Below are 57,330 nucleotides of genomic sequence, written 5' to 3'. Positions count from 1 at the left end.
GGCCCGAACCCACCAGGGTTGAAAACCTGGGGGATGAGCTGTGGGTAGGGGTGAAAGGCCAGTCAAACTCCGTGATAGCTGGTTCTCCCCGAAATGCATTTAGGTGCAGCGTCACGTGTTTCTCATTCGAGGTAGAGCACTGGATGGCTAATGGGCCCTACAAGGTTACTGACGTCAGCCAAACTCCGAATGCGGGTGAGTGAGAGCGTGGCAGTGAGACTGCGGGGGATAAGCTTCGTAGTCGAGAGGGAAACAGCCCAGAACACCAGCTAAGGCCCCCAAGTGTGCGCTAAGTGGGAAAGGATGTGGGGTCGCCCAGACAACCAGGAGGTTGGCTTAGAAGCAGCCATCCTTTAAAGAGTGCGTAATAGCTCACTGGTCAAGTGGTCCTGCGCCGATAATGTAGCGGGGCTCAAGCGCACCGCCGAAGCTGTGTCATTCACATGTGTGCCCGGCCTGCCTTTCGGGGTGGGTCTAGGTGTGTGGATGGGTAGGGGAGCGTCGTGCATCGGGTGAAGCGGCCGTGGAAACGAGTCGTGGACGGTGTGCGAGTGAGAATGCAGGCATGAGTAGCGAAAGCAGAGTGAGAAACTCTGCCGCCGTATGACCAAGGGTTCCTGGGCCAGGTTATTCCGCCCAGGGTAAGTCGGGACCTAAGGCGAGGCCGACAGGCGTAGTCGATGGACAACGGGTTGATATTCCCGTACCCGTGTAGATGCGCCCATGGCGAGGCTGGTGATACTAACCGCCCGGATTATTGTTGCCCTTTCGGGGGTGGTGGTGGTCTGCGCGGGATCTGAGCTGGTAGTAGTCAAGTGATGGGGTGACGCAGGAGGGTAGCTCCGCCAGTGAGTGGTAGTACTGGTGTAAGCGTGTAGCCTGCTCTGATAGGTAAATCCGTCGGGGCTTATAGGGTGAGACGTGATGCGTAGCCGAATGAGGCGAAGTAGAGTGATCCCATGCTGCCGAGAAAAGCCTCTAGCGAGTATCTTCGCGGCCCGTACCCCAAACCGACACAGGTGGTCAGGTAGAGTATACCGAGGCGATCGGGTGAACTGTGGTTAAGGAACTCGGCAAAATGCCCCCGTAACTTCGGGAGAAGGGGGGCCGTGTGGCGTGAAGCCCTTCGCGGGCTAGCGTTGTGTGGCCGCAGAGACCAGGGAGAAGCGACTGTTTATTAAAAACACAGGTCCGTGCGAAGTCGTAAGACGATGTATACGGACTGACGCCTGCCCGGTGCTGGAACGTTAAGGGGACCGCTTAGCTCTTCGGGGCGAAGGTGAGAACTTAAGCGCCAGTAAACGGCGGTGGTAACTATAACCATCCTAAGGTAGCGAAATTCCTTGTCGGGTAAGTTCCGACCTGCACGAATGGCGTAACGACTTCTCCGCTGTCTCAACCACAGGCCCGGCGAAATTGCACTACGAGTAAAGATGCTCGTTACGCGCGGCAGGACGGAAAGACCCCGGGACCTTTACTATAGCTTGGTATTGGTGTTCGGTTCGGCTTGTGTAGGATAGGTGGGAGACTGTGATGTGGTCACGCCAGTGGCTGCGGAGTCGTCGTTGAAATACCACTCTGGTCGTACTGGATGTCTAACCTCGGACCCTGATCGGGTTCAGGGACAGTGCCTGGTGGGTAGTTTAACTGGGGCGGTTGCCTCCCAAAGGGTAACGGAGGCGCCCAAAGGTTCCCTCAGCCTGGTTGGCAATCAGGTGTTGAGTGTAAGTGCACAAGGGAGCTTGACTGTGAGACTGACGGGTCGAGCAGGGACGAAAGTCGGGACTAGTGATCCGGCACTGGCTGGTGGAAGCGGTGTCGCTCAACGGATAAAAGGTACCCCGGGGATAACAGGCTGATCTTGCCCAAGAGTCCATATCGACGGCATGGTTTGGCACCTCGATGTCGGCTCGTCGCATCCTGGGGCTGGAGTAGGTCCCAAGGGTTGGGCTGTTCGCCCATTAAAGCGGCACGCGAGCTGGGTTTAGAACGTCGTGAGACAGTTCGGTCCCTATCCGCCGCGCGCGTAGGATACTTGCGGAAGGCTGTCCCTAGTACGAGAGGACCGGGATGGACGAACCTCTGGTGTGCCAGTTGTACCGCCAGGTGCATGGCTGGTTGGCTACGTTCGGGAGGGATAACCGCTGAAAGCATCTAAGCGGGAAGCCTGTTCCTAGATGAGGTGTCCCACCCCTTTGTGGGTTAAGGCCCCCAGCAGACCACTGGGTTGATAGGCCCGAGATGGAAGCCTGGTAACAGGTGGAGTTGACGGGTACTAATAGGCCGAGGACTTGCTCACGAAGATGCTACGCGTCCACTGTGTGGTTCTGAAGGAACAACTGTTCCCCTTCAGACACCGAAACTCTCCAGGTGGGGGGTGTGCCAGTCCCGACTACGGTCAGGGCACGGCACACCGGTCACCGTGGAGGGTGGGGTGTCCGGGGGTGGGGGTTGTTCGTTCGCTGGTGTGTCGGTGGTCATAGCGGTGGGGAAACGCCCGGTCCCATTCCGAACCCGGAAGCTAAGCCCTCCAGCGCCGATGGTACTGCACCCGTGGGGGTGTGGGAGAGTAGGACGCCGCCGACCTTTACCTGATGAGGGACGGTGTGTACACCCTGGTCGAGCAGAGATGCTCCCGGGTGTGCACACCGTCCCTTTTCTCATGCCCGAAACAGGAATACTTCGGCACCCGCGACGCCGGAACACGGTGGACGACGGTGCGTGCCCAGTGCAGGTCTCAGGGTGCACCCGTCCCGCGAGCCAACTCCGTACCGCCGCGACTCGGCGCCCTCCGCTACGAACGGATTCTCCGAGAAACCTGTGCGGTCGTCCCCCCCCGGCCGCTCGCACGGCCGGGTGGTCCGCGCGCGAGCAGAACGGGCTGATCGCCGCCGTCGCTGATCGCCGCCGTCACGGTGGCACACCGGGAGAGAGCGTCCCTGCTGACCGGTCCGCACGGCGAATGGGGCATCCGCCGTCCGAACCAGCGCCGCCGTCCCGCCGGACCGCTCCCGTCGATCGATCTCGGTGACCCGGCTGCGCTTCGAGGCACGGGTGATCTCGGCGAACGTGTGTCGTTGTCGGGACGTGACGGTCGGCGAATGGAGCAGGCTCTAGCATCAAGGGTGTGGCGAAGGCACGAATACTGATCCTCCAACCCGCGGAGAGCGACCCGCCGGGAATCCTGGCCGAGTGGCTGATCGAGGCGGACGCCGATATCGAGGTGGTACGGGCGGATCGCGAGGCGATCCCGACCCTGGACGACTTTCATGCGTTGATCGTGCTGGGCGGCCCGATGAACGCCGAGGACCTCGTGGCGCATCCCTGGCTCGTCGAGGTGCGGGCCAGGCTGACCGACGGCATCCGACGTCGACTTCCGACGCTCGGCATCTGCCTCGGGGCCCAACTGCTCGCGTCCGTCAGCGGCGGGATGGTGGAACCGGGCGAGGACGGGCCCGAGGTCGGCGCCCGGCTGGTGGCCAAGCGCGACGCCGCCGAACAGGACGCGCTACTGGAGGACCTGCCGCTCACCCCGCTGGTCATGCAGGCACATGGGGACGTGATCACCGAGCTTCCCCCCGGCGCACAACGCCTGGCCGCCTCGCCCAAGTACGAGAACCAGGCGTTCCGCGTCGGCGACCTGGCCTACGGCTTCCAGTTCCACATCGAGACGTCGCCGGAGGTGGTTCGGGCCTGGCTCGCCAACTCGGCGGATCTCGCCGCAGCGTTCCCCGCGGTGCAGTGGGAGCCGGGCCGCTTGGAGGAGGCGCATGAGGAGATCGCGGAGACCTGGCAGCCGGTGATGGCGCGATTCGCCACGATGGCGGGCCAGCAGGCAGGTCTGATCCCCGGCACCCCCGGCCGACGCAGGCTGCCCCTGTTGTAGCGCTCCCCCTGGTGCGCCGCCCTCGGCGGCCGGTCGTGCGTCGTGGCGGTCAGGTCGACCCGCTCCGGGTTCGGGGAGGCGATGATGCCTGGCGGCTGCCGGACGCTGAGCCGAAGCAGGCGCCGTTGCACGGAGGCTTCGCGGCCGCAGCGGCTTCACGTCGGGTCGATGCCTCCCTCGCCGTCGTCCCGACCGCGCGGATCGGCCCAGGTCGATCTCGCTGCTCGCGGGTGTTCATTCCGGCCCGGCGGATTCGTCGCACGAGTCCGCCGAAGACGAAGAAAGGGAGTCTCGATGGCCGACGCCGCCCGTACCAGCACCTCACCGGGGAGATTCGGACTCACCGATCCCCGCGCCGTGGAGACCCTGCGCGAGCTCGGCTGGTGGGGGAACTCGGGCATCGGCGAGGGCGTCGCGGTTCCGTTGCAGGCGTTGTCGGCCAGCGCCGATCCGGATCTCGCACTGCGTGGAGTCGAGCGGCTGTGCGAGGCGCTCGACGACGAATGGCCCGAACTGGACGAGGCGCTGCGCTCCGACGCACGCGTCGCCCAGCGGCTCTTCGGCCTGTTGGGCGCCAGCTCGGCGCTGTCCGATCACCTCATTCTGCGGCCGCAGCGATGGCGGCAGCTCGTGGCGGCAGGCGCCGAGCACAAGGATGTCGAGACGATGACCGTCGAGCTGCTGGCCTCGGTGCGGGCGGTTCCCGACGAGGTGCCGGGTGGATTCCGCGCCGAGACACGCGGCCGGGAGGCCGTGGCAGATCTGCGCACCGCGTACCGCGATCTGTTGTCCGACATCGCGGTGATCGATCTGAGCCAGGGCACGCTGCCCGCGCCGGTCGAACGGTATGAGGAGGTGGCTGCGCAGCTCTCCGACCTGGCCGTCGCGGCCCTGCGTGCCGCGTTGGCGGTCGCGGTCGCGGAGGTCATGCCACCGAGTTCGCCAGAGGTGGCCAGGGGGCGGCTCGCCGTGGTGGCGATGGGCAAATGCGGGGCGGGGGAGCTGAACTACGTCAGCGACGTCGACGTGGTGTTCGTGTCCGCGCCGCCGCCCGCACCGGTCCAGGACACCGGGACGGTGGACGTCGAGGCCGCCTCCGATCCGGTGCCCGAGGGCGTGCTGGACGAGGACGGCCATCTCAGACAGGCCACCGCGCTGGCCGCCGCCGTCATGCGGATCGCGGGGGAGGCCTGCTTCCAGGTCGACGCCGCCCTGCGGCCGGAGGGTCGGGCGGGCGCGCTGGTCCGCACCGTGGACGGCTATCTGGCCTACTACCGGCGCTGGGCCAGGACCTGGGAGTTCCAGGCGCTGTTGAAGGCACGCGAGGTGGCGGGCGACCTCGACCTCGGCGCAGAGTACGTGGCCCTGGTCCAGCCGTTCGTCTGGTCCGCCGCCGAGCGGGACGGATTCGTCGTCGACGTGCAGGCCATGCGCCGTCGGGTCGAGGACCACGTGCCCCAGGAACTGGCCGAGCGGGAACTCAAGCTCGGGCGGGGCGGGCTGCGCGACGTCGAGTTCGCCGTGCAGCTTCTTCAGCTCGTGCACGGCCGCTCCGACGAGCTGCTTCGGACCGCCGCGACGATCGAGACGCTGGCGGAACTGGGCAACGGCGGCTACGTCGGCCGGGCGGACGCCGCCGAACTGGGGGAGTCCTACCGATTCCTCCGGGTGCTCGAGCATCGGCTCCAGTTGCAGCGAATGCTGCGCACCCACGTGTTCCCCGCCACCGACGACGTCGCCGGGCTGCGCAGGCTGGCGAGATCCGCCGGGCTGCGGACCGACGGCCGACGGGATGCGGGCCGCATCCTGCTCGACGAGTTCCGCCGACACGGCGGTCGGGTGCGCCGACTGCACGAGAAGCTCTTCTACCGGCCCCTGCTGGAGGCTGTCGCAGGCGTCCCGGCCGACGCGCTGCGGCTGACGGCGAAGTCGGCAACGGACCGGCTCGCCGCCCTGGGCTTCACCTCGCCGGAGGGGGCGCTGCGGCACATTCGCGCGCTGACGTCGGGGGTGTCTCGACGCGCGGCCATCCAGCAGGCGCTGCTGCCGATGCTGCTCGACCTCTTCGCCGACACCCCGGACCCGGATCACGCGCTGCTGGCCTACCGGCAGGTGTCGGAGGCGTTGACCGACACGCCGTGGTACCTGCGAGTGCTACGGGATCAGGCCGCGGTGGCGGAGCGGCTGGCACTGCTGCTGGGCTGCTCGCGGCTGGTTCCTGACCTGTTGGTCCGCGCGCCGGAGGTGCTCCGACTTCTCGGCGACACCTCGGGCCTGGTCGACCGGGACCCGGAACAGGTGGCGGTCTCGCTGGCCAGCGCCGTCGCACGTCATGAGGACCCGACCCAGGCCGTCATCGCCGCGCGCTCACTGCGCAGGCACGAGCTGCTGCGGGTGGCCTGCGCGGATCTGCTCGGGCTGATGGACCTCTCCGAGGTGTGTCGGGCGTTGTCGCGGGTGTGGGCCGCCGTGCTGGACGCCTCGCTCGGCGCGGCGATCCGGTCGGTGCTGCGCCCGGTCGACGGCGAGGAGCCGCGCCGCAGGCCCGCCAGGATCGCGTTGATCGGGATGGGCAGGCTCGGCGGCGACGAGCTGGGCTACGGCTCCGACGCCGACGTCTTGGTGGTCTGCGAACCGCTCCCGGCTGCGGGCGACTCCGCCGTCGCGGACGCCACGGCGGACGCGGCGGCGATCCGCTACGCGACCTCGGTCGCCGAGCTGCTGACCAGACTGCTGAACAAGCCGAGCGTCGATCCGCCGCTCCAGGTCGACACCGAGCTGCGCCCGGAGGGCCGCAGCGGACCGCTGGTGCGGACCCTGGAGTCCTACCGGACCTATTACCGGCAGTGGGCTCAGCCCTGGGAGGCGCAGGCGCTGCTGCGGGCCAGGCCGATCGCGGGCGACGCCGATCTCGGACGCCGGTTCATCGAGATGATCGATCCCCTCCGGTATCCCGACGGCGGGCTCGGCGAGAACGATCAGCGGGAGATCAGACGCATCAAGGCACGGGTCGAGACCGAGCGGCTGCCGCGCGGCGCCGATCCGACGACGAACACGAAGCTGGGCCGGGGCGGACTCTCCGACGTCGAGTGGACGGTGCAGCTGCTCCAACTCGCCCACGCACACCAGGTCCCCGGCCTGCGGACCACCTCGACGCTGGGGGCCTTGGACGCGGCGGCGGCGGCGGGCCTGCTGACCGAGCGGGATGCCGAGCGACTTCGGGCCGGGTGGCGGATGGCGTCGCGGACCCGCAACGCGACCACGCTGGTCCGGGGCAAGCCGTCCGATCAGCTGCCCGGCTCCGGCCACGAGCTGGCCTCGGTGGCGCGGGTGATGGGGCTGGACGCCTCCGGCGAACCAGGTGAGTTCGTCGACGAGTATCGCCGGATCACTCGGCGGGCGCGGGCGATCGTGGATCGGGTCTTCTACGGGGAATGAGTCGGGCGAGTTCGTGCCCGGTTCGGTCAGAGCCTGCGCCGGGGCGACCGGCGCCGCCTGCCCTTCTTCGTCGGTGCCGCCGCCTTCGGTGCCGCCGCCGTCGGTCGGCCGTTGCCGTCGGGCGTCGTGCCCGTCGACTCGACGCCCCCCGATGTCGAGCCGTTGGAGGTGCCGGGCTGCACGCCGCGAAGCTCGGCCAGCTGCGTACGCAGGATTCGAAGTTCGGCCATCACCAGGTTGTGCTGTGCGGCCTCGATGTCCTGGTCTTCCTTCCAGCGCTCTGCGGAGAGCTGGACCTCCATCGTGCTCACCAGCACTGCCAGCAGCAGGTTCAGCACGATGAACGAGGTCACCACGATGTAACCGACGAAGAAGACCCAGGCCGCCGGATGGACCGCCATCACCGGGTCGGCGATGTCCTGCCACCCCTCCAGGGTCATCACCTCGAACAGCGTGAAGAGCGAGCTGCCGAGGTCGCCGAAGTGCTCCGGGGCGGCGTCTCGGAAGAGCTGGACGCCGACGACGGCGCCGGTGTAGAGCACGAGCAGTAACAGCGCGAGGATCGACAGCAGCCCTGGGATCGCGCTCAATAACGCGCCGACGACGCGACGCATGCTGGGGACCTGGGAGATCAGTCGCAACGCCCGCATGATGCGCAGGGCGCGCAGTACGGCGAAACCTTCGGTGGCGGGTACCAGCGCGATACTGACCACCACGATGTCGAACCAGTTCCACGGGTCGCGGAAGAAGTCGAGACGGTAGGCGTAGAGCCGAGCGGTCAGCTCGACGACGAAGATGCCGAGCGCGATCATGTCGATGGTGTGGATCAGCGTCCCGTACCCGGCCATCAGGCTCGGCGAAGTCTCCAGTCCGAGGCCGATCGCGTTGACCACGATGACCCCGACGATGAATCTGGTGAACCACGGGGAGTCGACGACGGCACGGACACGGTCTCGATTGGTCACGAATGCTCCACGGATGGTGACGATCAGATCGTGATCAGACTATCCAGCGTCACCCCCGGGATCGATTGCTTTCACGGGAGGCTGTGGATCGATCCGGAGCGGCCTGCGACGCTGCTCAGCTTCGGGACGACCGGGTGATCGGGCGGAGCAACAGCCGCAGTCGGAGTGGCCGGATCAGGCTGCGGGCTCCGGCAGCCTGTCGGGCTTCTCGTGGGACGGCAGGGCGGCGTCCGCTCGCGCTCCGTGTTGCGCGGCCTCGGCGCGGCCTGCGGTCGGATCGACCTGATCGATGCCGTCGGCCGGGCCGCCGGTCTGCCGGGGGAGGGCGGCCTGCACCTCGGCCAGTTTGTCGTACAGCATCCGCAGCTCGTCCATCACGCGCGCGTGCTGCACGGCCTCGATGCTCTGGTCCTCCTCCCAGCGTTCGGCCGAGAGCTGGTTCTCCATGGTGCTCACCAGGACCGCGATCAACAGGTTCAGCACGATGAACGAGGTCACCACGATGTAGCCGATGAAGAAGATCCAGGCCGCCGGGTAGACGGCCATTACCTCCTCCGCGATCCCCTGCCAGCCTTCCATCGTCATGACCGCGAACAGGGTGAACAGCGAGGTCGTGAGATCGCCGAACAGCTCGGGCGCCGCGCCCCGGAAGAGCTGGACGCCCACGACGGCGCTCGTGTAGAGCACGAGGAGCAGCAGACCAAGGATCGAGAGCAGGCCCGGGATGGCGCTCAGCAGCGCGGTCACGACCCGCCGCATGCTGGGAACCTGCGAGATCAGCCGCAACGCCCGCATGATGCGCAGCGCCCGCAGCACGGCGAAGGTCTCGCCCGCCGGGACCAGTGCGACCCCGACCACCACCATGTCGAACCAGTTCCACGGGTCGCGGAAGAAACGGAGTCGGTAGGCGTAGAACTTGGCGGCCAGCTCGACGACGAAGATGCCGATCGCGGTGAGGTCGACGGTGTGGATCAGAGTGCCGTACTCGGCCATCAGCCCCGGCGAGGTCTCCAGGCCGAGGCCGACCGTGTTGACGACGATGACCCCGATGATGAACCTGTTGAACCACCGCGCGTCGACGACGGCGCGGACCCGCTCTCGGCTGGTCACGAATTCTCCACAAGATGGTGACGATCAGATACCCATCAGCCTATCGAGATCCAGATGAGAACGATCTTTCTCGATCGTGCGAGTCGTGAGATGACTCCGTGTTCAGCTCAGGGCAGAACGCGGGCCCGTGCGGTGCCGAGGATCGCGGCTGACTCCGGGCTGCCGCGTGGCTCCGCCTGCCGGGTGACGAGTCCCCCCGCGCGGCCCGGCTCGAGGCTGGGGCGAAGTGCCCGGCCGTGCCGCCGTGGCGGTCCGAGGTGCGAGGGGCAGGCCGCGGGCGCCTGCCGGCCCGCCGTCGGGGCAGGGCCTGCCGGATCATCCGCCGCTGCGGCCGGGCGGGCCGGGTTCGATGGCGAGCAGCCGCAACGCGTCGAGCCACGCGACCATGCCGGTCGGCACACCGAGCCGCGGCCGCCACAGGCCGTTCCGTGTGCGGACGGCGGCGGGGAGCCGGGGCCTGGAGACACGACGAGAGCGGCGGCTGAGGGGATGCCTCAGCCGCCGCTCTCCTGACGCGCTCGACCGTTGGTCCGGCTCACGACCCGGGTACGGCCGGGAGTCGGTCGCCGGCCACGAGAACCCTGGCCGGGACCGCGCCTCGATCACACGTCGTAGTACAGCGCGAACTCGTGCGGGTGCGGGCGAAGTCTGATCGGGTCGATCTCGTTCTCGCGCTTGAGCTTGATCCAGGTCTCGATCAGGTCGGGGGTGAACACGCCGCCCTCGAGCAGGTAGTCGTGGTCGCTCTCGAGCTTGTCGATGACGGCGGGCAGCGTGCTGGGCACCTGCGGGACGCCCTTGGCCTCCTCCGGCGGAAGCTCGTAGAGGTCCTTGTCCACGGGCGCGACCGGCTCGATCTTGTTCTTGATCCCGTCGAGGCCCGCCATCATCTGCGCGGCGAACGACAGGTACGGGTTGCCCGACGCGTCGGGGCAGCGGAACTCGACGCGCTTGGCCTTCGGGTTGCTGCCGGTGATCGGAATCCTGATGCACGCGGAGCGGTTGCGCTGCGAGTACACGAGGTTGACCGGGGCCTCGTAACCGGGAACGAGCCGGTGGTAGGAGTTCACCGTGGGATTGGTGAACGCCAGCAGGCTCGGCGCGTGGTGCAGCAGACCGCCGATGTAGTAGCGGGCGGTGTCGGACAGGCCGCCGTAGCCGGACTCGTCGTAGAACAGCGGCTTGCCCGCGTTCCACAGCGACTGGTGGGTGTGCATGCCCGAGCCGTTGTCGCCGAACAGCGGCTTGGGCATGAAGGTCGCGGTGCGACCGGCCTGCCATGCCGTGTTCTTGACGATGTACTTGAAGAGCTGGAGGTCGTCCGCGGAGTGCAGCAGCGTGTTGAACTTGTAGTTGATCTCGGACTGCCCGGCGGTGCCGACCTCGTGGTGGGCGCGCTCGACGGTGAAGCCCGACTCGATCAGGTTCAACGTGATCCGGTCGCGCAGGTCACCGAAGTGGTCGGTCGGCGCGACGGGGAAGTAGCCGCCCTTGTAGCGGACCTTGTAGCCCTTGTTGCCGCCCGGCTCGTCCTCGCCGCTGTTCCACCAGCCCGCCTCGGAGTCGATCTCGTAGAACGACGAGTTCGCGGTGGTGTCGAAACGGACCGAGTCGAACAGGTAGAACTCGGCCTCCGCACCGAAGAACGCCTGGTCGGCGACTCCGGAGGATGCCAGGTACTCCTCGGCCTTACGTGCGACGTTGCGCGGGTCGCGGCTGTAGGGCTCGCGGGTCAGCGGGTCGTGCACGAAGAAGTTGATGTTCAGGGTCTTCTCGGCCCGGAACAGATCAAGCCGCGCGGTGTAGGGGTCGGGCAGCAGCAGCATGTCCGACTCGTGAATCGACTGGAAGCCGCGTACCGAGGAACCGTCGAAGGCGAACCCCTCGGTGAACGCGTCGGCGTCGAGGGTCGCGGCCGGGACGGTGAAGTGCTGCATGATTCCCGGCAGATCACAGAACCGGATATCGACGAACTTCACGTCCTCATCGGCGATGAACCGCAGGACCTCATCGGCATTGCTGAACACCCTTAACGGCTCCTTCGTCAGATCGGGACCATGGGGCGGCTACCGGCCACTCGGGCAGCGAAGACCCTGCCCGGTCGGGCAGTGCCGTCCCTCCCACCGGTCTAATGCCACCGGCTCACGGCGAAGCTAGGTGGCCCGTGTTGCCCACTCATCAACCGGATGTTTCGACCACGTTAACTGGCCTGCGGGTTCGCCGAGCGGCACGACCCGCCGTGATCGCCTTCACCAGGCGGTTTACTCTGGACTGGTGAACAGGCTGACCGGATCCTGGCTGACCGGACCATCCTCGGCGCTGCCGCCGGGGGAACGACCGGAGCAGGTCCGGCAGGACTGGCGCGGCCAACGCCTCGGGCTGCCCGAGCACGGACCCGACTCGGTCGCCGGTAAGGGGAGCCGGGCCGTCGCCCTGCTGGTCGACCTGCTGCTGTCCGCGCTGATCGCAGGCCTGTTCACCGCGCCGGAACTGCCGAGGAACTGGAGCCTGCTCGTCTGGGCGCTGCTGACCATCCTGCCGGTGGCCACCGTGGGCTTCACCCCCGGGATGGCCCTGCTGGGCATTCGCGTCGCGAGGGTCGGCGACATTCCCGCCGTCGGTCCGCTGCGCGCCATGGCGCGCACCGCGCTCATCTTCTTCATCGTGCCCGCGCTGATCTGGGACGCCGACTCCCGAGGGCTGCACGACAAGGCCGCCGGGACCGTGGTCGTCCGATCGCGATGAGCGTCGCCGCGCCCATCCGCCGACGGTCGTCGAACTCCACGGCCGAGGAGTGCGGCCGGTCGTCATCGGGACTGAGGCCTGCGCCGCCCGTCGGCCCGCGCCGACGGCCTCGACCGTCTGATCCGGCATGCCTCGGGGCGGCGCCGTGGGCGGGTGGTGAACCGGTGAAACGGGATCGGACGGGCCGCATGCCGTCGTGGGCAGCCACCGCGATCGCACGGCCGGTTCCGGACGACGTCTGACGGGCCCGTCTGATGCGGTACCGCCCCTGACACATCGGGGGGCCAGTCGGCAGGCACGTCAGGCACGAAAGGGCAGTCTGCCGGTTCTCGTGCGCGGCCGCCCCGCGAACCGGCCGCCCCGCGAACGGAAGGCCTGCCGAGCCGATCCGAACCATTGAAGGCGGAATCGGTCGCAGCGCGGCACGCCCTCGATCCGCTGCCGAACTCCCCGAGCGCTCGAGGCCGAGACGACGAACGGGCCGCCGAGAGGCGGCCCGTTCGGTCTGACGTGGTGACGGCCCTGACTGGACACCAGCGTCGGCGGCGGTGCGGATTCGGCGTGGGTCAGCGACGGCGCACGGTGCGCTGCATGCTGCGCATCTTCGAGCCCTGCGGCATCGGGCCCTTGGGCAGCGGCACGCCCTTGCTGGCCAGCGCGGCCAGCCGGGTCTCGATGACGTCCATCTGGGCCACCGTGATGTTGCGGGGCAGTTTCGCCAGGTGAGCCTGGATCTTGGAGAGCGGCACCTGCTTCTCGTCGTTCCCGACGATCACGTCATAGATCGGGGTGTCGCCGACGACGCGGGCGATGCGCTTCTTCTCCTGGCCGAGCAGGTTCTTGACCCGGTGCGGGGCGCCCTCACCGACCAGGATGATGCCCGGCCTCCCGATCACCCGGTGCACGGCGTCGAGATGGGCCGTCCCGGCGACGGCGTTGGTCACTCGCCACCGGCCGCGCAGGTTCTCCAGCGCCCAGCCTGCCGCGCCCGGCTGACCGTCGGCCTTGCGATACACGTTGCGCTGCACGCGGCGACCGAAGATGACCACGGCGGCCAGCAGACCGAAGGCGATGCCGACCGGCAGGAAGACCCACTGGAGTCCCCAGATGAAGCCGAGGCCGAAGATCGCCCCGGCGACCACGAGTAGCGCGCCGACCATCCACGGGATGAGTCCGCGATCCTCGCGGCGCTGCATCTTGAACGCCTCGAAGATCTGCTTGCGACGCTCTCGGGAAGCCTGGCGTCGCTGCTTCGCCGCTTCCTTGGCGGCAGCTTTATCCAGCTTAGGGGCCATGGCCCTAGGATACGGCCGACGTCGTGACCGGTGGGCGGCCGGTCCGCCCACCGCCGTGACCGTCATCGGACGGTCACGAAGGGTGAGCGGATCCGGTCGCCTGAGCGTCTCTTCTGGGCGGCTCCCGCAGGCCGGGACCCGCTCTCGTGCCTGCTCAGCGGGCCAGCAGCGCGGCGGCCTCCTGAGCGGCAGGCTGCTCGTCGGCCAGGTGCAGCAGGTTCTCAGGCAGTGCCTCGCCCCGGTGCGCCTTCGTCCGGGCGAACAGCCTGCCCGCGCGGTACGACGAACGCACCAGCGGGCCCGCCATGACGCCTGCGAAGCCGATCTCCTCGGCCGCCTGCTGGTGGGAGACGAACTCCTCGGGCTTCACCCAGCGGTCCACCGGGTGGTGTCGAGTGCTCGGCCGCAGGTACTGAGTGATGGTCAGGATCTCGCAGCCTGCCTCGTGGAGGTCGCGCATCGTGGCCACCACCTCGGCGGGCTCCTCGCCCATCCCGAGGATCAGGTTCGACTTGGTGACCAGGCCCGCCGCACGGGCGGCCGTGATGACCTCGAGCGAACGGTCGTAGCGGAAGGCGGGGCGCATCCGTCGGAAGACGCTCGGCACGGTCTCCAGATTGTGCGCCAGCACCTCCGGCCTGCTGCTGAAGACCTCGGCGAGCTGGTCGGGATCGGCGTTGAAGTCCGGGATCAGCAGTTCGACGCCGGTTCCGGGGTTGAGCCGGTGGATCTCCCGGACCGTCTCGGCGTAGAGCCAGGCGCCGCCGTCGTCGAGGTCGTCCCGGGCGACGCCGGTGACCGTGGAGTACCGCAGGCCCATGGCCTGGACCGACTCCGCCACCTTGCGCGGCTCGGCACGATCGAGGGCATCCGGCTTGCCGGTGTCGATCTGACAGAAGTCGCATCGACGGGTGCACTGCCCGCCGCCGATGAGGAACGTCGCCTCACGGTCTTCCCAGCACTCGTAGATGTTGGGACAGCCCGCCTCCTCGCAGACCGTGTGCAGTCCCTCGCGGCGCACCAGGCTCTTGAGTTCGCGGAACTCCGGGCCCATGCGCGCGCGGGTCTTGATCCAGGATGGCTTCTTCTCTATGGGCGTCTGGCTGTTGCGAACTTCCAGACGCAGCAGCTTCCGTCCCTCCGGTACGACCGTCACGCGGCCCAGCCTACGCCGCCGTTTCCCGTGGTGGCGGCGGCGTAGGCGCCCGGACTCGTGGTCGCCGAGGCATCGGGAGGCCTGCGGGAAGCGACGGTCATCGTCGTCCCAGCGCACCGGTGTTCTCGCGGCTTGTCTGTGATCCCTGCCGTCGGAGTCGCGCGGGGCAGTCGCGGCGATCTGCGGCTGCGTCGTCGGTCCTCATGACTCCGTCGCGGCTTCCTCCGGTCGCCGTGCGGCTTCGTCCACGCCGATCCCCGTTCCCGACGGAGCGGGACCGAAGGCAGGCCCTCAGACGGGGTCGGGGGTTACCGAGGTCAGTTCGGCGGTGATCTCCCAGAGCCTGCGGGCATCCGAGATGCTCTGCGCCTCGGCGGAGGTCGCCACCCGCTTGGGCCCGCCACGCAGCTCGCCAAGGCCGTCGGGACCGAAGTAGTCCCCGCCACGGACGTCGGCCATGGTGGCCGCGTAGAGCAGCGGGAGGGCGCCCTGCTCCGGCGACTGTCCGGTCGTCTTACTGAAGAGGTTCGCCGCCTTCTCGATGAAGTCCGAGGCACGCATCCTGGCGGAGTTGGCCGCCAGCTCGGTGTCGACGATGCCCGGATGCGCGGCGACGCTGAGCACGTCGGCGCCGTCGGTGCGAAGTCTGCGGTCGAGTTCGAACATGAAGAGCAGGTTCGCGATCTTCGACTGGCTGTAGGCCTGGCCGGAGTTGTATCTGCGCTGATCGAAGTTCGGGTCGTCCAGGTCCAGCCCGCGTCCCTTGTGGGTGAAGCTCGACACGGTGACGACCCGTGCTCCCGGTCGCTGTCGGAGTCGGGGCATCAGCAGCCAGGTGAGGGCGGCGTGTCCGAGATGGTTGGTGGCGAACTGCAGTTCGAAGCCCTCTGCGGTGCGCTTGAGGGGAGTGGCCATCACCCCCGCGTTGTTGATCAGCAGGTCCAGGCCCTCCGGGGCGCGTTCGCCGACCTCGGCGGCCGCCCGACGTACCGAGGCGAGGTCGGCGAGGTCGAGCTCGAGCAGCTCGGCCCGGCCGCCTACCGACGTGATCTTCTCCACGACGGCAGTACCGCGCTCGACCGACCGCGCCGCCACCAGCACCCTGGCGTTGCGCGAGGCCAGCGCCACCGCGCAGGCTCGGCCGATGCCGGAGTTGGCGCCGGTGATCAACGCGACTCGGTCTGACTGATCTGGAATATCCGTGATGGTCCACTTCGCCATGAGGACATCAATACCCGCTTCGGCTCGGCAGAGCGACACCGACCCCGAACGGCCCTGCACGGTGGGACAGGCGGTCGGGCGGTCGGGTCGTAGCCTGGGGAGCGTGACTGACAGCCTCACTCTCCGTATCTTCACCGAGCCCCAGCAGGGTGCCTCCTACGACGACCTGCTCCGGCTCGCTCGGCATGCCGAGGAGACCGGCTACGACGCCTTCTTCCGCTCCGACCACTACCTCTCGATGGGCGACGGCAGCGGCTTGCCGGGCCCCACCGACGCCTGGGTGACCCTGGGGGCTCTGGCACGGGAGACCGCCACGATCCGGCTGGGCACGCTGGTGACCGCCGCGACCTTCCGGTACCCCGGCCCGCTGGCCGTCGCGGTCGCCCAGGTCGACCAGATGTCGGGTGGTCGAGTCGAGTTCGGGCTCGGCACCGGCTGGTTCGCCCGCGAGCACACCGCCTACGGCATCCCGTTCCCGCCGATCGGGGAGCGCTTCGACCTGTTCACCGAGCAGCTGGAGGTCATCACCGGGCTCTGGGCGACCGAGGAGGGCGAGACCTTCTCCTACGACGGAACGCACTACCGGCTCGTCGACTCGCCCGCGCTGCCCAAGCCGGTGCAGCGGCCGGGGCCGCCGGTGGTGATCGGCGGCAGCGGCAAGAAGCGGACTCCGAGGCTGGCCGCGAGGTTCGCCGACGAGTTCAACCTGCCCTTCGTCGACGCCGACACGGCTGCGGCCCAGTTCGACCGGGTCAGGGCCGCCGCCGTCGACGTGGGCCGGGACCCCGGTGAGATCCGGTGGTCTGCCGCCCAGGTGTTGTGCGTCGGGCGGGATGACGCCGAGCTCGTCCGGCGGGCCGAGGCGATCGACCGGAAGCCCGCCGAGCTGCGCGAGAACGGCCTCGCGGGCTCGCCCGCCGAGGTGGTCGACAAGCTCGGCCGCTGGCGGGAGCGCGGCGGCATCGACCGGATGTACCTCCAGGTCCTGGACGTGACCGACCTGGAGCACATCGAGCTGGTCGCCGCCGAGGTCGTCCCGCAGCTCGGCTGACCCGGGCGGGCCGACGTCTGCCCGCCGGCGGGTGGTCGGAGAGCGCGCGCAGGCCGGATGCGCCGTCCACCGCCGGCTGCGGCAGGCTCGCGCCCGGCTGTCTGTCCGGCGGGCCGGCGAGCCGAGGCCTGTGCCGGAGCCGTCCCGCCCGCGGTGACCCCCGGCGAGGCGAACTCCCGGACGGTCTTCAACAGCGCCCGGCCGGGGTCAGCCTCGCGGCACCAGGCTGGGGGCCAGGGCGAAGGTGGCCGGATCGAGCACCGGCTCGGTTCCGCCTGCCCTGGCGTCGCGTTCGCTGATCGGCAGGATGCCCTCGATCGCGTCCAACACCGCCTGCTCGGCCAACGGCAGGACCTCGGCCACGGTCACCGGTCGATCCAGCTCCTGGCTCAACGAGGTCACCCCGGCGTCGCGAATGCCGCAGGGCACGATCCGATCGAAGGCCGCCAAATCGGCGTCGCAGTTGATCTCGAAGCCGTGCATGGTGACGCCGCGCTGCACCCGGATGCCGATGGCCGCGATCTTGCGCTCGATCCCGCGATCGTCGGCGGGCAGCCAGACGCCGCTGCGTCCCTCCACCCGGCCGGTGTGGACGCCGAGCTGGTCGCACACGCTGATCAGCGCCTGTTCCAGCCTGCGCACGTAGTCGACGACGTCGATCGGGTCCCGCAGCGCGATCAGCGGATAACCGACGAGCTGACCCGGCCCGTGCCAGGTGATCTTCCCGCCCCGGTCGACGTCGACCACCGGGGTGCCGTCCGAGGGGCGGTCCTCCTGCTGGGTCCGCTTGCCCGCCGTGTAGACCGAGGGATGTTCCAGGAGCAGCAGCGAGTCCGGACCCTGTCCGTCGGCACGGGCGGCGGCGAGCTCTCGCTGCCGGTCCCAGGCCTGCACATAGTCGATACGGCCGATCCGCTCGACGAGCACGGGTTCCGCGCTCGCCCGGCAGGACGCGCTGCGCGCCGATGCGTTCGTCTGAGGCACGAGCACGACCCTACGCCCGCAGGCGCTGGTCTCATCCGCCGACGGTGGCGGGCAGGCAGGAGTCGACGGTCGGATGCGCGAACTGGAAGCCGTGACGGGCCAGCTCGCGGGGGACCGCTCGCTGTCCGGTGAGGATCATCTCGTCGGCGGCGCCGCCCACCACCGCCCGCAGCGCGAAGCCGGGAACCACCCAGGGTGCGGGCCTGCCCACGGCGGTGGCCAGCGCCCTGGTGAAGTCGTCATTGGTCACCGGAGCGGGTGCGGTGAGGTTGACCGGGCCGGAGATCGACTCGTTCTCGATCAGGAAGCACAGCGCGGCGACGTGGTCTTCCAGGGAGATCCAGGACATGTACTGCCTGCCGCTGCCCAGTCTGCCGCCGAGCATGGCCGAGAAGAGCGGGCGCAGCCTGCCCAGCAGGCCGCCGGAGCGCGCGAGCACGATGCCGCTCCTGGCGATCACGAGCCTGCCGCCCGAGGCGGTGGCCCCGGCGGCGGCGTCCTCCCAGTCCACGCACAGCCCGGCCACGAAGCCTGCGCCTGCCGGGGCGCCCTCGTCGACGGCGCGGTCTCCGGTGTCGCCGTAATAGCCGACGGCCGAGCCGTTGACCAGCACCGGGACTCCCGCGTCCGCGACGGCGCCCGCGAGCACCTCGCTGGGAACGAGCCTGCTGTCGCGGATGATCTGCTGGCGGCCGTCACTCCATCGGCGATCCAGGATGCCCACGCCGCACAGGTTGATCACCGCGTCCGCACCGTCGAGCGCACCCGGCTCGATGACGCCGGACGGCGGGTCCCAGCTCCGCTCGTCCGGTGCGGCGGCGGCCCGGCGGACCAGCCGGACGACCTCGTGGCCGCGCCGCCGAAGCAGTGCGACACAGGCGGTGCCGATCAGTCCCGAGGAGCCCGCGATCACGATGCGCATGGCGTGATCGTCGCCGATCGGCATCCAGAATGCGAGTTCTCTCCCGGTATCGGGCGGGTGCACCACGGGAGTCGGTCTGCCACTGGGCGTGCAGACCGGCTTGCGGCCGGGCCCGCTCGATCGGCGGCTCCTGATCGACCGCAGTGGGGGACTGTCGGGCAGTCGACCTGCGGGTTCGTCGTCCGATGATCGACCTCTTCCGGCGGGCGGGCGGGCGGCCGGACGCCGCCGACCATCGGCCGATTCGGGGGCGAGACGCGATCAGGCCCCCGAACCAGAACGGTTCGGGGGCCTGACGTGATCGGGTGTCACCCGGCAAGCCGGGTCGGCGGATCTAGAGACCCAGATCGGCCTCGAAGGCGCCCTCTTCCAGCCGCTGCTTCATGGTGGAGAGGAACCGGGCCGCGTCCGCGCCGTCGACGAGTCGGTGGTCGTAGGACAGGGCCAGGTAGACCATCGAGCGGATGGCGATGGTGTCGCCGCCCGCCTCGTCGCTGACCACGACCGGGCGCTTCACCACGCTGCCGACGCCGAGGATGCCGACCTGCGGCTGGAACACGATCGGCGTGTCGAACAGGGCGCCCCGGCTGCCGGTGTTGGTCAGGCTGAACGTGCCGCCGCTCAGCTCGTCCGGGGTGATCTTGTTCGCCCTGGTGCGCTCGGCGAGATCGGTGATCTTGCGGGCCAGGCCGCCGAGGTTCAGGTCACCCGCGTTGTGGATGACCGGCACGAGGAGGCCTCGGTCGGTGTCCACCGCGACGACCAGGTGCTCGGCACCGTGGTAGGTGATCTCCTTGGCCTGCTCGTTCACCGAGGCGTTGAGCTTCGGGTGCTGCTTGAGCGCCTCGACGGTGGCCTTGGCGAAGAACGGCAGGAAGGAGAGCTTGACGCCTTCCCGCTCCTGGAACGCCTTCTTGGCCCGGTCGCGCAGGCGGGCGATCTTCGTGACGTCGACCTCGACGACCGTGGTGAGCTGCGCCGAGACCTGGAGCGACTCGACCATCCGCTGGGCGATGACCTGGCGGAGCCTGCTCATCTTCTCGGTCTTGCCGCGCAGTGCGACGGCCTCCGCACTGGGCCCGCCTGCCGGGGCGGCGGCCGGGGCCTGTGTCGGGGCGGCGGGCGCGGGAGCCTTGGCCGCCTCCACTGCGGCGAGGACGTCCTGCTTGCGGATCCGACCGCCGACGCCGGTACCGGTCAGCGTCGCCAGGTCGATGCCGTGCTCGGTGGCGAGCTTGCGCACCAGCGGGGTCACGTACGGCGCGGCGTCGTTCCCGGTCGCCGGGGCCGCTGCCGGGGCGGCAGGGGGCGTGGGCGCCGGGGCAGCGGGTGCCGCCTGCTGGGCCGGGGCCGGGGGAGCTGCCGGGGGCTGCTCGGCGGGCTTCGGCTGCTCGGCCGGGGCAGGCGCCGCAGGCTCGGGCTCGGCGGCCGGGGCGGGTGCTGCGGGTGCAGCCGCGCCTGCCGCGCCGACGACGGCGAGCTGCGCGCCGACCTCGACGGTCTCGTCCTCTTGGACGGAGATCTCCAGCAGCGTGCCTGCCACCGGCGAGGGGATCTCGGTGTCGACCTTGTCGGTGGACACCTCCAGCAGCGGCTCGTCGACGGCGATGGAGTCGCCGACCTGCTTCAGCCAGCGAGTCACGGTGCCCTCGGTGACGCTCTCGCCGAGCGCGGGCATCGGCACGGACGTGCCCTCGCCACCACCCTGCGGCGCGGCGGGCTCGGACTGCTGCGGGGCCGGGGCCTCCTGCTCGGCGGCAGCCGGGGCCTGCGTCTCCTGGGCGGGGGGTTCGGGTGCGGACTCCGCAGGTGCGGACGGAGCGTCCGCGCCGCCGGAGCCGTCGTCGATGACGGCCAGCTCGGCGCCGACGTCGACGGTCTCGTCCTCCGGGGCGACGATGCGCTGCAGGATGCCTGCCGCCGGGGAGGGGATCTCGGTGTCGACCTTGTCGGTGGACACCTCCAGCAACGGCTCGTCGACCTCGACGCGGTCGCCTTCCTGCTTGAGCCACCGGGTGACGGTGCCCTCGGTGACGCTCTCGCCGAGTGCGGGCATCTGGACGGAGAAGGCCATGTTTCGCTGACTCCTCGAACTAGTCGCTCGTTGGGGATGTTCCTCGCGCCGGCATCAGGCGTGGGCGTGCAGGGGTTTGCCGGCCAGGGCGAGGTGCGCCTCGCCGAGGGCTTCGTTCTGGGTGGGGTGTGCGTGGATCAGGGGGGCGACGTCCTCGGCATGGGCCTCCCAGTTGTAGATCAACTGCGCCTCGCCGATCAGCTCGCCGACGCGGGCTCCGACGAGGTGGACGCCGACGACCGGGCCGTCCTCTCCCTTGGCGCCCGCCTTGACCAGCTTCACCGCACCCGAGGTCTTGAGGATCTGGCTCTTGCCGTTGCCGCCGAGGTCGTATACGAGGGTCTGCACCGCGCCGTACTTCTCGGCCGCCGCCGCCTCGGTCAAGCCCACGGAGGCGACCTCCGGCTCGCAGTAGGTGACGCGGGGGATGCCCGTCTCGTCGATCGGCGTCGGGTCCAGCCCGGCGATCTGCTCGGCGACGAAGATGCCCTGCTGGAAGCCTCGATGGGCCAGTTGCAGGCCGGGGACGATGTCGCCCACCGCGTAGACGTTCGGCAGGTTGGTCCGCAGCAGGTCGTCGGTCTGGACGAAGCCCCGATCCATCGCCACGCCCGCCTCCTCGTAGCCGACGCCCGAGGTGCTGGGCCCCCGTCCGACGGCGACGAGCAGCAGGTCGGCGTCGAGCTGCTCGCCCGATTCCAGGCTCACCGACACACCGGCGTCGTTCTGGGTGACGCCGCTGAAGCGGACCCCGGTCTTGTACGCGATGCCCCGCTTGCGGAACGCGCGCTCGAGCTGCTTGGACAGGAACTCGTCCTCGGCGGGGACGAGCCTGGGCAGCGCCTCGACGATCGTGACCTCCGCGCCGAAGGAGCGCCACACGCTGGCGAACTCCACGCCGATGACGCCGCCGCCGAGCACCACGACCCGGTCCGGGACGTAGTCCAGTTCCAGCGCCTGGTCACTGGTGATGACGCGGCCGCCCAGCTCGAGACCGGGCAGGCTCTTGGCGTACGAGCCGGTGGCCAGCACCACGTTCCTGCCGGTGTGGCGGATGCCGTCCACCTCGACGGAGTTCGGACCGACGAAGGTGCCCTCGCCCTCGACCACGGTGATCTTCTTCGACTTGATCATGCCCTGGAGACCCTTGTAGAGCCTGCTCACCACGCCGTCGCGGTAGGCGTTGACGCCGGTCATGTCGATGCCCTCCAGGGAGGTCTTGACGCCGAAGGCGTCTCCTCCCCTGGCAGAGTCGGCGATCTCCGCGGCGTGCAGCAGCGCCTTGGTCGGGATGCAGCCTCGGTGCAGGCAGGTGCCGCCCAGCTTGTCCTTCTCGATCAGAACGACGGACAGGCCCAGCTCAGCCGCGCGCAGCGCGCACGCGTAACCGCCGGAGCCGCCACCGAGGATCACGATGTCGGCGGAGGTGTCAGCCACGGGATCTCCTTGCGAACGCATCGACAGGGTGGTCGCGTATATATCGGATGCAGCGCCGGTCGTCGCTGGTACCCGACGCCATCTTGTCACCACGCCGGGCGTGTCGGCGACGCGGCCTCGACCGGCCCTGTTCGGCCGCCGTGTCGGATGCCCGTGCCGGATGCCGCCGATGCCCTCGGCAGGCGGCGGCATCCCCGTCCTCGCTCGGACCACGCGCGGACCGACGCGCCGTGACCGGTCGCGGCCCGATCTCCACTCGGGCGGCCTGCGGTGATCCGGGGGCGACGGCGCCTTCGCCAGGCCCCTCGCCGCGTCGGCGCCCGACGGCCGATGACGGATCATGAAACGAGCTTGGATTGATCGGCCTGGACGTCACCGCCGTGACACCTCCGGCCGGCAGGATCGAGGCAATAACGAAGGAGGTGTCCGTTGTGGGCCTTTTCGATAGGTTTCGCAGGAGTCAACGTCCTGGAACGACCCGCGTGGCAAGCAAGGACGACACGAGTCATCTGGAACAGTGGGCTGCCGCTCGACGCGGGGTGGAGGCCTTCGTCGAGCCGAAGACCACGGTCACGGAGACGACGATCGTCTTCGTCGCCCACGACGGCGAGTGGACCCGGCGTCGGATCGCCGGACCGGAGGCGGCCAAACAGCTGGCCAAGAAGCTGGCCATGCCCGTGTACGACGTCGGGCTCGTCGGCTATCCGCAGCGGATGCGCGACTTCCAGGCTCGGCAGCGCTCGGCACGGAAACAGGAGCAGCGCCGCCGCATGGAGGACTGAGCCCGAGGGCTGGGGGACCGGTCGACTGAGCCCGGCCGCCTGGCGGGCGAGCCGCGTCGGACGACGGCGCAGCTCAGACGGCCGATGGCTTCGGTGACCGGTGAGCAGGCCGACCGCGCGGACGATCGCCGGACCGGCGGGCGGCGACGAGCCCGGCCCCAGGCCTGCGGCCCGTGGTGCCGGGTCGGTGTCGGATGAGCCGCCCGACCGGCGTGCCGGTGCGCTGTTGGATCGGATGCCTGCGCCAGGCGGCGCACTCGGCGGTGTCGCGGCGGAGGATCACCGCCGATCTCGTGGCCCGTCGGGACGAGCGTCGTAGCCTTCGACGAGTCGGGGTCCGTCTGGACGCAGGCCGGGCCTGCGAGGCCGATGGCTGATCTCGCCGATCTCACCGAGACCGCCCGGCAGTGGCACCGGATGCGTTCGGCCGGAGCAGGTCGGGTTCTGTAGCGGGAGCCGCCCTGGTCGGCGGGGTCTGCTCGGCGTCGAGGCGCCGCAGCCCGACCGACGGTGATCGAGAGGGCTGCGCGTCCGCGGCGATCGCGCGGGGTGTGCCTCGACCACGACACGAGAAGCGCCCCGGTGAGTCTCGACTCACCGGGGCGCTGCTGCCTCCGCCGGACCGTGGCTGCTTTCGCCTCAGTCCTGCTCAGTCCTGCTCGGCTCAGCCCTGCTCGGCTCAGCCCTGCTCGGCGATGTCGGCGAGCACGGCGGCGATGGTGCGCACCGGGACGCCGGTCCCGCCCTTGGGGGTGTAGCCCCACGGGGCCTTGTCGTTGTACGACGGCCCCGCGATGTCGATGTGCGCCCACTCCAGGCCCTCGGCGACGAACTCGCGCAGGAAGATCCCGGCGGCGAGCATCCCGCCCCAGCGGTGACCGGTGATGTTGGCGAGGTCGGCCAGCTTGGAGTCCAGGTCGCCGCGCAGCTCCTCGGGCAGCGGCATCGCCCAGCCGCCCTCGCCGGTGGCGCGGGCCAGACCCGCGACCCGGTCGCGGAAGTCGTCGGAGCCCATGATCCCGGCGGTCCGCTTGCCCAGCGCCACGACCTGCGCCCCGGTGAGGGTGGAGGTCTCGATGAGGTAGTCGGGCTCGTCCTCGGCGGCGCGGGTGATCGCGTCGGCCAGGATCAGCCTGCCCTCGGCGTCGGTGTTGAGGACCTCGACGGTCTTGCCGCCGAACATGGTGAGCACGTCGCCCGGCCGGTAGGCGGTGCCGGACGGCAGGTTCTCGACCAGCGGCACCGTCGCGGTGATCTCCAGCGGATAGCCCAGTTCGGCGGCGAGGACCACGACGGCCACGACGGCGGCGGCGCCCGCCATGTCGCTGGTCATGTGGTGCATGTCGGCTGCGGGCTTGAGCGAGATCCCGCCGCTGTCGAAGGTCACGCCCTTGCCGACCAGTGCGACCTTCTTGCCCGCCTTGGGGCCCTTGTACCGCAGGCGGAGCAGGCGAGGCGGTCGGGAGGAGCCCGCGCCGACGCCGAGGATGCCGCCGTAGCCGTCCCTGGCCAGCGCCTGCTCGTCGAGCACCTCGAAGTCGACGTCGGTGCCGCGGAGCAGGTCGGCGGTGCGCTGCGCGAAGGACTCGGGGAAAAGGTCGTTGGGCGGGGTGTTCACCAGGTCGCGGGCGGAGTTGACCGCCTTCGCGATGGCGGCGGCGGCCGTCAGGGTCGCGGTGGCGTCACCGTCCTGTTCCGGCGTCCTGGCGAACGTGACGGAGTTCAGTGCCCGACCCTCTTCGGTCGACTTGTACTGGTCGAAGCGGTAGGCGCCGAGCGCGGTGCCCTGTGCGGCGGCGGCCAGGTCGATCGTCGACAGGGTGCTCACCACCTGCGCGACGTCGTCGCCCAGCGCCCTGGCTGCCGCACCCGAGGCGCGTCGGACCTGTTCGGCGGTGAGCCCGCCGTCCTGGTCGGCCTTGCCGAGCCCCACCGCGATGAGCAGTGGTGCGGTGACCCGACCCTGCGTCGGGATCTTGACGACCTCGTCGGCGCGGCCGGTCGCACCCACCACCGTCAGCAGCGCGGCGAGACCACCGGGGAACGCCGCGTCGACCGAGTCCGATCCCGGTGCGGGCGTGGCGCCGTCCGTGCCCTGCACGGTGCCGATGATCAGGGCGTCTGCTGTCAGGCCGACAGGATCACTGTCGGTGACGGCAAGCGTGGGGCTGCTCACGTGAGGCTCCTTCGCGACGTGTTCTCGCCCCGGCACGCGATTCGTGGGCGGGGCCGTGCTTCTGCTGCGCATGGTAGAACCACGGTGAGCTGGGTGTTCCAGCTCCCCGAACATCGATTTCCGTCGCCAGTGGCACGCAGGCTGCCGTAGTCGGTGTCCGATGTTCGACGGGCCGATGCGACTGCCAGGAGAAAGGGCCGCCGAAGCACTCGACGTCGACCGGCGGGCGGCGGGGGACCTCGTGGACGGCGGGTCTTCGTCGGCACCCGGCGGGGTGTCGGGCGGCTGCCCCGCCGGGGTGACGACGAGGGACATCGAGCCGGTGTTCGGGCCTGCCCGGCTGGCGTCGACTACGTTCCGTGCTGATTGGTCTCCACGATCGGGCGGCTACCCGCCGAGAGTGATCTCTGGAACGGTGTAGAGGTGACGCAACTGTTGACGTGTGTTCGGCGCACGTTGCCACTGCGACTGCTCAGCTCGGTGACCGTGGCGCTGGGCTGTCTGCTCGGTGTCGGCGTCTTCCTCGTACCTGCGCTGGGCGTCGCGACGGCAGGTCCCTGGCTTCCACTCGCGGTCTTGGCGGCTCTCCTCGCCGCCTGGTGCACCGTGTCGTCGTCTGCGGTGCTGGCCTCGGCTCGCGGTCGGGCCGGGGACTCCGGTTCGCGACAGCACGGCACCCACATCGACCTACGTGATCACCTCGGCGTGTGGCCTGCCCGACTCAGCAGCGTGGCCTTCCTGGCCGGTCAGGTGATCCTGGCCGCCGGGATCGCGGGCGTCCTGACCGATCACCTCTGGCCCGGCGGGCGATCGTGGTCCGGCCCGCTGGTGATCGCGGTGGCGACGACGCTCGTGATCGCGCGGCTGCCCCGCCCACGCGGGCTCGGCCTGCTGCCGGTCCTGGTCGTGGGCGTGCTGGCGATCGTGGTGGCCGCCGCAGTGGCTCTGGAGCCCGCCCCGAGCGGGGCGCCCGTACCGGTCGTCGAGATCAGCGGGGTGGCGGAGGCGGCGGCCATGGCCTTCGTCGCCTTCTGCGGCTTCGAGCGATTCACCACCCGCGGTGCTCGCCCGCGCAGCGGTGTGATCGCGCCGATGACCATCGCCCTGCTCGCCTCGGCCGCCCTGATCCTGATCGTGGCCTTCGCGGGATGGCACCAGCTCGGCCCGCATCGGCTCGGGCTGTCGCCGACGCCGCTGCTCGATCTCGTCGTCGCCGCAGACGCCGCCCCGCTGGCCACGCTCGTCGGCATCGCGGCGCTGGCGGCCATGCTGCCCCCGGTGATCGCCGCGCTCACCTCGGCACGGGACGCGATGCGGGTGTCGATCGTGGAGGGCGACGTGCGCTGGCCCTCGCGTGCCCGCTCCGACGCGTCGGAGCCGAGCTGGTCAGTGGAACTGGTCGTCGGACTCGCCGCCTGTGTCGCGGTCCTCGTGCTCGCCCCGGCCGCCGTACTGGCCATGGGCGTCTGCCTGCTGCTCACGCATTACGCGTTCCTGAACGCCTCGGCACGGCTGATCGCGGGCGAGCAGGACACGGCCTCGGCGCGGCGCGGCTGCACGGGGATGTTCGCCTCGGTGATCCTCGCGATGAGCCTGCCGGTGGCTGCGCTCGCGGGCACCGCGCTCGTCCTCGCCTTCGGCGCCGCCGCGCTCGCGCTCACCGCGAGGCCGTGGCGGTAGCCTCCGCGATCGTGAGCCAGAGCAACGAGTCATCGAAGCCAGAATCGCGTCGTGGTCCGCTGCACCGGGCCCACGAGTCGCTGGGCGCCGTCTTCGCCCCGTTCGGGGGCTGGGAGATGCCGATCCAGTACGACGGCGGCGGGGTCGTCGCGGAGCACGGCGCCGTCCGTGACTCGGTGGGGATCTTCGACGTCTCCCACCTGGGCAAGGCCACCGTCGCCGGGCCGGGAGCCTCGGAGTTCGTCAACGCGTGTCTCAGCAATGACCTGCGTCGGATCTCGGCGGGTCGGGCGCAGTACACCCTGTGCTGCACCGAGGACGGCGGCGTCGTCGACGACCTCATCGCCTACCTCGTCGGCGACGACGAGGTGTTCCTGGTGCCGAACGCGGCCAACACGGCCGAGGTCGTGCGGCGGCTGAGCGCGGCGGCGCCGGACGGCGTGACCGTGACCGGGCAGCATGAGGACTTCGGCGTCCTCGCGGTGCAGGGTCCCCGTTCGGCCGAGGTGCTCGGCGCGCTGGGGCTGCCCGCCGACCTGGACTACATGGCGTTCGCCGACGCCCCGTGGCGCGGCACGACGGTGCGCGTCTGCCGGACCGGCTACACCGGGGAGCACGGTTACGAGCTGGTGCCTGCCTGGGACGACGCGCCCGCGTTGTGGGACGCGTTGTCGGCAGCGGCCGCCGCCGTCGGCGGCCGGGCCTGCGGACTCGGGGCCAGGGACACGCTGCGCACCGAGATGGGCTACGCGCTGCACGGTCACGAGCTCTCGACGGAGATCAGCCCGCTGCAGGCCTCCGCGAGCTGGGCCGTCGGCTGGAAGAAGGACGCGTTCTGGGGTCGAGACGCGCTGCTGGCCGAGAAGAAGGCGGGCCGGGCTCGCAGGCTGCGCGGCCTACGCGCGCTGGGCAGGGGCGTCCCGCGTGCGGACATGACCGTGCGCGACGGCGACGGCGCGGCCGTCGGCCGGACCACCTCCGGCACGTTCTCCCCGACGCTCAAGACCGGCATCGCCCTGGCCCTGCTCGACACCTCGGCCGGGGTGGAACTCGGTTCGGAGGTCGTGGTGGACGTGCGGGGCAGGCCGCTGGCCTGTGCGGTCGTCGCGCCGCCGTTCGTGGAGTCCCACGTCCGCTGACCTCGTCGTCGATCCCGGCGGAGATCAGGCCGGTCGCGGCGGGTCCGGGATCGACGTGGCCGGTCGCGGTCGCCCCGGCGTGCGACGGCGGTGCGTCGACCCGCCGATGCGCCGATCGGAAAGATATCGGATCTCCAACAATAGGGGAGGCGATGCTCGGAGCACGGACCGAGTATTAGGCTGCCGGTATGACCTCGGTGTTGCCATTCTCCCGGACCCTGAATCCGAGCCCCGCCACGCCGGAACGCATCGCCGAGGTACTCGCGAACCCCGGCTTCGGTCGGCACTTCACCGACCACATGGTGCGCATCGACTGGACCGCCGATCGGGGCTGGCACCAGGCCGGTGTGCTGCCGTACGCGCCGTTCGAGATCGACCCGGCGGCGATGGTCCTGCACTACGGCCAGTCCATCTTCGAAGGCCTCAAGGCATACCGGCAGGCGGACGGCACCGTGGCGACCTTCCGCCCGGAGGACAACGCCGCTCGATTCCGATCCTCCGCCCGCAGGCTGGCGATGCCGGAGCTTCCCGACGAGCTGTTCCTCGGCTCGTTGCATGAACTGGTCGAGGTGGATCGACACTGGGTGCCGGAGCACGCCGAGGAGTCGCTGTACCTACGGCCGTTCATGTTCTCCATCGAGATCGGCCTCGGCGTGCGACCTGCGGCCGAGTACGCCTACCTGCTGATCGCCTCGCCCGCAGGCGCCTACTTCGCGGGCGGGCTCAACCCGGTCACCGTCTGGCTGAGCACCGAGTTCGTCCGCGCTTCGCCCGGCGGCACCGGGGCGGCCAAGTTCGCGGGTAACTACGCGGCCTCCCTGCTCGCGCAGGCCCAGGCCGCCGAACAGGGCTGCGATCAGGTGGTCTGGCTCGACGCGGTGGAGCGCCGCTGGGTCGAGGAGATGGGCGGCATGAACCTCTGCTTCGTGTGGGGTTCCGGCGCGGACGCGACCATCGTGACCCCCGAGCTCACCGGCACGCTGCTCGCGGGCGTCACCAGGGACTCCCTGCTCCGGCTGTCTCGCGACCTCGGTTACCGGACCGAGGAGCGTCGGGTGTCGGTCGAGGAGTGGGAGTCCGGCGTGGCCTCCGGCGAGATCACCGAGGTGTTCGCCTGCGGCACGGCGGCGGTGATCACGCCGGTCGGCGGCGCCAGGTACGAGGGCGGCAGCTTCGTCATCGGCGACGGCAAGACCGGCGCGGTGACCCAGCGGCTGCGCGATGCGCTGATCGCCATCCAGCGCGGCACCGCACCCGACGCCCACGGCTGGATGCACAGCTTCGGCTGAGTCTCTCGGCAGACCAGGGCCGCCTCGCGATTCGTCGCGGGCGGCCCTTCGTCGTCGGCGGGTGCCCGGCCGGTGGGCGAGTCGGTGGCAGCGCGGCCGGGCACCGCGGGGTCGACGATCCGGTGTCGACGACTCGTTCTCGCCGAGCGGGGTGCAGCCCGCTCGGTGGAGCAAGCGGAGGCACGGTCGGCACTGCGGCGACGCCACGGCATCGACCAGGACTCGACCGGCCCGGCACTCGTCATCGGGGGATGCGCCGTGCGGCCAGCCTCCCCAGCCGCGCGCAGGCCGGGGCGGACACCTCGATCCGAGACGGCGTCGCCGAACGCCCTCGGCAGCCGTGTGTTCCGCGAGCACGTCAGGGCCGCAGGTCCGGACGACGCGCAGCCGGGGATGCTCATACGTGCTGACGTGCTGACGTGCTGACGTGCTGACGTGCTGACGTGCTGACGTGCTGACGTGCTGACGTGCTGACGTGCTGACGTGCTGACGTGCTGACGTGCTGACGTGCTGACGTGCTGACGTGCTGACGTGCTGACGTGACTGTCGCCGGCCAGCGTTCAGTGCGCGGCGGCTGCGGCGACCAGGACGATGGTCACGGCCGTCTCGCAGGCCGCGCCGAGGACGTCTCCGGTCATGCCGCCGAAGCGTCGAGTGGTGTGTCGAGAGAGGACGGCCACCGCGCCGAAGGCGGCAGGCACGCCGATCCCCAGTACCCACGGGTTCTGCGGTGCCGTCGCGACGGCCGCGATCAGGAGCACTGCCCACCAGCCGAGCCCGACCGACCGGCGTTGGCTGCCCGCCACCAGCGCGCCGAGTCCGTCGGGCCGGGCCGCAGGCACCCCGCGTCGCGCACACCAGACGAAACCCGCTCGCCCGGCCGCGAGCGCCACCGGGAGGACGTACCAGGCGCCCGCCTCGGCCAGCGCCGCGAGAGAGGTCGCCTGCACGCCGAGCAGGATGACGAGGGTGACGACCGCGAACGGGCCTGCGCCGCCGTCCCGCATCACCGCCAGCGCGCGCTCCCGCGAGCCGTAACAGCCGAGTCCGTCGGCGGTGTCGGCGAGACCGTCCAGATGCATCCCCCGCGTGGCCAATGAGAGGAAGCCCACGGTGAGCAGGCCCGTGGCCGCCGAGGGGACCCCGATCACGGTGAGGCCGAGCAGCACACCTGCGCCGAACAGCCCGAGCAGCGCGCCCACCAGCGGCGCCAGCATGATCGCCTGTCGCGCCGCGCGGGCGTCGACGACCCTGGTCGGCACCGGCAGCACGGTGAGCCAGCTCAGTGCCAGTCGAACGCCGTCTCCCATGTCGCCGCCTCCCCGCCCTCGATGTCGTCGTCTCGGATCTCGTCGTCGCGTGGCGAGACGAGTGCACGCGGCCGGGACGGTGTCGACGAGGCGGATCGGCGTCGCGCCTCCCCAACGGACGGCGGCCGTCCGGCGATGCGGTTCATCGGACGAGGCCGCCCACGGAGCACGGAGCACGGAACGTCGACGGCCGTCGGGCCGCCGGGAGCGCCTGCGGTCAGACCGGCTCCGTGCTGGTCACCCCGGCCTCCTCGAAGGTGGCCATCTCGGTGAGGACGCGCGTCGCCAGCGTCAGCAGCGGCAGCGCTGCCAGGGCGCCAGAGCCCTCGCCCAGCCGCATTCCCAGGTCGAGCAGCGGGTTCAGGTCGAGCTGATCCAGGACCAGGGTGTGCGCCGGTTCCGCGGAGCGGTGCGCCGCCACCCACCAGCGGCGGGCGCCCGGCGCCAGCTCCTCGGCGATCAACGCCGCCGCGCCGACGATCAGCCCGTCGAGCAGCACCGGCGTGCGGCGGACGGCCGCCTGGGCGAGGAAGCCGCTGATCGCCGCCAGATCGGCGCCGCCTGCGACCCGCAGCAGCGCAAGCGGGTCGCCCGCGACCGGCCGTGCGCGGCGCAGGGCGTCGCGGATCGCCACGGTCTTGCGCATCCAGCCCGCGTCGTCGATGCCGGTGCCCCGCCCGACGACGGCCACCGGCTCGGTGTCGGTCAGGGCGGCGATCAGCACCGAGGCCGGGGTGGTGTTGCCGATGCCCATGTCTCCGGCGATCAGCAGATCCGCGCCGCCGTCGATCTCCTCGTCCGCGATCGCCCGGCCCGCCGCCACGGCTGCGGCCGTCTCCGCCTCGGTGAGCGCGTCCTCTCGGTTGACGGCCCCGGAGCCGCGCCGGATCTTGTGCGTCGCGATCAGCTCCGGGGTGTCGCCCGCCACCGCGATGTCGACCACTCGGACGGTGGCGCCCGCGTTGGTCGCCGCCACGTTGACCGCGGCCCCGCCGGTGAGGAAGTTCGCCACCATCTGCCCGGTGACCTCGCTCGGGTAGGCCGAGACGCCCTCGGCGGCCACGCCGTGATCGCCCGCGAACACCACCACCCTGGGCCGGGTGAACGGCCGGGGCGGACAGGCTCCCTGGCAGGACGCGATCCACACGCCGAGTTCCTCCAGCCGCCCCAGCGAACCGGCGGGCTTGGTGAGCTGCGCGTGCCGCGCCACCGCCTGCCTGCGGGCCTGCTCGTCGGGTGGAGTGATCGCGGGGAACGTGGCCTGGGGTCCGTCGGCGTCTACCGTGCTCACGTCGTGGCCTTTCGTCGGGTTCGTCACCGCAGCCGCAGCGGCAGCCCTGCGACGAGTAGACACACCTCGTCGCAGGCCTCGGCCAGCCGTGCGTTGAGCGCGCCGAGTTCGTCTCGGAAGAGCCTGCCAGAACGGGTCGAGGGAACGACACCCAGGCCGACCTCGGCGGAGACGAGGACGAGCCGCCCGTCATGGCGGGCGACCGCCGCCACCAGCGCGTCCTGCTGGGCGCGGGCCGCCGCCGCACCGGTCGTCGAGGAGGTCCAGACGTCGTGGTCGTCGAACAGGCCGGTCAGCCAGGTGGCCAGGTCGTCGACCAGCACCGGGTCCCCGGTGGAGCGCAGCTCGGCGAGCTGCCGGGGCAGATCGGCGCCGATGGTCACCTCCACGGTCCGCCACCGCCCGGGTCGGCGCCGCTCATGGGCGGCGATCCGCGTGGTCCAGTCCTCGTCGGCCGGGTCGCGGCGGCCGGTCGCCAGGTAGACGGCGGGCCCGTCGGCGGGCAGCAGTCCCTCGGCATGCGCCGACTTCCCGGAGCGGGCGCCGCCGAGGACGAGGGTGCGGGGGCCGGTCGTCGGATTCGGCGGAGTGGTCATGGCGTCCCTTGTCACGGCGCGGTATCGGATGTTTCCTGGTCGGCCGGACGGCCGGTCTGTCAGGCTGGTCATGGTGGGGTGGTGGCGAACGCCAGGATCCCCGATGACGACGAGGAGTGCCGATGGCCTATCACTGGCGTTATCAGGACGGGGTCGGTCGCGAGGTGTCCGGACCGGACATCGCCTTCGCCGAGCAGACCGCCGCCGAGCGATGGTTCGAGGACCAGTGGCCGGAACTGGCCGAGGCAGGCGTCGAACAGGTGACCCTGCTGCACAACGGCGCCGAGGTCTACGGCCCGATGAGCCTGCGCCCGGAGGCCTGATCCGCTCCGTCGGGTCCTCCAGCGGCCGGGCGGCGTCGTCTCCCGGTCCGACGGCGGACGCGACCGCGTCAGGGCGGGGCCGGACACTGTGGACGATCCGGGTCGGCGACAGTGTCCGAGACCGGCCGTGCCGTGACGCGTGCCGGTGCGACGCGGTCTCGGAATCGACCGACGGCCGCGGTCGTCTCGTCGACGCACGGCGACATCCGTGCCGGGCACCGTCTCGCACGTGGTCATCGGCGATCGGCTCGTCGGCAGCGACGTCGGCGTGGCCCGCATCGGCCGGCACCCGCCCGGCCGCGCGTGACGCCGATCCCCACCTCCGGACCGGGCGTCCCGCCGAGCGCCCAGGGGGCGGCCTGAGCGGGACGCCCGATCCGACCCGCTCAGGGGGAGACGGTGAGCAGCGGGTCGCTCTCCACGACGTCGCCGAGGATCGAATCGATCTTGTCGAGCACGTCCTGGTCCAGCTTCACGCCCGCGGCCTTGACGTTCTCCGTCACCTGCTCGGGACGCGAGGCGCCGATGATCGCCGAGGCGACGTTCTGGTTCTGCAGCACCCAGGCCACCGCGAGCTGGGCCATGGACAGCCCGAGGTCGGATGCCACCGGCTTGAGCTGCTGCACCCGCTCCAACACGTCGTCCCGCATGAAGCGGGAGATCATCTTGCCGCCCGCCTCGTCGGTGGCCCGCGAGCCTGCAGGCGGCTGCCCGCCCGGCAGGTACTTGCCGGTCAGGACGCCCTGGGCGATCGGAGACCAGACGATCTGGCTGATGCCCTCGCGCTCACAGGTCGGCACCACCTGCGGCTCGATGACCCGCCACAACGCCGAGTACTGCGGCTGGTTGGAGATGAACGGAACCTTCAGCTCCCTGGCGAGTTGTGCGCCCTGAGCGATCTGCTCCGCCGTCCACTCGGACACGCCGACGTAGAGGATCTTGCCTTGGCGGACCAGGTCGGAGAAGGCCAGGAAGGTCTCCTCCAGCGGAACCGTCCGGTCGAACCGGTGTGCCTGGTAGAGGTCGACGTAGTCGGTCTGGAGTCGCTCCAGCGACGCGTTGCAGGACTCGATGATGTGCTTACGGCCGAGGCCCCGGTCGTTCGGGCCCTGACCGGTCGGCCAGTAGACCTTGGTGAAGATCTCCAGGCTCTGCCTGCGCTTACCCGCGAGGGCGCGGCCCAGCACCGACTCGGCCTTGGTGCCCGCGTAGACGTCCGCGGTGTCGAAGGTGGTGATGCCCGCGTCGATGGCGGCCTCCACGCACGCCTTCGCCTGTTCCTCCTCCACCTGCGAGCCGTGGGTGAGCCAGTTGCCGTACGAGATCTCACTGATGGACAGGCCGCTGCGGCCTAGACGACGGAACTCCATGCGAACGATCCTAAGGGTCGTTTGCCGTGGTAACGATCGATGTGACGCGGATCGGTCAGCGCTTGCCGGACCACAGCTTCGGCGCGTCGGTGTAGGTCACCCTGGGCCGAGGCACCCGCAGCTTGCGGATCTGCGTGGCACGGGTGAAGCAGTACCAGCCGATGCCGAAGCCCTTGTCCTTCGCCTCGGGGAACTTCGCCCGGACCCGCTTGGTGACCATCCGACCGAGCATGACGCCCTCGAAGATCATCGTGATCAGCATCAGCGAGGTCGCCAGGCTGGCGTACTGCTGGACGGCCGCCGACGGCAGCAGGATGGCCACGAACACCATGATCGCCAGGGGCATGAACAGGCCCATGATGTTGCGGCGCGAGTCGACCAGATCGCGGATGTAGGCCCGCACCGGTCCCCGGTCGCGCGGCAGCAGATACCGGTCGTCGCCGGACATCATCCGCTCACGTCGTTCGGCGCCCGCCTTACGGCGGTCCTCCTTGGTGCCCCGCATCCGCTGGACGGCCTCGCGCTGATTCTTCGGCGCGGACACCGGCCCTCGGCGCTTGCCCTCGGCCTCGCGGCGAGAGGGCGTCGGGCGGCCCTTGGCGGGGGTGTAGCTCTTGGGTCGTGTCTCCGCCGCCGTGTCCTGCGCGGTCGCCACCGACTCAGTGGCGTCGGTCGACACGGTGTCACTCGTATTGCGGCGAAGGAACCTCACGCCCCCAGAGTAAAGGAGGCCGATCCCGCCTCGTGGGCGCGGCAGGAATGCGACCGGTCGAAGGCTCGTCATGACGCGGGTCCGGCCCGCGCATCACGGGTCTCGTCGACCCGGCCCCGGGCCTGATCGACGGGTCGTCGGCACGCACCGGACGTCGGTCCGCCGAGGGGCAGGCGCGCTCCTGCGACGACGGCAGGCGGGTCCGGGTCCGTTCCCACTCGTTCGGTTCCCGGCTCGCCCGGCCAGGGTGACGCGGCGGGCAGATCGGCCCGAACGGGCCGACCGAGTCTTCTCCGACGCCGCCGGGGAAGCGCCGGATGCTCACTAGGCTCTGTGACCATGCGAATCCTGGTGGCACCTGACTGTTTCGGGGGCACGTTGACGGCACGCGAGGCGGCGGAGGCCATCGCGGCGGGCTGGCGACGCGGCGCACCCGGCGACGACATCGTGATCCGGCCGCTGGCCGACGGCGGACCCGGCTTCGTGGAGGTCCTGGCCGTCGCCCTGGGCGGCACCGTGCACCGGTCCGTCGTGACCGGGCCGCTCGGTGAGCCGGTGACGGCCGAGTGGCTGGAGGTTCCCGACGAGGGCGGCGGGACCGCCTATCTCGAGGCCGCGCAGGCCTGCGGGCTGCATCTGGTCGCCCAGCGCGACCCGGCCTCGGCGCTCCGGGCCACCAGCCGGGGAGTCGGCGAGCTGATCGCGGCGGCGCGGGACGCCGGGGTGCGTCGCGTGGTGATCGGTCTCGGCGGATCGGCGAGCACCGACGGCGGAGCCGGGATGCTCGCCGCCCTCGGCGCGGCTCCCGTCGACGTCGCCGGGCGGTCGCTGACCGACGGCGGTGCCGCGCTGCGGGACTGCGCGGGCCTGAACGGCGAGATCGAGCTGGGCGGTCTCACCCTGGTCGCCGCCTCCGACGTGGAGCACCCGCTGCTCGGGGAGCACGGTGCCGCCCACGTCTTCGGTCCGCAGAAGGGCGCCGACGTGGCGGCCGTCGCCGCGCTGGACGCGGCCCTCACCGTCTGGGCGGACGTCCTGGCCTCGGCGACCGGTCGTGACGTGCGTGACGTGCCCTCGGCGGGTGCGGCGGGCGGACTCGGCGCGGGCCTGCTCGCGGTCGGGGCGGACGTCGAGTCCGGTGCCGAGCTGGTGCGGCGGCTCACTGGCCTCGACGACGCGCTGAACGCCACGGACCTGGCGGTGACCGGGGAGGGCAGTTTCGACTGGCAGTCACTGCGGGGGAAGCTCGTCACGGCCGTGGCCAGGGGCGCGGCCGAGCGCGGCCTGCCGTGTCTGGTGCTCGCGGGCCAGGTGTCCGTCGGGCGTCGCGAGGCCGCCGCCGCCGGGGTGGAGAACTCCTATGCGGTGGCCGAGCACGCGGGTTCGGTGGATTCCGCCTTCGCCGATCCGGCGGGCACGCTCACCGCATTGGCCGCCGACGTCGCCCGTCAGTGGAGCAGCGGCTGACAGGGGCTACCGTCGAGGGTGCGCCGCACGGTGCGGACTCGGCCTACCAGGGCTCGGGGTCGTATCGGACGGGGTAGTCGGGAATATCCCGGTGCCTGCTCGTGTTACTCGAGTCGGTACGGGCAAGTTTGGACCTTGAGGAGAGCCATGACCGCCCAGGACATTGGGATCGACGTGCAGACTGACGCGCCGACGCACGGCGTCAAGCTCAGCGACGCCGCCGCCGCGAAGGCCAAGGCGCTGCTCGACCAGGAGGGCCGCGACGACATGCACCTGCGGATCGCGGTGCAGCCCGGCGGCTGCGCGGGACTCCGCTACCAGCTCTTCTTCGACGAGCGTTCGCTCGACGGCGACGCCCGCGTGGACTTCAACGGCCTCGGTGTCGTCGTCGACCGCATGAGCGCGCCCTACGTCCAGGACGCGGTGATCGACTTCGTGGACACGATCGAGAAGCAGGGATTCACCATCGACAACCCGAACGCGGGCGGCTCCTGCGCCTGCGGCGACTCGTTCCACTGACTCGCTCTCTTCGCCCCGACCGGCGGGCCCCGATTCGGAGCCTTGCCGGTGGGGACGTCCCGGGTCGGGGCACGCCTGACCGGTAAAAACCGGAGGGCGTCCCCCGGCCGGGCGTGTGGGTCGCGGCCACCGCCGAGTCAGGTGGGGCAGCCGGGTCACACGGGGCTGTAGCGCCTCGTCAGGCGGGCGATGCGGACGTGCTTTCCGGGTTCTGCCTGCTGCGGTGGTCTCCTTGGCGGCCTAGGGGCACCCGAGGACGGGCCGTGTCCCGCAGCGACGGTTTCGTGTGGGTGGGACGGGCCGCAGATCGGGCCTGTGCCGGCCTGCGGCTCAGCAGACCCGGCCAGGCGAGACGGGACTCAGGTGCCGTAGTCCTCGAGTCCGCCGAGCTGCTCGCGGCAGGCCCGGTCGATGTGCCAGTCCGGGGATCGCGGGGCGGTCACCGAGGGCCGGGCACGCTCGGCGGTGAACCGGGCGGGCAGCGCCCGGCAGTCGCGAATGAGCTGGGGCAGTGAGTCAGGCTCGGTGGAGTCTGGCCTCGTGGCGTCGAGCTCGATGCGGTGCATGTCTTCGACGGTAGGTCCGTCTGACGCTGCCCGCACCCCTACCAGCCGGTATTCTTCCTCGCTTCGGCTTCGAGACCGATCGGCTCGTCTCATGGCAAGGTTGTCCTTCCTCGACGTGTCTTTCGGGCCCGGTGCGTCGAGGTGACTGGTCGGGGTGGGCTCGAAAGGACGAGCGAGGTGTGCAGGACGTGCCTGTTGCTGTGACGGGAAGCATTGCTACGGACCATCTGATGCACTTTCCCGGGAAGTTCTCCGAGCAGCTCCTCAGCGAGCAGCTCGACCGGGTGTCATTAAGCTTCCTCGTCGACGACCTGGTCATCAGGCGTGGCGGGATCGCCGCCAACATCGCCTTCGGCATGGGCGTCCTGGGAACCCGGCCGCTGCTGGTCGGCGCGGTGGGCGCCGACTTCGCCGACTACCGATCGTGGCTGGAGCGTCACGGCGTGGACTGCACCGGGGTGCACGTCTCGGAGTTGGCGCACACCGCCCGCTTCGTCTGCACCACCGACGAGGACATGTGCCAGATCGCCTCGTTCTACGCAGGCGCGATGTCCGAGGCACGCAACATCGAACTCGCCCCGGTCGCCGAGCGCGCAGGCGGCTTGGAACTGGTGCTGATCAGCCCGAACGACCCCGAGGCCATGGTCAGGCACACGCGGGAATGCCGTCAGCGCGGTCTGCCCTTCGCGGCCGATCCGTCACAGCAGCTCGCCAGGATGGACGGCGAGCAGGTGCGTGACCTGATCGACGACGCCCGCTACCTGTTCTCCAACGACTACGAGTGGGGCCTGCTGCTCCAGAAGTCCGGCTGGACCGAGCAGGAGGTCCTCTCCCGCGTCGAGATGCGGGTCACCACGCTCGGTGAGAAGGGCGTGGAGATCGTCGGTCGGGACATCGAGCCGTTGCAGGTCGCGGCCGTGCCCGAGACGGCGAAGGTCGACCCGACCGGGGTGGGCGACGGATTCCGGGCGGGGTTCCTGGCGGCCCGCTCCGCCGGCCTGGGCCTGGAGCGGTCAGCCCAGCTCGGCTCGCTGATCGCCGTCCACATCCTGGAGACGGTCGGCACACAGGAATGGACGCTGGACCCGGACGCGGCCCTCGCCCGCGCCGACGCCGCCTACGGTCCGGCGGCCGCTGCGGACCTCGCGGCGATCGTGCGGCGCTGAAGTGGTGTCTCGCCGGAGTTCGTCTATCGCTGAAGTCCGTGCGTCGCCGAGGTTCGTGCGGTGCTGAGTTCGTGCAGTGCTGGGCCGGGCGGACGGGACGCGAGGATCACCCTCGTGTCTCGTCGATCAGCTCGTGTAGCGCTCCGATGATCTTGGTGTTGTCGGCCGGGGTGACCGTGATCCAACGGTCCCCCGGCCTGCCCTTGCCGACTTGGAGGTAGCGGCCCTTCGCGGTGTCGTGAAAGGACAGGCTCCTGGACGCGTGCCGGGGCGTCCCGTCGCGGTCGGCGGCCAGTACGGTGAACTGGCCCTGTTGGCGGGGAGTATCCGACATTCCCGCAAGCGCCCTGGCCTCGTCCGCTCGAACCCCAGACTCGATGAGCACTTCGGCCAGGACCTGTGGGTTTCCCTTGGCGGCTCGTCCCGCCGCGAGAAGATCCTCGGCCCGAACGCTGACCGACTCGCCAGTGCCCGCCTGCACTTCGCCGATCGCTCCGACCGTCTCGGGCACCACGCGGTAGTCCGCGAGGCGGCGTAGGGTGATCTGGTCGCCGTCCCTGTCTGCGATCACACCCATTGCACGCCCGACCGCCCCGAGAGTGTGTCGGAGCCTGCCTGTCGCGGTCGCCGTGTGCCCGACGATGGTCCAGTCGTGGCGTCGAAGCAGGATGAGGGCCTCGGTGAGTTCGGTGACCAGGCTGATCGTGTCGGCCAGCTGCCTGCGGATCAGCTCGATGTGCGTCTGATCGATCAGCCGTCGGCGTTCCTCCCACGTCACCCCGGGACTAACACCGAGGTTCAACCCGACCGGTGCCTCACCGAGACCGAGCAGATCCCAGCACACGTCGAACTCGGTCGTCGACAGTGTGATCGTGGTGGGCGGGCAGCTGGTCGTGCTCATCGCGGCGGATCTTCGCCGAAGACGGCCGGGGCGACCTTGGGCAGGTCGTCGAGCCCGAAGATCTCATTGCTGGGTGCCGCGTATCGGTCGGTGTGTTCGACGTCCTCCTCGCCAGAGCCCGCCTGGCCTCCCGGCCCCACACCGCCCGCCAGGCCGGGCTGGCCTGACAGCGGAGCCCGCCCGGCTGTCGCCGCCGTGCCTGCCGAACCGGGAACGCCGCCGATTCCGGTGACTCCGCCGGGAGCACCGGAGGAGCCTGCGAGACCACCGGAGCCGGGCGCGCCACCGAAGGTGCCACCGGGGAGACCGCGAACGCCGGGACCGGCGCCGGACAGCCGGCCGGTGGACCCGCCCTGAGCGCCGCTGGAACCGCCTGAGCCGCTGGAACCGGCCCCGGAGAGGCCGGCGTCGCCGCGACCGCCTGCGCCGCGAGATCCCGGCCCGCCCGTCCTCCCGTCGCCCGGCGGACCGGGCAGTGGTGGGAGCGGGCCGGGGCCGATCGGGCCGGGTGGAGCGGGCTTGAGCGGGCTGCGGGGCTGTTCCGGTGGCCTCGGGTCGCCGCCGCCGTGACCTGCGTCCCTGATCGGTGGTGCTGGCGTAGGCCGGTGCGGGCCGGGCGAGATCGGTTGTCCACCGCCACCGCCACCGGAGCCAGAGCCGCCGCCGATTCCTGACGGTGGGGACTGGTAGTCGGGCGGCTGCGGGGAGTAGCTGCTCGGGCCGGTGCCGGGGGGACCAGAGAGGCTGCCGCCACCGGACGGCAGAGACACATCCTGACTCGGGCTGGACAGGATGCTGGCACTCACCTGTTGCGCCGCGATCACGGGCGGCTCACCCAGGACGGCCATTCCACGATGCGCGTCGCGGAACTGGCTTTCGTACTCATAGAGCGCGCGATTCGCCTCGGCATCGCGCGCCCGGTTCTCCGCCAGCGTGCCGGTGAGATCGGACTCGACGCCGAACGGCCCGCCGTAGATGTCCAGGAACGCGTCGCCGATCCCATAGTCGCCGAGTTCCTTGGCGGGCTGGATGCGATGGCGGGTGCTCGCGAAGCCGTCCCCGGTGGCTTCGACCTGCCTGCCGGACAGCTGTTGTTCGACGCCGCTGTCCCCGCTCCATACTGCGGCGGCGGCCCCGGCGGCGGCCAGGTTGTCGGCCGCCGAGCCCTGCCATTCACTGCCCACCGAGCGAAAGGCGGCTCGCAGATTCGCGTCGGAGTCCTGAACTCGTTCCGCCATCCGCCGAAGGGTGGCGTTCACCTCGCCTGCGGCCTGCGGCCCGACGTCCTCCTGCATCCACTGGTACTTCTGTGCCAGTGAGTATCCTTCGTAGCGGTGGTGATTGATGGGCATTCCTTCGGAGAAGGAAACGCGTTCCCCGCTCATGTACGCCCCCCTTGGCGGTGTCAGTTTCCGTGCAGTGCGACGAGTGTCTCGGTGGCCATGGTGGCGGCTGCGGTGGCGCGTTCGCAGTGGTATTCGGGGGGGCCCATCTCCTCGCCCCCGTCGAACTGGATGCTGAGTGTCTGTCCTTCTGCGACGCTGACGTCGACGAAGCAGCCGCGCATGTCGGTGGGTCGTCGGTTCTGTACGGCGGGGAAGCCGGCGATGTCGATGATCTCGGTGTCCAGGTTCAGGTTCGGTGCCAGGAGAACCTCGGCACCCTCGCCCGGCTTCAGTTTCACCTGAATTCCATAGTACGGGGGGCCGGTGCTGTGGTCGAGGCTGCAGGTGGGTTCGTGGGGGTCGGCTGATCGGTTGGGTCGTGGTTCTCGGTCGATGCCTTGTTCGAGGAGGCCGTCTTCGGTGTTGAGGGTGCAGGGGTCGATGCCGGTGAGGTCGATCTCCTGGGGGCGGTCGGCGAGTTCGGCCGCGCCGGGGACCGAGGACTCGCCGCCGCTTCCGGGCAGGCCGGAGGTCGGTTGTTCCTCGGTTGTCGTGGTGGCTTGGCCGGTCGATGTGGTGGTGCAGCCGGTGAGAAGGGCTGCCGCCGTGAGTAGGGCGACGGCTGTGGTGTGGGTGCGGTGGGCCATCAGAGGTCGTCTCCGGTGGGTCGCAGTGCTGCGGTGATCTCGTCCTCGGTGTAGCCGTAGCCTCGGGCGGCCTCGGCGCACTGCTGGGCGGCGGCATCCAGGTGGTTGGCGTGTTGCATGGTGAGATTCCAGTAAGAGCGTTCCCCATCGACGAGGACCTCGGTGATGGCGGCGGCGCCCTCATAGGAGGTGGGATCGCCGCCCATCGGCTCCATCCGCAGACCCTCTTGGACGTTGCGCAGCATGTCCTTGAGTTCGTCGGCTTCCTGTCGTAGTGCCGCCGCGATGCGCAGGACGTTGTCCGGGTCGACCTCGAAGGAGACTCCGGCTGCGGGCGGTGGCGTGGTGGGTGGTCTGGCCGTGTGGACGGCCTGATCGACACGTGCCTCGATCTGGCGGCGGAGGTCGCTCCAGTTCATCCCGTCTCCCCGTGTGTGCCCGGTGCAGCTCTCCCAATCGATCAAGCTAGCAGCCGGGCCGAGGCGGATCAGTCGGATCACCCAGATCGGCCGGACCTCACCTGGACGGCCCAACCACAGCTGCCACGAACGACCTGGGCACCGGGAAGCGAACGGCGGTCATCAACCCGACGGCGGCGACAGCGCCGCCGAATCCTCGATATCCGGCAGCAAGGACTCCGCCTCCGTCAGGTAATCCAGCAGGCGGGCCAGCTGTGTCTCGCTGAAGCGAATGGTCATCTCCCCGGTGCCCAGTGTGGTGGAGACGGCCATTCGTCCCCAGATGCGGCCGATGGCAAGCCGCACCGGTGTCGGTCCCGTCTCGTGGGGCTGATCCCAATGCTGGAATTCGTCGTCTTCGAGGCCGATCAGCAGATCGGTCACGTCCTGTCGATTCAGCCGCATGGCGAAGGAACCGACGCATCCCGGTCGCAGGATCAGGGCAGTGCCACACGGGGTCAGCACCAGCTTCGACGTGCACGGGCCGAGTTGGATGTCGGCGCCGAAGAACAGTCGTTGGAAGGGCGCACTCTCCTCCTCTGTCGGGTGCACGCTCGACGGCATCGCCCCGGTCGGGTCGCCCGCGTGGAGTCCTTGATTCATCACGTTCTCTTTCCTCGTGGTGAAGGTAGCCGCCAATCTAACGAGGATAAGTCCATTTGAAATCACTCGATATGGTGAAGAGGATAGGGAAATCTCGACTGGTTGGGCAGACTGCATATCGTTCGGCGCGGTCCGCGAAAAATGTGAGGATGTGTCATGGTCTTGCCGGGTGATCCGAGGGTGAAGCTGATTCAGATGGGCCTCGAACTGCGTCGTCTTCGGGACGAGGCGGGGTTCACCCATGACGAGGCTGCGGCCGTGGTCGGCTGCCAGCAGTCCAAACTCAGCAAGATCGAGAACGGCAAGCAGGCCATCCGCCGCGACGAGTTGCAGGCATTGCTCGAACTGTATGGGGCGCCGCGCAGGCAGTGGGACGAGCTCTTGAGCCTGGTGCAGATCCTCCCGAGGGGACGTGCGGGGCGGACCCATCGGGATGCGGTGCCGGACTGGTTCCGCCGATTCGTGGTGCTGGAGAGCGCGGCGACGGGTGCCCGAGTCTACGAATCAGAGATCGTCACCGGGTTGGTCCAGACCGAGGAGTATGCCCGGTCGGTGATCCTGGCCTGGGAACCCGACGCCGATCCGGACGAGGTGAATCGACAGGTGCGGATCAGGATGAACCGGCAGACCGTGGTGACACGGAAGCGGCCTGCCCCGATGCGGCTCGACGTGGTGCTCAGCGAGGCCGCGTTGCTCCGCGTCCAGGGCAGCCGGGAGATCATGGCCGGACAGCTCGACCACCTCCGTCGGGTTTCCGAACTGCCCGACGTCGAGCTGCGGGTGCTGCCCTTCGACCGGCCGAATCGGATCGCGGTGGCTTCGTCCTTCACCCTGCTGCGGCTGCCCGAGCCCAATGGCACGGTCGTCTACCTGGAGGACGTGGTTGGCGCGACCTATCCGGAGGATCGCAAGGACATCAACACCTACAGCGTCACCTTCGGCAGGCTGCGCTCCGCCGCGCTCGACCCTGTCGAGTCTCGGGAGCTGATCGGTAAGGTCGCCGACACCTACCGTTGACCGCGACCGAAAGAGGTACGACGATGGCCGCTTCCGACTTCAGCAGGGCCCGTTGGCGCACCTCGTCTCGCAGCGGTTCCAGCGGGGGCCAGTGCGTCGAGGTCGCACACCAGCCGCACGCCGTCGGCATCCGCGACTCCAAACACTCCGACGGCCCGATGCTGGTGCTGGGCCCTGCGCGGTGGGCTGCCTTCCTGCGGTCGCTGCGTCACTAGGCGACCGCACGCCGAGAAGGCATGGGAGCCTGAGCCTGCGGCTGCACCCACCCGTGTCTCGTGACCGCCGCCTCATCCGCCGTGGTCCTCGACACGGCCGATCCGCAGGCCGTTCGCACCCGCCCAGGGTGTACAAGGTGGACCAGGAACGCGGAGCCAACGCCGCAGACCGACGGCGGCGACGGGAGCGAGGTCATCGAGGTCTCCGTCGGCGATGCCCGCCATCGGCTGTCGGAGCTTCTCGCTGCGGTGTCCGACGGCGAGTTCGGGTACCTGACCTCGTCGGGGACGGCGGATCGCGGCGCTCATCGGCCCGCCGACGTCGCCGAGGACTACGAGCGCGTCGAAGACGAGTACTGCGCGCGACGGGCTGCGGACGTCGGCAGAGATCCGGCTGATCTCGTCCCATGGGAGGAGGCCGTCGCGGGACTGGAACGCAGATGTCCCGAGGCGCCCGATCCGGAGCGCACCAGCCACAGCCCGACGGTTGACCCGCCGAGGCCGACGGCCCACCGGTGCTCGATACACCGCCCGGTGGGCCGTCTCGTCCCTCCGCTCTGTTGGCGGGCATCAGCTCAGTCCGCGTCGCCCCACCACCAGGGCTACAGCTTCACCGGGTAATGCGGCTCGGGGATGGTCGGGTTGATCCGGTTCTCGATGAAGATGCCGTGCCAGATCATGAACACCAGCAGGGCCCAGATCCGCCTGCTGTGGTCCAGCGTGCCGGCCTTGTGCTCCTCGAGGAGGACCAGCGCGGCATTCTTGTCGATCAGCGCGGCGGTGTCGGAGCGCTGGATGATGTCGCGGGCCCAGCCGTACATCTCGTCCTTGAGCCAGAGCCGCAGCGGCACCGGGAAGCCGAGCTTGCGTCGATTGAGGACGTGGGCGGGGACGACGTCGCGCAGCGCCTGCCGCAGCGCGAACTTGGTTGTCTCCTTGGTGATCTTCTCCGACTGCGGGATCTGCGCGGCGACCTTGAAGACCTCGGTGTCCAGGAACGGCACCCGCAGTTCCAGCGAGTTGGCCATCGTGACCTTGTCCGCCTTGGCCAGGATGTCGCCCCGCAGCCAGGTGAACATGTCCACGTACTGCATCCGCGTGACCGGGTCCCAGCCCTCCGACTCGCGGTAGGCGCGGGCGGTGATGTCGGTGTGCGACACGGCCGGGTCGAAGGTGTTGAGCACTCGGCGGAGCTGGTCGTCCCGGAAGATCCGGGCGTTGCCGTAGTAGCGCTCCTCCAGGGACAGCGCGCCTCGGCGGAGCAGGTCCTTGCCGCGCACGCCCTCGGGGATGCGGGTGGACACCTTGCCCATGATCCGCCGCAGCCCGCCCGGCACCCGGTCGAACGGCGCCAGCGACAGCGGCTCCCGATAGATCGTGTAGCCGCCGAACAGCTCGTCGGCCCCCTCGCCGGAGAGCACCACCTTGACGTGCTGACGTGCCTCGCGAGCGATGAACCACAGCGGCACCAGGGCCGGGTCGGCCACCGGGTCGTCCAGGTACCAGACGATCAGCGGCAGGTGCTCCATCATCTCCTCGGGGGAGACGGTGCGGACGACGTGCTTCACCCCGAGGGCGGCGGCGGACTCGGCGGCCACGTCGACCTCCGAGTAGCCCTGGCGCTCGAACCCGGTGGTGAAGGTGATCAGGTCGGGGTTGTGCTCCTTGGCCAGGGCGGCGATGGCGGTCGAGTCGATGCCGCCGGAGAGGAACGCGCCGACGGTGACGTCGGCCCGCATGTGCTTGGCCACCGAGTCCCGCATGACGTCGGTGATCCCCTGGTACAGCCGCGACTGCTCGGTGGGTCCGGTCACCGGCCTCGGGGTGAACGTCGGGGAGAAGTAGCGCTGCATGACGGGCTGCCCGCCGGGCTCCACGGTGAACGACGTGCCGGACTCGATCCGGCGGATGCCGTGGTGCAGCGTGGCGGGCTCGGGGACGTACTGGAGGGTCAGGTAGTACTGAAGGCCGCTGCGGTTCAGGGCGGGCTGTTGGCCCAGCGTCCCGGACAGGTCGAGCAGGCTCTTCTTCTCGCTGGAGAACGCGACGCCGTGCGGTCCTGCCGCGTAGTAGAGCGGCTTGATGCCGAAGGGATCGCGGCCGCCGAAGATCAGCTGCTTCTCGGAGTCCCAGATCAGGAACGCGAACATTCCTCGCAGGCGGCTGATCATCGACTGGCCGAGGTAGTGATACGCGGCCACGATCGACTCGGTGTCGCCGTCGGTGGTGAACCGGGCGCCGTGGCGCTGCGCCAGCTCGGCGCGCAGTTCGAGATAGTTGTAGATCTCGCCGTTGAAGATGATGGTGTACCGGTCGGGCGACTCCGGCGGACCCCAGGTCAGCGGCTGATGCGAACGCTCGACGTCGATGATCGAGAGTCGGTTGAAGCCGAACACGGCCTCATCCCGCTGCCAGGTCTCCGACTCGTCCGGTCCTCTGTGCCGCTGACAGGTCAGCGCTCTGCCTACGGAGGCGCGAGCCGCCATGGCGTCGTTCTCGGTCGGGCAGACCAGTCCCAATAGGCCACACACGCTACTCGCGCACCTTCCGTCCCTGCTTGTCTTCTCGCCTCCGGATCAGTATGACCCGGCCCGGCCGACGTGCTGTCGACTCACCCCGAAGCGGCCGGTCACAAGTTGCTGGGCTACTCTTCCGCTCGGAATGCGGCGGCACGGCTGAAGTGTCGACCTCGATGGCGTCCCTCGAGATGTCGCCGAGGCGGTGAGCCTGATCAAGGAGGCGTCGAGCAGTGGGCCAGAAGGCAACGCGGCTGGCGAAGCTAGGTGGATCGTTCGGCCTGGTAGCCCTGGCAACCACCGGCTGCTCCGCGAACGATGTGCTTCGGTTCGGCTGGCCGGAGGGAGTCACTCCGCAGGCCGATCAGATGCGGAATCTGTGGACGTGGTCGGTGATCGCGGCGCTGCTGGTCGGCGTCCTGGTCTGGGGCCTGATCCTCTGGTCGGTGGCGTTCCACCGCAAGCGCGGTGAGGAGATGCCGCGCCAGACGCAGTACAACGTTCCGTTGGAGCTGGTGTACACCGTCATCCCGCTGGTGATGGTGACCGTCCTCTTCTACTTCACCGCGACGACGCAGAACTATGTGCTCGCGCAGGAGGAGGAACCCGACGTCACCGTCGAGGTGGTCGCCTTCCAGTGGAACTGGGAGTTCCGTCACCTGGACGAGACGACGCCCGACGGCGACCCGGTGAGCACCCTCGGCAGCAGCGACGAGATCCCCCTGCTGGTGGTCCCGACGGACCAGGTCATCCAGTACGAGGTGCGGTCCAACGACGTGATCCACTCGTTCTTCGTCCCGGAGTTCCACTTCAAGCGCGACACGTTCCCGCACCCGGAGAAGAACAACCAGGACAACGTGTTCCAGAACGTGATCGACGAGCCCGGCGCGTTCGTCGGTCGATGCGCCGAACTGTGCGGCACCTATCACTCGATGATGAACTTCGAGGTACGTGCGCTGCCCGGCGACCTGTACGACGAGTTCATGGGCCTGCGAGTGCAGGACAACCCGGTGACCGGCGACCTGTACACGGCCTCCGAGGCGCTGACCGAGATGGACTGTGGCGAGCTGTGTGCGCCGGAGGCGGTCACGACTCACCCGTTCAACACCGACCGCACCGCACGCGAGGCCAGCACTCGCGAGCAGAACTGATTGCCGCAGGACCCGGTCGGAACGCAGGAGTACTGAGAGTGAGGACTCGATGAAGGTCGAGGCGGGGATCTTCGAGGGCACGGCGGTGTTCGCCTTCGTCGTCGCGGTCGTCTACGGATTCTGGTCGGGGGAGCCGGTCGGCACCGTCGCCCTGGTCCTCACCGGCGGGCTCGCCCTGCTGGTGGGCACCTACTTCCGATTCGTCTCTCGGCGGATGGAGATGCGTCCGGAGGACGACCCGGAGGCGGAGGTCAGCGACGGCGCAGGCGAGCTCGGCTTCTTCAGCCCCGGCAGCTACTGGCCGTTCGGCCTCGCGGCAGGCTGCGCGCTCACCGGCCTGGCGCTGGCGTTCTTCCACATCTGGATGCTGATCGCCGCCACGATCATCGTGCTCATCGCCGTCGGCGGCCTGCTCTTCGAGTACCACCGCGCGCCGCAGAGCCACTGACCCGAGCGCGAAGCACTCCTGGTGCGGCGCGGCCCGCGCGGTCGGTGATCCCCATGGGGAGACGCTCCCGGCGCAGCAGGCCCGATGTCACGGGAGAAGCCCGTCCTGGCCCTGCCGGGGCGGGCTTCCCGCGTCGACGGGCGACGTGCCCGGTCATCCGGTCGAGTTGTGCGGGCCGGGACGGCGCCTGAGCGGCCCGGGGACGAGCGATGGCGCGGCACCGGTCTAATCCCCACTTTCGGAGTTGCGCGGGGCCAGCGCGGCGATCTGCGGCGTTGTCGTCAGTCGACATCACTCCGTTATGTCTCCTTCCTCCGCCTGGCAGCTCAGCCACGCTGACCCCCGCTCACGACTCCAGGGGGATCGAAGACAGGCTCTGAGATCCGTCCCGATCAGGGGCAGGCGGCGGCACAGACCGGTTTGGCGGTCAGGGGCGGAGCGGGCCGAGGTCGAGTAGCGGTCGGGCCGAGCCCGCGCATGGCAACCGCACGTTGGTTGACGAGCTCGAGAGTGAAACCGGCCCCGTGGTTCGCCGAATCCGGACCGTCCGCCTCGGCGCGGCCCCCTCAAGGACGGCACCGGTGTCCCGCCGATCGAGCCCACCGGCATCGGCCTGCTCGTGAGTCATCGCGACGGCGACTGCGGCACCTGCGCGACGACGGGCCGCCGCGCGCCGCGCCGCCCGAGACCGTCGCAGGCAACCGTGGTCAGTCCTGCCGATGCCGGTCTCGCCGAGTCGTCCTCCGTCGGTGTGCCCGCTCGACACGAGGTCGGTTCACACCGAAGACCGGCGAGGCCGAGATCGGCTCGGCGGGGAGTCGTCGGTCAGCCTGCCACGCCGATGCAGGTCGAGAACGACTCCGTCAGCGCGGTTCGAGGCAGCCTCAGCGGGCGAGTTCGTCGCGGATCTCGACGGATCGCGCGGCCCAGCGGTTCAACAGGTCGCCTGCCGCGCCGGAGTCGACGGCCTTGGCGGCTTCGGTCAGCCCGGCGCGAAGCACCTGATCGAGGTCCCCTTCGAAGCCTTCATGGGCGGCCAGCGCGCCGGCCGCGTTGAGCAGCACCGCGTCGCGGACCGGGCCGGGTCTGCCCGCCACCAGATCGCGGACGACGGCGGCATTGTGCTCGGCGTCGCCGCCTCGGAGATCCTCGGCGCTCGCCAGGGAGATGCCCAGCACCGTCGGGTCCACGGTCACCTGCCGGACCAGGCCGTCATGCACCACCCAGGCCGTCGAGGTCGTCGTGGTGGTCAGCTCGTCGAGGCCGTCGTCTCCCCGCACCACCAGCACCGACTGGCCGCGATCGGCGAAGACCTGTGCCATCACCGGCGCCATCCGCGCGTCGGCGCAGCCGATGAGACCGCCCTTCGGCCTGCCGGGATTGGTCAGCGGGCCGAGCAGGTTGAAGGCGGTGCGGATGCCGATCTCCCGCCTCGGGCCCGCCGCGCGCGCGTAGGCCGGGTGGAAGACGGGAGCGAAGCAGAAGCCGATCCCCAGCTCGATCACCGAGGACCGCACGCCCGTGGGCGGCAGGTCGATGACGACGCCCAGGGCCTCGAGCACGTCGGCGGTGCCGCAGCTGGACGACGACGCCCGGTTGCCGTGCTTGACCACCGGCACACCCGCCGCCGCGACGACCAGGGCGGTCATCGTGGAGATGTTGACACTGTTGGACCGGTCGCCGCCGGTGCCGACGACGTCCATCGCCCGCACGTCCAGATCGATCAGCCGGGCATGAGCCAGCATGGCGTCGGCCATGCCCCGGATCTCGCTCGGCGTCTCACCCTTGGCCCGCAGCGCCACCGCGAATCCCGCGATCTGGGCGGGAGTCGCCTGGCCGGTCATCACCTGATTCATGGCCCAGGCGGTGTTCTCGGTGCTCAGATCGTGCCCGGTGACCAGCCGCGTGAGCAGCGCAGGCCAGGTGTGCGGGGTCGGTCCTGCGCCCTCATGCATGCCGAGATCCGTTTCAGCCGTTCGTGACGGGGAGCCTGGTGGACCGCAGCACCTCGGCCACGGTCTCCGCTGCGGCCAGCGGGTCGAGCGGGTGCACGAGCACCGCGTCGGCCTGCGACCAGGTCGCCAGCCATCGGTCGTCCTTGCGGCGGACGACGACGACGACGGGAGGGCAGTCGTCGATCTCGTTCTTGAGCTGGCGTGAGATGCCCATGCCACCGGTCGGCTGCGCTTCGCCGTCGAGGATCAACAGGTCGGCCTGTCCCTCGTCGACGATGGACAGGACGGCGGCGATCCCGTCGGCCTCCAGGTAGCGCACCCGGCCGACGTCGACGGCGGGACGGCGTCCGACCGCCGTCATGATCGCCTCGCGGACCTCAGCGCGGTGGCTGAACACCAGGATGGTCGTGATGCTCGTGCTCATCTGCGCAGAACCCTCCGGCGACATCGGTCGTTCACTGGCCCTGATGCTAGCCGCTGGCCGGGTCACACCTGCAGGGCGTCCCACCCGAGGGCGTCGCCGCCGAGCCGCGCGGCGAGCCCCGCCATCCGAGATCGTGCCTGTGCGCAGTGCAGCGCATCGAGCAGTTGGACCCGCACGGCCTCCAGCGCGACGAGGTCGCCCGGCGCCGCCTGGCTCGCGGGAGCCTCGGCCGTCGATGCCGAGGCGTCCTCGCCCACCGGGTGACCGGCCTGCTCGCGGAGCAGCCAGCCCTCCTCGGCCAGGAGATCGGCCGCCTGAGCCCGCGAGGCGGCAGGCAGCCGCAGATGATGGCGCAGCACCGCCTGCCGCTCGGCGTCCCAGCGCTCGGACCTGGCCAGGGCGGCCGAGTCGGCCTCGGCGGGATCGAAGGCCTCGACCACCACGACCAGCCGGGGATCGTCCACGTCGAGCGGCGGAATCCGCCTGGCCCGCCGCCGCGATCGGAGCCGTTCCCACCACCGGAGCACGCCGTCGAACAGCACCCTCACCTCATCTCTTCCTCGGTGCTCGCCTGCTCGTTCACGGTGATCGCCGCGCCCGAGGAGGACCCGGCACGACATCCGGAGTTCTCGCAAGTAATAATGCGTCGCGTGACAACGGCATCGCCTCCCATCGCCCAGCGGGTGCATTCGCTGAACCGACCGAACATGGTCAGCGTCGGCACGATCGTGTGGTTGTCGAGCGAACTCATGTTCTTCGCCGGCCTCTTCGCGATGTACTTCACGGTGAGGGCGCAGCACGACGGCCCGTGGCCGCCGGAGCCGTCCGAGTTGAACCTCGGATATGCGCTGCCCTTCACGATCATCCTCGTGGCGTCCTCGTGGACCTGCCAGCTCGGTGTGTTCGCTGCGGAGCGGGGCGACGTCTTCGGCCTGCGCCGGTGGTATCTCCTCACCCTGGTGCTCGGCACGATCTTCGTCGCCGGCCAGGCAGGTGAGTACTACACGCTGATGACCGCGCACGACACCACGATCTCGTCCTCGCCCTTCGGCACCGTCTTCTACATGACGACCGGGTTCCACGGCTTGCACGTCATCGGTGGTCTCATCGCGTTCGTGTTCCTGCTCATGCGCACCAAGATGAGTAAGTTCACGCCTGCCCAGGCGACCTCGGCGATCGTCGTGTCCTACTACTGGCACTTCGTCGACATCGTGTGGATCGGGCTGTTCGCCGTCATCTACCTGGTCCCCTGACGCCGATCGACTAGAAGCCGGAACTCGACAGCAAGGGTTGTGCAGCACACATGACCACGACAGACAAGCCGCGGAGCACCTTCCGCTCCAAGCTGCGACGGCGGATCTCGGGCGTGCTGGCGCTGGGTGTGGCACTGGCGGCAGCCGGCGCGCTCTACACCGCCTTCATGCCGAAGCCGCACGTCGCGCAGGCCACCGAGCAGGCCGAACTGGCACGGCAGGGCGAGGAGCTCTACAACAACGCCTGCATCACCTGCCATGGCTCCAACCTGGAGGGTGTGCAGGACCGCGGCCCCAGCCTGATCGGCGTCGGCGAGGCGGCCGTGCACTTCCAGGTCTCCACGGGCCGGATGCCGATGATGCGCCAGGATGCCCAGGCACTGCGCAAGCCCTCTGTGTACGACTCCGGCGAGATCGAGGCGTTGGGGGCCTACATCCAGGCCAACGGCGGCGGTCCCGAGACTCCGGAGGCGCGCGGCGCCGAGCTGCGAGGTGACAACGTCGCGCGCGGTGGCGAGCTGTTCCGGCTCAACTGTGCCTCCTGCCACAACTTCACCGGTCGGGGCGGGGCACTGTCCTCCGGCAAGTTCGCGCCGAACCTCGACGGGGTCAGCGAGGACGAGATCTACACCGCGATGCTCACCGGCCCGCAGAACATGCCGGTCTTCTCCGATCGGCAGCTGACGCCGACGGAGAAGGAGGACATCATCGCCTTCGTCAAGTCCGTCACCGACGGCAACAACAACCCGGGCGGCCTGTCACTCGGCGGGTTCGGTCCCGCCGTCGAGGGTGTCGTCGTCTTCGTGGTCGGGATTGCGGCGCTGGTCGGCGTCTCCCTCTGGATCGGAGCCAAGCAATGAGCGAGCCGAGCAAGGGCGTCCCCAGTGACGCCGAGCTCGCGGAGCTGAGTCGGGAAGAACTCGTTCGCCTCGGCACCGAGCTCGACGACGTCGAGCTCGTCAAGTATCAGGACCGGTTCCCGGTCAAGGGGACGCGCGCCGAGAAGCGCGCCGAACGCCAGGTGGCGGGCTGGTTCCTGCTCGCAGGCCTGTCCGGCCTCGCCTTCCTCGGGCTCTACCTGTTCTGGCCGAACGAGTACCAGAGCCCGTTCGCCGAGGGGCACTTCGTCTACTCGCTGTACACGCCGCTGATCGGGGCCACCCTCGGTCTGTCGGTGCTCGCGATCGGCGTCGGAGTGATCTCCTACGCGAAGAAGTTCGTGCCGGAGGAAGAGGCCGTTCAGCAGCGGCACAACGGCGGCTCCGAGGAGATCGACAAGAAGACGACCGCCGCACTGCTCGCGGACGCGGGCCAGCGCAGCGGCATCGCCCGCCGGTCCATGATCAAGCGGTCGGCAGGTTTCGGCGCGGGTGTCTTCGGCCTCGGCGTCGGCGTCTTCGCCCTGGGCGGTCTGGTCAAGAACCCATGGGCCGAGGGTGAGACGCCGGATTCGCTGTGGCACACCGGCTGGATGCACACGAGCGACAACGAGAAGGTCTACCTTCGTCGCGACACCGGCGACCCCGGCGAGGTCTCGCTGGTTCGTCCCGAGGACATCCAGGCGGGCGGCTTCGAGACGGTCTTCCCGTTCCGAGAGTCCGAGCGCGGCGACCACGACGCGCTGTACTACGCGCTGCGTCGTTCCGACAACCCCGTGATGCTCATCCGGCTTCGTCCCGGATCGGAGCCGGTCAAGCGCAAGGGGCAGGAAGACTTCAACTACGGCGACTACTACGCCTACTCGAAGATCTGCACCCACCTCGGCTGCCCGACCTCGCTGTTCGAGCAGCAGACGGGTCGCCTGCTCTGTCCGTGCCACCAGTCGCAGTTCGACGTGGTGAACACCTACGCCAAGCCCGTCTTCGGTCCGGCGACCCGCTCGCTGCCGCAGCTGCCGATCGACATCGACGAGGACGGCTTCCTGGTGGCGCGCAGCGACTTCATCGAGGCCGTGGGCCCTGGCTTCTGGGAGCGTAAGTCATGAGCTCGATCACCACGCCGACGAAGCCCAAGAGCATCGGGGTGCGTGCGGCGGCAGGGGCGGCGACCTGGGCCGACGATCGTTTTCACATGTCCAGGGGCATCCGCAAGCAGCTCAACAAGGTCTTCCCGACGCACTGGTCCTTCATGCTCGGCGAGATCGCGTTGTACAGCTTCATCGTGCTGCTGCTCACCGGCACGTACCTCGCGTTGTTCTTCGACCCGTCGATGGCGCACGTCGAGTACCAGGGCAGCCTGGAGAACATGCGGGGCATCGAGATGTCCCGCGCCTATGCCTCGACACTGGACATCTCCTTCGAGGTCCGAGGCGGCCTGTTCGCCCGTCAGGTGCACCACTGGGCCGCGCTGCTGTTCATGGCCGCGATCGTGGTCCACATGCTGCGGGTGTTCTTCACCGGTGCGTTCCGCAAGCCGCGTGAGGTCAACTGGGTCATCGGCATCCTGCTCTTCATCATGGGCTTCTTCGAGGGCCTGACCGGCTACTCGCTGCCCGACGACCTGCTCTCGGGCACGGGCCTGCGGATCGTCTCCGGCATCACGATGTCGATCCCGGTGATCGGCACCTGGGCCAACTGGGCGATCTTCGGCGGGGAGTATCCGGGAACCGAGATCATCCCTCGGTTCTACACGCTGCACATCCTGCTGCTGCCCGGCCTGATCCTCGGTCTGATCGCGGTCCACCTCGGACTGGTCTGGTACCAGAAGCACACGCAGTTCCCCGGCGTCGGTCGCAAGGAGACCAACGTCGTCGGCGTGCGGATCATGCCGGTGTTCGCCCTCAAGGCGGGCGGCTTCTTCGCCGTCGTCGCCGGTGTGCTGGCGATCATGGGCGGCATCTTCCAGATCAACGCGATCTGGAACATCGGCCCGTACAACGCCTCGCAGATCAGCGCGGGCTCGCAGCCGGACTGGTACGTGATCTGGCTGGACGGCATGACCAGGATCTGGCCGTCCTGGGAGTTGTATCTGGGCAATTATCTGGTGCCTGCCGCGTTCTTCCCTGCCGTGCTCGGCATGGGGCTGATCTTCACGCTCGCCGGTGCCTATCCGTGGATCGAGAAGGCCTTCACCAAGGACGACGCGTACCACAACCTGTTGCAGCGGCCCCGCGACGTTCCGGTGCGCACCAGCCTCGGCGCGATGGCGCTGGCCTTCTTCGGGGTCCTGATGTTCACCGGCGCCAACGACATCATCGCGGAGCAGTTCGACATCTCGTTGAACGCGATGACCTGGGTCGGCAGACTCGGCGTGCTGTTCTTCCCGCCGATCGCGTACTACATCACCTACCGGATCTGCATCGGGTTGCAACGGGCCGACCGCGAGGTGCTGGAGCACGGCATCGAGACCGGCATCATCAAGCGGCTGCCGCACGGCGAGTTCATCGAGGTCCACCAGCCGCTGGGCCAGGTGGACGAGCACGGCCACCCGGTGCCGCTGGACTACCAGGGCGCTGCCGTTCCCAAGCGGATGAACGAGCTCGGGGCGGCGGGCAGCCCGGTGCGCGGCAGCCTACTCACCCCCGACTCGGCCGAGGAGACGGCGGCGGTGACGAAGGCCGAGAGCGAAGACCGGCATCTGCTGGGCCCCGCCGAATCGGACGACTCCGCCGCGCGCGGTGTCGAGCCGAAGGGCGAGGACGGCGACACGCCGGAGCAGCCGCGCGGCTGACGCGACGCCTGAAGACGACGACAGGGCCCGGAACCGACTGACTGGTTCCGGGCCCTGGCTCGTGTCACGGTGCGGGTGGTCGGAGCGGCCCGTGTCCGGCCTGTCGACCGGGGACGTCCCCGCAGCTGCGGGCGGCCGTCTGTCGCGGCGCCCGGTGGGGCGGCTGCCGACGGGCTCCGCCCACTGCGGCTCAGCCCGCGTCGTCCGAGCCGATCGAGAAGGACTCCTCGGCGTCGCGGCGGGAGTAGGAGCGGAACGCGATGTGGGTGTCCGTGTTGAGCACGCCGTCGACCTTGCCGATGCGGCCGGGGATCAGCGCCGCGAGGTCGGCGTGTTCGGCGACCCGGACGAGGACGACGAGATCGACCTCGCCGGAGCAGGAGTACACCTCGTCCACGCCGTCGATGTCGGCGATCTCCTGGGCGGCTTCAGGAATGCGGTCGGCGACGGCGTTGACGAGCACGAACGCGGTGATCACGAAAGGAACCTCCCGAAGTCCGGCGGAAACTGTGGCGATGGTAGTCGAGCGGCGCCGCAGGCGATCGGGGCGCGGCTCCCAGGACGAGATCACGGTGGGCAGTCGGCGCGCGGGCCGGGGCGGCTGGTCAGTCCGCCGCCGCGTAACCGGCCCGACCTGCGTCGGCCTTGGCCACCCACTGCTGCCAGCGGCCCGCACCGCCCGCGGGCTCGGCCCACGGCACGTCGGAGTCCACGAGTCGAGTGCCGCCGGTCGTGAGCCAGCGGCGGATCACGATCACCTCGTCGGCCGTCGCGCCCCGCAGCGGGCCAGGCTCCGGCAGTACGGTCTCGGCGCTCGCGCGCAGCATCCCGACCACCGGCATCGGTGCGACCCCGCGTCGAGCGGTGCCCGCCGAGGCCAGCCTGCCGTACCGGATGACGGCGAGATGCCAGCCGCCCGCGCCGTCGGGCCGCGCCGCCACGAGTTCGCCGACCGAGGCCAGGGCGGCGAGCCGCTGACCTCGGTCCAGGGCCCGCACCAGGGTGGCCAGTCGGTCCCGATGTCGTGCCGCGTCCTCGAAGCGCTGCTGTTCGGCCAGCTCGCCCAGCCGGTCGTCGAGCCGTTCCAGCACCGCGGCCCGTGCACCCGCGAACAGTTCCGCGACCTCGATCACGGCCGGTGCGTAGTCCTCGATGCTCTGTCGTCCGGCGCAGGGCGCGGCGCAGCGGCCGATCTCGGCGAGAGTGCACGGTCTGCCTCGTTGGTCGCGCGCCGGAATCCGCTCGGCGCACCGTCGCACCGCGCTGCCCTCGTGCAGCGTCTCCACCGCGTCCTCGGCCGCCCGCCGGGTGCGAAACGGGCCCATGGCGCCGTCACGGGCCCGCCGGACGACCGACAGCCGGGGGAAGGCCTCGTCGGTCAACACGATCCACCACGCGCGATGTGGGGTGGTGGAACGGCGGTTGTAGCGCGGGCGGTGCGCGGCGAGCAGCCGCAGTTCCCGTACCTCCGCCTCCAGCGAGTGGGCGCACTCGACGGCATCGACGCGCTCGGCGATCCCGACCATCTCGCGGACACGCGCCCGCGTCTCGCCCGCGGTGAAGTACTGCCGGACTCGACGTCGCAGGTCGACGGCGGTGCCCACGTACAGCACCTCCTCGCGGGGACCCCGGAACAGGTAGACACCGGGGGCGTGCGGCAGGTCGGCCGCGAGCTGCCGCTTGCGGCGCTGTGCGGTGCTCACCTCCGGCAGATAGCCGAGCAGCTCCTCGAGCGACTGGACGCCGACGGGTCCGACTCGTTCGAGCAGTCCGTGCAGGACGTCGACGGTGGCGCGGGCATCGGTCAGCGCCCGGTGGCTGGGCGTGGTCGGGGAACGGAACAGCCGGGCGAGACTGGCGAGCTTGACGTTGGGCGCCTCGTCCCTGCGCAGCACCCGGCGGGCGAGCCGGACCGTACACAGCACGGTGGGCTTGGGCCAGGGATGGCCGAGTTCTTCCGCTGCCGCGCGCAGGAATCCGACGTCGAAGGGGGCGTTGTGGGCGACGAGCACGCAGCC

49 protein-coding genes and 2 rRNA genes (2 of these 51 only partly in view) are annotated in these 57,330 nt (G+C 69.8%); 23 read left to right on the top strand and 28 right to left on the bottom strand.

Features of this window, described 5'->3' with window-relative positions; genetic code table 11:
• From UA74_RS25290 to UA74_RS25275, 4 genes are all read left to right on the top strand, one after another.
• Window positions 1-2,299: ribosomal RNA gene (locus tag UA74_RS25290) — 23S ribosomal RNA — on the top strand (it extends 813 nt beyond the left edge of the window).
• A 170-nt stretch (window positions 2,300-2,469) separates the two neighbouring features.
• Window positions 2,470-2,586: ribosomal RNA gene (gene rrf / locus UA74_RS25285) — 5S ribosomal RNA — on the top strand.
• A 541-nt stretch (window positions 2,587-3,127) separates the two neighbouring features.
• Entirely contained in the window at window positions 3,128-3,886 is a 759-nt protein-coding gene (locus UA74_RS25280; protein WP_075742471.1) for a type 1 glutamine amidotransferase, read from the top strand.
• 294 nt (window positions 3,887-4,180) lie between these two features.
• Window positions 4,181-7,324 (top strand): bifunctional [glutamine synthetase] adenylyltransferase/[glutamine synthetase]-adenylyl-L-tyrosine phosphorylase, encoded by a 3,144-nt coding sequence (locus tag UA74_RS25275; RefSeq protein ID WP_075742470.1) that lies wholly within the window; start codon window positions 4,181-4,183, stop codon window positions 7,322-7,324.
• A gap of 26 nt (window positions 7,325-7,350) precedes the next feature.
• On the opposite strand, the gene UA74_RS25270 is transcribed toward UA74_RS25275, so the two are convergent.
• From UA74_RS25270 to glnA, 3 genes are all read right to left on the bottom strand, one after another.
• Entirely contained in the window at window positions 7,351-8,289 is a 939-nt protein-coding gene (locus UA74_RS25270) for an ion transporter (RefSeq protein ID WP_075742469.1), read from the bottom strand.
• 174 nt (window positions 8,290-8,463) lie between these two features.
• Window positions 8,464-9,399: an ion transporter gene (locus UA74_RS25265; protein ID WP_075742468.1), complete on the bottom strand. Its 936-nt coding sequence runs from the start codon at window positions 9,397-9,399 to the stop codon at window positions 8,464-8,466.
• Window positions 9,400-10,001: 602 nt separating this feature from the next.
• Window positions 10,002-11,426 (bottom strand): type I glutamate--ammonia ligase, encoded by a 1,425-nt coding sequence (gene glnA, locus UA74_RS25255; protein WP_075742466.1) that lies wholly within the window; start codon window positions 11,424-11,426, stop codon window positions 10,002-10,004.
• Window positions 11,427-11,673: 247 nt separating this feature from the next.
• Between glnA and UA74_RS25250 the strand changes: the two genes are divergently transcribed.
• On the top strand, window positions 11,674-12,144 hold the full coding sequence (locus UA74_RS25250) for an RDD family protein (protein WP_075742465.1): 471 nt from the start codon (window positions 11,674-11,676) through the stop codon (window positions 12,142-12,144).
• A gap of 566 nt (window positions 12,145-12,710) precedes the next feature.
• On the opposite strand, the gene UA74_RS25245 is transcribed toward UA74_RS25250, so the two are convergent.
• From UA74_RS25245 to UA74_RS25235, 3 genes are all read right to left on the bottom strand, one after another.
• The gene (locus UA74_RS25245) at window positions 12,711-13,439 is read right to left on the bottom strand and encodes a DUF4191 domain-containing protein (protein ID WP_075742464.1); all 729 of its coding nucleotides are present in this window, start codon (window positions 13,437-13,439) and stop codon (window positions 12,711-12,713) included.
• A 154-nt stretch (window positions 13,440-13,593) separates the two neighbouring features.
• Window positions 13,594-14,595, bottom strand: a complete 1,002-nt coding sequence (lipA, locus tag UA74_RS25240) for a lipoyl synthase (RefSeq protein WP_075742463.1) — start codon at window positions 14,593-14,595, stop codon at window positions 13,594-13,596.
• A gap of 291 nt (window positions 14,596-14,886) precedes the next feature.
• Window positions 14,887-15,816, bottom strand: coding sequence for an oxidoreductase (locus UA74_RS25235; protein WP_075742462.1), 930 nt, complete (start codon window positions 15,814-15,816; stop codon window positions 14,887-14,889).
• Window positions 15,817-15,919: 103 nt separating this feature from the next.
• Here UA74_RS25235 and UA74_RS25230 point away from each other — a divergent pair, with 103 nt between their 5' ends.
• Window positions 15,920-16,867: an LLM class F420-dependent oxidoreductase gene (locus UA74_RS25230; RefSeq protein ID WP_075742461.1), complete on the top strand. Its 948-nt coding sequence runs from the start codon at window positions 15,920-15,922 to the stop codon at window positions 16,865-16,867.
• 207 nt (window positions 16,868-17,074) lie between these two features.
• On the opposite strand, the gene lipB is transcribed toward UA74_RS25230, so the two are convergent.
• The 4 genes from lipB to lpdA all read right to left on the bottom strand — a co-directional run bounded on the left by lipB (window position 17,075) and on the right by lpdA (window position 22,284).
• Complete coding sequence (gene lipB, locus UA74_RS25225) at window positions 17,075-17,851, bottom strand: lipoyl(octanoyl) transferase LipB (protein ID WP_075744217.1); 777 nt, start codon at window positions 17,849-17,851, stop codon at window positions 17,075-17,077.
• Window positions 17,852-17,882: 31 nt separating this feature from the next.
• On the bottom strand, window positions 17,883-18,773 hold the full coding sequence (locus tag UA74_RS25220; protein WP_075744216.1) for a TIGR01777 family oxidoreductase: 891 nt from the start codon (window positions 18,771-18,773) through the stop codon (window positions 17,883-17,885).
• Between the two features lie 334 nt (window positions 18,774-19,107).
• Window positions 19,108-20,847 (bottom strand): 2-oxoglutarate dehydrogenase, E2 component, dihydrolipoamide succinyltransferase, encoded by a 1,740-nt coding sequence (gene sucB / locus UA74_RS25215; RefSeq protein ID WP_075742460.1) that lies wholly within the window; start codon window positions 20,845-20,847, stop codon window positions 19,108-19,110.
• Between the two features lie 54 nt (window positions 20,848-20,901).
• Entirely contained in the window at window positions 20,902-22,284 is a 1,383-nt protein-coding gene (gene lpdA, locus UA74_RS25210; RefSeq protein WP_075742459.1) for a dihydrolipoyl dehydrogenase, read from the bottom strand.
• A gap of 431 nt (window positions 22,285-22,715) precedes the next feature.
• Between lpdA and UA74_RS25205 the strand changes: the two genes are divergently transcribed.
• Entirely contained in the window at window positions 22,716-23,066 is a 351-nt protein-coding gene (locus UA74_RS25205; protein ID WP_075744215.1) for an oxidoreductase, read from the top strand.
• Between the two features lie 679 nt (window positions 23,067-23,745).
• Here UA74_RS25205 and UA74_RS25200 read toward each other — a convergent pair.
• On the bottom strand, window positions 23,746-25,242 hold the full coding sequence (locus UA74_RS25200) for a leucyl aminopeptidase (RefSeq protein ID WP_075744214.1): 1,497 nt from the start codon (window positions 25,240-25,242) through the stop codon (window positions 23,746-23,748).
• A gap of 423 nt (window positions 25,243-25,665) precedes the next feature.
• Between UA74_RS25200 and UA74_RS33820 the strand changes: the two genes are divergently transcribed.
• The 3 genes from UA74_RS33820 (at window position 25,666) to UA74_RS25185 (ending at window position 29,350) form a co-directional block, all read left to right on the top strand.
• Window positions 25,666-26,922: an APC family permease gene (locus tag UA74_RS33820; RefSeq protein ID WP_232237448.1), complete on the top strand. Its 1,257-nt coding sequence runs from the start codon at window positions 25,666-25,668 to the stop codon at window positions 26,920-26,922.
• 11 nt (window positions 26,923-26,933) lie between these two features.
• The gene (gene gcvT, locus UA74_RS25190; RefSeq protein ID WP_075744213.1) at window positions 26,934-28,061 is read left to right on the top strand and encodes a glycine cleavage system aminomethyltransferase GcvT; all 1,128 of its coding nucleotides are present in this window, start codon (window positions 26,934-26,936) and stop codon (window positions 28,059-28,061) included.
• Between the two features lie 188 nt (window positions 28,062-28,249).
• The gene (locus UA74_RS25185) at window positions 28,250-29,350 is read left to right on the top strand and encodes a branched-chain amino acid aminotransferase (protein ID WP_075742457.1); all 1,101 of its coding nucleotides are present in this window, start codon (window positions 28,250-28,252) and stop codon (window positions 29,348-29,350) included.
• A 560-nt stretch (window positions 29,351-29,910) separates the two neighbouring features.
• On the opposite strand, the gene cobS is transcribed toward UA74_RS25185, so the two are convergent.
• The 3 genes from cobS to UA74_RS25165 all read right to left on the bottom strand — a co-directional run bounded on the left by cobS (window position 29,911) and on the right by UA74_RS25165 (window position 32,619).
• Window positions 29,911-30,660: an adenosylcobinamide-GDP ribazoletransferase gene (gene cobS / locus UA74_RS25175; RefSeq protein WP_075765610.1), complete on the bottom strand. Its 750-nt coding sequence runs from the start codon at window positions 30,658-30,660 to the stop codon at window positions 29,911-29,913.
• A 217-nt stretch (window positions 30,661-30,877) separates the two neighbouring features.
• A complete protein-coding gene (gene cobT, locus UA74_RS25170; RefSeq protein ID WP_075742455.1) occupies window positions 30,878-31,951 on the bottom strand; it encodes a nicotinate-nucleotide--dimethylbenzimidazole phosphoribosyltransferase in 1,074 nt (357 codons plus the stop codon).
• A gap of 23 nt (window positions 31,952-31,974) precedes the next feature.
• Window positions 31,975-32,619 (bottom strand): bifunctional adenosylcobinamide kinase/adenosylcobinamide-phosphate guanylyltransferase, encoded by a 645-nt coding sequence (locus UA74_RS25165; RefSeq protein WP_318533267.1) that lies wholly within the window; start codon window positions 32,617-32,619, stop codon window positions 31,975-31,977.
• A gap of 50 nt (window positions 32,620-32,669) precedes the next feature.
• Here UA74_RS25165 and UA74_RS25160 point away from each other — a divergent pair, with 50 nt between their 5' ends.
• Complete coding sequence (locus UA74_RS25160) at window positions 32,670-32,870, top strand: hypothetical protein (RefSeq protein ID WP_075742453.1); 201 nt, start codon at window positions 32,670-32,672, stop codon at window positions 32,868-32,870.
• Between the two features lie 386 nt (window positions 32,871-33,256).
• Here the strand turns inward: UA74_RS25160 and UA74_RS25155 are convergent, their stop codons facing one another.
• Both UA74_RS25155 and UA74_RS25150 read right to left on the bottom strand, forming a co-directional pair.
• Window positions 33,257-34,240: an aldo/keto reductase family protein gene (locus UA74_RS25155; protein ID WP_075742452.1), complete on the bottom strand. Its 984-nt coding sequence runs from the start codon at window positions 34,238-34,240 to the stop codon at window positions 33,257-33,259.
• Window positions 34,241-34,295: 55 nt separating this feature from the next.
• Window positions 34,296-34,952, bottom strand: a complete 657-nt coding sequence (locus UA74_RS25150; RefSeq protein WP_075742451.1) for a DUF3043 domain-containing protein — start codon at window positions 34,950-34,952, stop codon at window positions 34,296-34,298.
• A gap of 339 nt (window positions 34,953-35,291) precedes the next feature.
• On the opposite strand from UA74_RS25150, the gene UA74_RS25145 reads away from it, so the two are divergent.
• Together UA74_RS25145 and UA74_RS25140 are read left to right on the top strand one after the other, a co-directional pair.
• A complete protein-coding gene (locus tag UA74_RS25145) occupies window positions 35,292-36,419 on the top strand; it encodes a glycerate kinase family protein (RefSeq protein ID WP_075744212.1) in 1,128 nt (375 codons plus the stop codon).
• A 147-nt stretch (window positions 36,420-36,566) separates the two neighbouring features.
• Window positions 36,567-36,938, top strand: a complete 372-nt coding sequence (locus UA74_RS25140) for a HesB/IscA family protein (protein WP_075742450.1) — start codon at window positions 36,567-36,569, stop codon at window positions 36,936-36,938.
• Window positions 36,939-37,297: 359 nt separating this feature from the next.
• On the opposite strand, the gene UA74_RS25135 is transcribed toward UA74_RS25140, so the two are convergent.
• Window positions 37,298-37,504 (bottom strand): hypothetical protein, encoded by a 207-nt coding sequence (locus tag UA74_RS25135; protein WP_075742449.1) that lies wholly within the window; start codon window positions 37,502-37,504, stop codon window positions 37,298-37,300.
• A gap of 230 nt (window positions 37,505-37,734) precedes the next feature.
• Here UA74_RS25135 and UA74_RS25130 point away from each other — a divergent pair, with 230 nt between their 5' ends.
• Window positions 37,735-38,670, top strand: coding sequence for a carbohydrate kinase family protein (locus UA74_RS25130; RefSeq protein WP_075742448.1), 936 nt, complete (start codon window positions 37,735-37,737; stop codon window positions 38,668-38,670).
• 106 nt (window positions 38,671-38,776) lie between these two features.
• Here the strand turns inward: UA74_RS25130 and UA74_RS25125 are convergent, their stop codons facing one another.
• The 5 genes from UA74_RS25125 to UA74_RS25105 all read right to left on the bottom strand — a co-directional run bounded on the left by UA74_RS25125 (window position 38,777) and on the right by UA74_RS25105 (window position 42,730).
• A complete protein-coding gene (locus UA74_RS25125; protein ID WP_075742447.1) occupies window positions 38,777-39,571 on the bottom strand; it encodes an ESX secretion-associated protein EspG in 795 nt (264 codons plus the stop codon).
• The gene (locus UA74_RS25120) at window positions 39,568-40,956 is read right to left on the bottom strand and encodes a hypothetical protein (protein ID WP_157434439.1); all 1,389 of its coding nucleotides are present in this window, start codon (window positions 40,954-40,956) and stop codon (window positions 39,568-39,570) included. Before UA74_RS25120 ends, UA74_RS25125 begins: the two co-directional genes overlap by 4 nt.
• Before the next feature lie 20 nt (window positions 40,957-40,976).
• Window positions 40,977-41,603, bottom strand: a complete 627-nt coding sequence (locus tag UA74_RS25115) for a DUF3558 domain-containing protein (RefSeq protein ID WP_075742445.1) — start codon at window positions 41,601-41,603, stop codon at window positions 40,977-40,979.
• Complete coding sequence (locus UA74_RS25110; protein WP_075742444.1) at window positions 41,603-42,022, bottom strand: hypothetical protein; 420 nt, start codon at window positions 42,020-42,022, stop codon at window positions 41,603-41,605. Before UA74_RS25110 ends, UA74_RS25115 begins: the two co-directional genes overlap by 1 nt.
• A 162-nt stretch (window positions 42,023-42,184) precedes the next feature.
• Entirely contained in the window at window positions 42,185-42,730 is a 546-nt protein-coding gene (locus tag UA74_RS25105; protein WP_157434438.1) for a hypothetical protein, read from the bottom strand.
• A gap of 90 nt (window positions 42,731-42,820) precedes the next feature.
• Here UA74_RS25105 and UA74_RS25100 point away from each other — a divergent pair, with 90 nt between their 5' ends.
• Genes UA74_RS25100 through UA74_RS32430 form a run of 3 tightly spaced genes read left to right on the top strand, consistent with a single transcriptional unit; the run spans window position 42,821 to window position 44,517 of the window.
• Window positions 42,821-43,681: a helix-turn-helix domain-containing protein gene (locus UA74_RS25100; RefSeq protein WP_075742442.1), complete on the top strand. Its 861-nt coding sequence runs from the start codon at window positions 42,821-42,823 to the stop codon at window positions 43,679-43,681.
• 23 nt (window positions 43,682-43,704) lie between these two features.
• Window positions 43,705-43,896, top strand: coding sequence for a DUF397 domain-containing protein (locus tag UA74_RS25095; protein WP_075742441.1), 192 nt, complete (start codon window positions 43,705-43,707; stop codon window positions 43,894-43,896).
• A 60-nt stretch (window positions 43,897-43,956) separates the two neighbouring features.
• Complete coding sequence (locus tag UA74_RS32430; protein WP_157434437.1) at window positions 43,957-44,517, top strand: hypothetical protein; 561 nt, start codon at window positions 43,957-43,959, stop codon at window positions 44,515-44,517.
• Here UA74_RS32430 and asnB read toward each other — a convergent pair.
• A complete protein-coding gene (gene asnB / locus UA74_RS25085) occupies window positions 44,499-46,427 on the bottom strand; it encodes an asparagine synthase (glutamine-hydrolyzing) (protein WP_075742439.1) in 1,929 nt (642 codons plus the stop codon). The two genes, UA74_RS32430 and asnB, sit on opposite strands and share 19 nt — an antisense overlap.
• A gap of 218 nt (window positions 46,428-46,645) precedes the next feature.
• Between asnB and ctaC the strand changes: the two genes are divergently transcribed.
• Both ctaC and UA74_RS25075 read left to right on the top strand, forming a co-directional pair.
• A complete protein-coding gene (gene ctaC / locus UA74_RS25080; protein WP_075742438.1) occupies window positions 46,646-47,563 on the top strand; it encodes an aa3-type cytochrome oxidase subunit II in 918 nt (305 codons plus the stop codon).
• 49 nt (window positions 47,564-47,612) lie between these two features.
• The gene (locus tag UA74_RS25075; protein WP_075765604.1) at window positions 47,613-48,011 is read left to right on the top strand and encodes a cytochrome c oxidase subunit 4; all 399 of its coding nucleotides are present in this window, start codon (window positions 47,613-47,615) and stop codon (window positions 48,009-48,011) included.
• 884 nt (window positions 48,012-48,895) lie between these two features.
• On the opposite strand, the gene trpD is transcribed toward UA74_RS25075, so the two are convergent.
• The 3 genes from trpD to UA74_RS25060 all read right to left on the bottom strand — a co-directional run bounded on the left by trpD (window position 48,896) and on the right by UA74_RS25060 (window position 50,938).
• Window positions 48,896-49,966 carry an anthranilate phosphoribosyltransferase gene (trpD, locus tag UA74_RS25070; RefSeq protein WP_075765602.1) on the bottom strand — a complete coding sequence of 357 codons (1,071 nt, stop codon included), beginning with the start codon at window positions 49,964-49,966 and terminating at the stop codon, window positions 48,896-48,898.
• A 13-nt stretch (window positions 49,967-49,979) separates the two neighbouring features.
• Complete coding sequence (locus tag UA74_RS25065; protein ID WP_075744211.1) at window positions 49,980-50,390, bottom strand: hypothetical protein; 411 nt, start codon at window positions 50,388-50,390, stop codon at window positions 49,980-49,982.
• Between the two features lie 62 nt (window positions 50,391-50,452).
• Window positions 50,453-50,938: a hypothetical protein gene (locus UA74_RS25060; RefSeq protein WP_404799950.1), complete on the bottom strand. Its 486-nt coding sequence runs from the start codon at window positions 50,936-50,938 to the stop codon at window positions 50,453-50,455.
• A gap of 93 nt (window positions 50,939-51,031) precedes the next feature.
• On the opposite strand from UA74_RS25060, the gene ctaE reads away from it, so the two are divergent.
• Genes ctaE through qcrB form a run of 4 tightly spaced genes read left to right on the top strand, consistent with a single transcriptional unit; the run spans window position 51,032 to window position 55,312 of the window.
• Window positions 51,032-51,643 (top strand): aa3-type cytochrome oxidase subunit III, encoded by a 612-nt coding sequence (gene ctaE, locus UA74_RS25055; protein WP_075744209.1) that lies wholly within the window; start codon window positions 51,032-51,034, stop codon window positions 51,641-51,643.
• A gap of 50 nt (window positions 51,644-51,693) precedes the next feature.
• Window positions 51,694-52,503 carry a cytochrome bc1 complex diheme cytochrome c subunit gene (gene qcrC, locus UA74_RS25050; protein WP_075742435.1) on the top strand — a complete coding sequence of 270 codons (810 nt, stop codon included), beginning with the start codon at window positions 51,694-51,696 and terminating at the stop codon, window positions 52,501-52,503.
• Window positions 52,500-53,627, top strand: coding sequence for a cytochrome bc1 complex Rieske iron-sulfur subunit (gene qcrA, locus UA74_RS25045; protein WP_075742434.1), 1,128 nt, complete (start codon window positions 52,500-52,502; stop codon window positions 53,625-53,627). Before qcrC ends, qcrA begins: the two co-directional genes overlap by 4 nt.
• On the top strand, window positions 53,624-55,312 hold the full coding sequence (gene qcrB / locus UA74_RS25040; RefSeq protein ID WP_083683611.1) for a cytochrome bc1 complex cytochrome b subunit: 1,689 nt from the start codon (window positions 53,624-53,626) through the stop codon (window positions 55,310-55,312). The genes qcrA and qcrB overlap by 4 nt, the downstream gene beginning before the upstream one ends.
• A 190-nt stretch (window positions 55,313-55,502) precedes the next feature.
• Here the strand turns inward: qcrB and UA74_RS25030 are convergent, their stop codons facing one another.
• Window positions 55,503-55,790 (bottom strand): Lrp/AsnC family transcriptional regulator, encoded by a 288-nt coding sequence (locus UA74_RS25030; RefSeq protein ID WP_075742432.1) that lies wholly within the window; start codon window positions 55,788-55,790, stop codon window positions 55,503-55,505.
• Between the two features lie 127 nt (window positions 55,791-55,917).
• On the bottom strand, window positions 55,918-57,330 hold the 3' portion of the coding sequence (locus UA74_RS25025; protein ID WP_075765598.1) for a DEDD exonuclease domain-containing protein. It continues 309 nt past the right edge of the window; the window shows 1,413 of its 1,722 coding nt (coding positions 310-1,722); the start codon falls outside the window, past its right edge; the stop codon is at window positions 55,918-55,920.

It is taken from the genome of Actinoalloteichus fjordicus (assembly GCF_001941625.1).
GTDB classification, from domain to species: domain Bacteria; phylum Actinomycetota; class Actinomycetes; order Mycobacteriales; family Pseudonocardiaceae; genus Actinoalloteichus_A; species Actinoalloteichus_A fjordicus.
The sequence above is the reverse complement of the archived record's forward strand: the minus strand, read 5'-3'. Positions and strand labels throughout refer to the sequence as shown.

What these genes read in the sequence shown, in the direction of transcription:
- UA74_RS25140 (WP_075742450.1), top strand. Translation starts at nt 36,567, where the DNA reads ATGACCGCCCAGGACATTGGGATCGACGTGCAGACTGACGCGCCGACG.
- sucB (WP_075742460.1), bottom strand. Translation starts at nt 20,847, where the DNA reads ATGGCCTTCTCCGTCCAGATGCCCGCACTCGGCGAGAGCGTCACCGAG.
- UA74_RS25130 (WP_075742448.1), top strand. Translation starts at nt 37,735, where the DNA reads ATGCACTTTCCCGGGAAGTTCTCCGAGCAGCTCCTCAGCGAGCAGCTC.
- UA74_RS25275 (WP_075742470.1), top strand. Translation starts at nt 4,181, where the DNA reads ATGGCCGACGCCGCCCGTACCAGCACCTCACCGGGGAGATTCGGACTC.
- qcrB (WP_083683611.1), top strand. Translation starts at nt 53,624, where the DNA reads ATGAGCTCGATCACCACGCCGACGAAGCCCAAGAGCATCGGGGTGCGT.
- qcrA (WP_075742434.1), top strand. Translation starts at nt 52,500, where the DNA reads ATGAGCGAGCCGAGCAAGGGCGTCCCCAGTGACGCCGAGCTCGCGGAG.
- UA74_RS25220 (WP_075744216.1), bottom strand. Translation starts at nt 18,773, where the DNA reads ATGCGCATCGTGATCGCGGGCTCCTCGGGACTGATCGGCACCGCCTGT.
- UA74_RS25165 (WP_318533267.1), bottom strand. Translation starts at nt 32,619, where the DNA reads ATGACCAGCCTGACAGACCGGCCGTCCGGCCGACCAGGAAACATCCGA.
- UA74_RS25065 (WP_075744211.1), bottom strand. Translation starts at nt 50,390, where the DNA reads ATGAGCACGAGCATCACGACCATCCTGGTGTTCAGCCACCGCGCTGAG.
- UA74_RS25155 (WP_075742452.1), bottom strand. Translation starts at nt 34,240, where the DNA reads ATGGAGTTCCGTCGTCTAGGCCGCAGCGGCCTGTCCATCAGTGAGATC.
- UA74_RS25110 (WP_075742444.1), bottom strand. Translation starts at nt 42,022, where the DNA reads ATGAACTGGAGCGACCTCCGCCGCCAGATCGAGGCACGTGTCGATCAG.
- UA74_RS25145 (WP_075744212.1), top strand. Translation starts at nt 35,292, where the DNA reads ATGCGAATCCTGGTGGCACCTGACTGTTTCGGGGGCACGTTGACGGCA.
- ctaE (WP_075744209.1), top strand. Translation starts at nt 51,032, where the DNA reads ATGCGTCGCGTGACAACGGCATCGCCTCCCATCGCCCAGCGGGTGCAT.
- cobS (WP_075765610.1), bottom strand. Translation starts at nt 30,660, where the DNA reads ATGGGAGACGGCGTTCGACTGGCACTGAGCTGGCTCACCGTGCTGCCG.
- qcrC (WP_075742435.1), top strand. Translation starts at nt 51,694, where the DNA reads ATGACCACGACAGACAAGCCGCGGAGCACCTTCCGCTCCAAGCTGCGA.
- UA74_RS25115 (WP_075742445.1), bottom strand. Translation starts at nt 41,603, where the DNA reads ATGGCCCACCGCACCCACACCACAGCCGTCGCCCTACTCACGGCGGCA.
- UA74_RS25120 (WP_157434439.1), bottom strand. Translation starts at nt 40,956, where the DNA reads ATGAGCGGGGAACGCGTTTCCTTCTCCGAAGGAATGCCCATCAATCAC.
- UA74_RS25095 (WP_075742441.1), top strand. Translation starts at nt 43,705, where the DNA reads ATGGCCGCTTCCGACTTCAGCAGGGCCCGTTGGCGCACCTCGTCTCGC.
- UA74_RS25245 (WP_075742464.1), bottom strand. Translation starts at nt 13,439, where the DNA reads ATGGCCCCTAAGCTGGATAAAGCTGCCGCCAAGGAAGCGGCGAAGCAG.
- UA74_RS25235 (WP_075742462.1), bottom strand. Translation starts at nt 15,816, where the DNA reads ATGGCGAAGTGGACCATCACGGATATTCCAGATCAGTCAGACCGAGTC.
- UA74_RS25125 (WP_075742447.1), bottom strand. Translation starts at nt 39,571, where the DNA reads ATGAGCACGACCAGCTGCCCGCCCACCACGATCACACTGTCGACGACC.
- trpD (WP_075765602.1), bottom strand. Translation starts at nt 49,966, where the DNA reads ATGCATGAGGGCGCAGGACCGACCCCGCACACCTGGCCTGCGCTGCTC.
- UA74_RS25160 (WP_075742453.1), top strand. Translation starts at nt 32,670, where the DNA reads ATGGCCTATCACTGGCGTTATCAGGACGGGGTCGGTCGCGAGGTGTCC.
- UA74_RS25100 (WP_075742442.1), top strand. Translation starts at nt 42,821, where the DNA reads ATGGTCTTGCCGGGTGATCCGAGGGTGAAGCTGATTCAGATGGGCCTC.
- UA74_RS25075 (WP_075765604.1), top strand. Translation starts at nt 47,613, where the DNA reads ATGAAGGTCGAGGCGGGGATCTTCGAGGGCACGGCGGTGTTCGCCTTC.
- UA74_RS25135 (WP_075742449.1), bottom strand. Translation starts at nt 37,504, where the DNA reads ATGCACCGCATCGAGCTCGACGCCACGAGGCCAGACTCCACCGAGCCT.
- UA74_RS25185 (WP_075742457.1), top strand. Translation starts at nt 28,250, where the DNA reads ATGACCTCGGTGTTGCCATTCTCCCGGACCCTGAATCCGAGCCCCGCC.